At 52.5% G+C, this 56,904-nt stretch carries 56 protein-coding genes (2 of these 56 running past the window's edge); 25 read left to right on the top strand and 31 right to left on the bottom strand.

Going from position 1 to position 56,904, the window contains the following annotated elements; translation table 11 throughout:
• Together METH11B_RS0122945 and METH11B_RS0122940 are read right to left on the bottom strand one after the other, a co-directional pair.
• A protein-coding gene (locus tag METH11B_RS0122945) for a DegT/DnrJ/EryC1/StrS family aminotransferase (RefSeq protein ID WP_026604046.1) crosses the window boundary here: on the bottom strand, window positions 1-123 show its 5' portion. Its footprint begins 975 nt before the window's first position; the window shows 123 of its 1,098 coding nt (coding positions 1-123); it begins with the start codon at window positions 121-123; its stop codon lies beyond the left edge, outside the window.
• Window positions 124-137: 14 nt separating this feature from the next.
• Window positions 138-1,076, bottom strand: coding sequence for a Gfo/Idh/MocA family protein (locus METH11B_RS0122940; RefSeq protein WP_026604045.1), 939 nt, complete (start codon window positions 1,074-1,076; stop codon window positions 138-140).
• A gap of 435 nt (window positions 1,077-1,511) precedes the next feature.
• Here METH11B_RS0122940 and METH11B_RS0122935 point away from each other — a divergent pair, with 435 nt between their 5' ends.
• The 5 genes from METH11B_RS0122935 (at window position 1,512) to METH11B_RS28075 (ending at window position 6,840) form a co-directional block, all read left to right on the top strand.
• Window positions 1,512-2,465: an IS110 family transposase gene (locus METH11B_RS0122935; protein WP_026602226.1), complete on the top strand. Its 954-nt coding sequence runs from the start codon at window positions 1,512-1,514 to the stop codon at window positions 2,463-2,465.
• Between the two features lie 168 nt (window positions 2,466-2,633).
• Window positions 2,634-4,106, top strand: coding sequence for a hypothetical protein (locus METH11B_RS0122930; RefSeq protein WP_026604044.1), 1,473 nt, complete (start codon window positions 2,634-2,636; stop codon window positions 4,104-4,106).
• Window positions 4,107-4,108: 2 nt separating this feature from the next.
• Entirely contained in the window at window positions 4,109-4,615 is a 507-nt protein-coding gene (locus METH11B_RS0122925) for a cytochrome c3 family protein (RefSeq protein ID WP_026604043.1), read from the top strand.
• 11 nt (window positions 4,616-4,626) lie between these two features.
• Window positions 4,627-5,208: a hypothetical protein gene (locus METH11B_RS0122920; RefSeq protein WP_020485450.1), complete on the top strand. Its 582-nt coding sequence runs from the start codon at window positions 4,627-4,629 to the stop codon at window positions 5,206-5,208.
• A gap of 15 nt (window positions 5,209-5,223) precedes the next feature.
• Window positions 5,224-6,840 carry a methyl-accepting chemotaxis protein gene (locus tag METH11B_RS28075; protein WP_026604042.1) on the top strand — a complete coding sequence of 539 codons (1,617 nt, stop codon included), beginning with the start codon at window positions 5,224-5,226 and terminating at the stop codon, window positions 6,838-6,840.
• 48 nt (window positions 6,841-6,888) lie between these two features.
• Here the strand turns inward: METH11B_RS28075 and METH11B_RS0122910 are convergent, their stop codons facing one another.
• From METH11B_RS0122910 to METH11B_RS0122900, 3 genes are all read right to left on the bottom strand, one after another.
• Window positions 6,889-7,446 carry a Uma2 family endonuclease gene (locus tag METH11B_RS0122910; RefSeq protein ID WP_026604041.1) on the bottom strand — a complete coding sequence of 186 codons (558 nt, stop codon included), beginning with the start codon at window positions 7,444-7,446 and terminating at the stop codon, window positions 6,889-6,891.
• Window positions 7,447-7,459: 13 nt separating this feature from the next.
• Window positions 7,460-9,706 carry a heavy metal translocating P-type ATPase gene (locus tag METH11B_RS0122905; RefSeq protein WP_026604040.1) on the bottom strand — a complete coding sequence of 749 codons (2,247 nt, stop codon included), beginning with the start codon at window positions 9,704-9,706 and terminating at the stop codon, window positions 7,460-7,462.
• A 66-nt stretch (window positions 9,707-9,772) separates the two neighbouring features.
• Window positions 9,773-9,982, bottom strand: a complete 210-nt coding sequence (locus tag METH11B_RS0122900) for a heavy-metal-associated domain-containing protein (RefSeq protein ID WP_020485446.1) — start codon at window positions 9,980-9,982, stop codon at window positions 9,773-9,775.
• A 120-nt stretch (window positions 9,983-10,102) separates the two neighbouring features.
• On the opposite strand from METH11B_RS0122900, the gene METH11B_RS0122895 reads away from it, so the two are divergent.
• Genes METH11B_RS0122895 through mutM form a run of 4 tightly spaced genes read left to right on the top strand, consistent with a single transcriptional unit; the run spans window position 10,103 to window position 13,218 of the window.
• Entirely contained in the window at window positions 10,103-11,308 is a 1,206-nt protein-coding gene (locus tag METH11B_RS0122895; protein WP_020485445.1) for an EAL and HDOD domain-containing protein, read from the top strand.
• A gap of 24 nt (window positions 11,309-11,332) precedes the next feature.
• A complete protein-coding gene (locus METH11B_RS0122890) occupies window positions 11,333-11,770 on the top strand; it encodes a rhodanese-like domain-containing protein (RefSeq protein WP_026604039.1) in 438 nt (145 codons plus the stop codon).
• A gap of 1 nt (window position 11,771) precedes the next feature.
• Window positions 11,772-12,395, top strand: coding sequence for a high frequency lysogenization protein HflD (gene hflD / locus METH11B_RS0122885; protein ID WP_026604038.1), 624 nt, complete (start codon window positions 11,772-11,774; stop codon window positions 12,393-12,395).
• 7 nt (window positions 12,396-12,402) lie between these two features.
• Window positions 12,403-13,218, top strand: a complete 816-nt coding sequence (gene mutM, locus METH11B_RS0122880) for a bifunctional DNA-formamidopyrimidine glycosylase/DNA-(apurinic or apyrimidinic site) lyase (protein ID WP_026604037.1) — start codon at window positions 12,403-12,405, stop codon at window positions 13,216-13,218.
• A gap of 5 nt (window positions 13,219-13,223) precedes the next feature.
• Here mutM and METH11B_RS0122875 read toward each other — a convergent pair whose 3' ends face one another.
• Window positions 13,224-14,927, bottom strand: a complete 1,704-nt coding sequence (locus METH11B_RS0122875; protein ID WP_026604036.1) for an ATP-binding SpoIIE family protein phosphatase — start codon at window positions 14,925-14,927, stop codon at window positions 13,224-13,226.
• A gap of 75 nt (window positions 14,928-15,002) precedes the next feature.
• Between METH11B_RS0122875 and METH11B_RS0122870 the strand changes: the two genes are divergently transcribed.
• Window positions 15,003-15,368: a DUF6164 family protein gene (locus tag METH11B_RS0122870; RefSeq protein ID WP_026604035.1), complete on the top strand. Its 366-nt coding sequence runs from the start codon at window positions 15,003-15,005 to the stop codon at window positions 15,366-15,368.
• Window positions 15,369-15,375: 7 nt separating this feature from the next.
• Here METH11B_RS0122870 and METH11B_RS0122865 read toward each other — a convergent pair whose 3' ends face one another.
• From METH11B_RS0122865 to METH11B_RS0122815, 10 genes are all read right to left on the bottom strand, one after another.
• Window positions 15,376-15,612 carry a TIGR02647 family protein gene (locus METH11B_RS0122865; RefSeq protein ID WP_020485439.1) on the bottom strand — a complete coding sequence of 79 codons (237 nt, stop codon included), beginning with the start codon at window positions 15,610-15,612 and terminating at the stop codon, window positions 15,376-15,378.
• 24 nt (window positions 15,613-15,636) lie between these two features.
• Window positions 15,637-16,410, bottom strand: a complete 774-nt coding sequence (locus METH11B_RS0122860) for a DUF3530 family protein (RefSeq protein WP_033194417.1) — start codon at window positions 16,408-16,410, stop codon at window positions 15,637-15,639.
• Between the two features lie 8 nt (window positions 16,411-16,418).
• Window positions 16,419-17,501 carry an AI-2E family transporter gene (locus METH11B_RS0122855; protein WP_081733864.1) on the bottom strand — a complete coding sequence of 361 codons (1,083 nt, stop codon included), beginning with the start codon at window positions 17,499-17,501 and terminating at the stop codon, window positions 16,419-16,421.
• 6 nt (window positions 17,502-17,507) lie between these two features.
• Window positions 17,508-18,143 carry a DedA family protein gene (locus METH11B_RS0122850; protein WP_026604033.1) on the bottom strand — a complete coding sequence of 212 codons (636 nt, stop codon included), beginning with the start codon at window positions 18,141-18,143 and terminating at the stop codon, window positions 17,508-17,510.
• A gap of 68 nt (window positions 18,144-18,211) precedes the next feature.
• Window positions 18,212-18,532, bottom strand: coding sequence for a cold shock domain-containing protein (locus METH11B_RS0122845; protein ID WP_020485435.1), 321 nt, complete (start codon window positions 18,530-18,532; stop codon window positions 18,212-18,214).
• Window positions 18,533-18,913: 381 nt separating this feature from the next.
• Window positions 18,914-19,276, bottom strand: a complete 363-nt coding sequence (locus tag METH11B_RS0122835; protein WP_020485434.1) for a hypothetical protein — start codon at window positions 19,274-19,276, stop codon at window positions 18,914-18,916.
• 105 nt (window positions 19,277-19,381) lie between these two features.
• Window positions 19,382-19,789 carry a ketosteroid isomerase-related protein gene (locus METH11B_RS0122830; RefSeq protein ID WP_026604031.1) on the bottom strand — a complete coding sequence of 136 codons (408 nt, stop codon included), beginning with the start codon at window positions 19,787-19,789 and terminating at the stop codon, window positions 19,382-19,384.
• Between the two features lie 61 nt (window positions 19,790-19,850).
• A complete protein-coding gene (gene cobO / locus METH11B_RS0122825; RefSeq protein ID WP_331280425.1) occupies window positions 19,851-20,441 on the bottom strand; it encodes a cob(I)yrinic acid a,c-diamide adenosyltransferase in 591 nt (196 codons plus the stop codon).
• A 136-nt stretch (window positions 20,442-20,577) separates the two neighbouring features.
• The gene (locus METH11B_RS0122820; protein WP_026604030.1) at window positions 20,578-21,408 is read right to left on the bottom strand and encodes a hypothetical protein; all 831 of its coding nucleotides are present in this window, start codon (window positions 21,406-21,408) and stop codon (window positions 20,578-20,580) included.
• Between the two features lie 42 nt (window positions 21,409-21,450).
• Complete coding sequence (locus tag METH11B_RS0122815) at window positions 21,451-22,311, bottom strand: PEP-CTERM sorting domain-containing protein (RefSeq protein WP_155931183.1); 861 nt, start codon at window positions 22,309-22,311, stop codon at window positions 21,451-21,453.
• A gap of 130 nt (window positions 22,312-22,441) precedes the next feature.
• On the opposite strand from METH11B_RS0122815, the gene METH11B_RS0122810 reads away from it, so the two are divergent.
• A complete protein-coding gene (locus METH11B_RS0122810; protein WP_051427018.1) occupies window positions 22,442-23,386 on the top strand; it encodes a ribokinase in 945 nt (314 codons plus the stop codon).
• Here METH11B_RS0122810 and METH11B_RS0122805 read toward each other — a convergent pair.
• Genes METH11B_RS0122805 through METH11B_RS0122790 form a run of 4 tightly spaced genes read right to left on the bottom strand, consistent with a single transcriptional unit; the run spans window position 23,383 to window position 27,004 of the window.
• Window positions 23,383-24,201 (bottom strand): GntR family transcriptional regulator, encoded by an 819-nt coding sequence (locus METH11B_RS0122805; RefSeq protein WP_026604027.1) that lies wholly within the window; start codon window positions 24,199-24,201, stop codon window positions 23,383-23,385. The two genes, METH11B_RS0122810 and METH11B_RS0122805, sit on opposite strands and share 4 nt — an antisense overlap.
• 19 nt (window positions 24,202-24,220) lie before the next feature.
• The gene (locus tag METH11B_RS0122800) at window positions 24,221-24,487 is read right to left on the bottom strand and encodes a SemiSWEET transporter (RefSeq protein ID WP_020485427.1); all 267 of its coding nucleotides are present in this window, start codon (window positions 24,485-24,487) and stop codon (window positions 24,221-24,223) included.
• A gap of 10 nt (window positions 24,488-24,497) precedes the next feature.
• Window positions 24,498-24,692 (bottom strand): hypothetical protein, encoded by a 195-nt coding sequence (locus METH11B_RS0122795; RefSeq protein ID WP_026604026.1) that lies wholly within the window; start codon window positions 24,690-24,692, stop codon window positions 24,498-24,500.
• 5 nt (window positions 24,693-24,697) lie between these two features.
• A complete protein-coding gene (locus tag METH11B_RS0122790; RefSeq protein WP_026604025.1) occupies window positions 24,698-27,004 on the bottom strand; it encodes a DNA translocase FtsK in 2,307 nt (768 codons plus the stop codon).
• A 171-nt stretch (window positions 27,005-27,175) separates the two neighbouring features.
• On the opposite strand from METH11B_RS0122790, the gene trxB reads away from it, so the two are divergent.
• On the top strand, window positions 27,176-28,132 hold the full coding sequence (trxB, locus tag METH11B_RS0122785; protein ID WP_026604024.1) for a thioredoxin-disulfide reductase: 957 nt from the start codon (window positions 27,176-27,178) through the stop codon (window positions 28,130-28,132).
• A 117-nt stretch (window positions 28,133-28,249) separates the two neighbouring features.
• Here trxB and METH11B_RS0122780 read toward each other — a convergent pair whose 3' ends face one another.
• Window positions 28,250-28,822, bottom strand: a complete 573-nt coding sequence (locus tag METH11B_RS0122780) for a methyltransferase family protein (RefSeq protein ID WP_026604023.1) — start codon at window positions 28,820-28,822, stop codon at window positions 28,250-28,252.
• A gap of 88 nt (window positions 28,823-28,910) precedes the next feature.
• On the opposite strand from METH11B_RS0122780, the gene METH11B_RS0122775 reads away from it, so the two are divergent.
• The 6 genes from METH11B_RS0122775 to METH11B_RS0122750 all read left to right on the top strand — a co-directional run bounded on the left by METH11B_RS0122775 (window position 28,911) and on the right by METH11B_RS0122750 (window position 38,652).
• Window positions 28,911-29,609, top strand: a complete 699-nt coding sequence (locus METH11B_RS0122775) for an ABC transporter ATP-binding protein (protein ID WP_026604022.1) — start codon at window positions 28,911-28,913, stop codon at window positions 29,607-29,609.
• Complete coding sequence (locus METH11B_RS0122770) at window positions 29,606-32,017, top strand: ABC transporter permease (protein WP_026604021.1); 2,412 nt, start codon at window positions 29,606-29,608, stop codon at window positions 32,015-32,017. Before METH11B_RS0122775 ends, METH11B_RS0122770 begins: the two co-directional genes overlap by 4 nt.
• Window positions 32,018-32,176: 159 nt before the next feature.
• Window positions 32,177-34,363, top strand: a complete 2,187-nt coding sequence (locus METH11B_RS0122765) for a PhnD/SsuA/transferrin family substrate-binding protein (RefSeq protein ID WP_026604020.1) — start codon at window positions 32,177-32,179, stop codon at window positions 34,361-34,363.
• Entirely contained in the window at window positions 34,360-36,546 is a 2,187-nt protein-coding gene (locus METH11B_RS0122760; protein WP_026604019.1) for a CHASE domain-containing sensor histidine kinase, read from the top strand. Before METH11B_RS0122765 ends, METH11B_RS0122760 begins: the two co-directional genes overlap by 4 nt.
• Window positions 36,536-36,985, top strand: coding sequence for a response regulator (locus tag METH11B_RS0122755; RefSeq protein ID WP_026604018.1), 450 nt, complete (start codon window positions 36,536-36,538; stop codon window positions 36,983-36,985). Before METH11B_RS0122760 ends, METH11B_RS0122755 begins: the two co-directional genes overlap by 11 nt.
• 2 nt (window positions 36,986-36,987) lie before the next feature.
• On the top strand, window positions 36,988-38,652 hold the full coding sequence (locus tag METH11B_RS0122750) for a diguanylate cyclase (RefSeq protein ID WP_026604017.1): 1,665 nt from the start codon (window positions 36,988-36,990) through the stop codon (window positions 38,650-38,652).
• 29 nt (window positions 38,653-38,681) lie between these two features.
• On the opposite strand, the gene METH11B_RS0122745 is transcribed toward METH11B_RS0122750, so the two are convergent.
• The 4 genes from METH11B_RS0122745 to METH11B_RS0122730 form a co-directional block, all read right to left on the bottom strand.
• Window positions 38,682-39,095, bottom strand: a complete 414-nt coding sequence (locus METH11B_RS0122745) for an RNA recognition motif domain-containing protein (protein WP_026604016.1) — start codon at window positions 39,093-39,095, stop codon at window positions 38,682-38,684.
• A 186-nt stretch (window positions 39,096-39,281) separates the two neighbouring features.
• Window positions 39,282-40,778: a phytoene desaturase family protein gene (locus tag METH11B_RS0122740; RefSeq protein ID WP_026604015.1), complete on the bottom strand. Its 1,497-nt coding sequence runs from the start codon at window positions 40,776-40,778 to the stop codon at window positions 39,282-39,284.
• The gene (locus METH11B_RS0122735; protein WP_026604014.1) at window positions 40,778-42,370 is read right to left on the bottom strand and encodes an aldehyde dehydrogenase family protein; all 1,593 of its coding nucleotides are present in this window, start codon (window positions 42,368-42,370) and stop codon (window positions 40,778-40,780) included. Before METH11B_RS0122735 ends, METH11B_RS0122740 begins: the two co-directional genes overlap by 1 nt.
• Before the next feature lie 4 nt (window positions 42,371-42,374).
• Complete coding sequence (locus METH11B_RS0122730) at window positions 42,375-43,910, bottom strand: phytoene desaturase family protein (protein ID WP_026604013.1); 1,536 nt, start codon at window positions 43,908-43,910, stop codon at window positions 42,375-42,377.
• A 315-nt stretch (window positions 43,911-44,225) separates the two neighbouring features.
• Between METH11B_RS0122730 and METH11B_RS0122725 the strand changes: the two genes are divergently transcribed.
• The gene (locus METH11B_RS0122725) at window positions 44,226-45,071 is read left to right on the top strand and encodes a PA4780 family RIO1-like protein kinase (protein ID WP_026604012.1); all 846 of its coding nucleotides are present in this window, start codon (window positions 44,226-44,228) and stop codon (window positions 45,069-45,071) included.
• Window positions 45,072-45,149: 78 nt separating this feature from the next.
• On the opposite strand, the gene METH11B_RS29300 is transcribed toward METH11B_RS0122725, so the two are convergent.
• The 4 genes from METH11B_RS29300 to ppgK all read right to left on the bottom strand — a co-directional run bounded on the left by METH11B_RS29300 (window position 45,150) and on the right by ppgK (window position 49,549).
• Entirely contained in the window at window positions 45,150-45,320 is a 171-nt protein-coding gene (locus tag METH11B_RS29300; protein WP_155931182.1) for a hypothetical protein, read from the bottom strand.
• A 127-nt stretch (window positions 45,321-45,447) separates the two neighbouring features.
• On the bottom strand, window positions 45,448-47,805 hold the full coding sequence (locus tag METH11B_RS0122715) for a xanthine dehydrogenase family protein molybdopterin-binding subunit (protein WP_026604011.1): 2,358 nt from the start codon (window positions 47,803-47,805) through the stop codon (window positions 45,448-45,450).
• Window positions 47,802-48,269: a (2Fe-2S)-binding protein gene (locus METH11B_RS0122710; RefSeq protein WP_026604010.1), complete on the bottom strand. Its 468-nt coding sequence runs from the start codon at window positions 48,267-48,269 to the stop codon at window positions 47,802-47,804. Before METH11B_RS0122710 ends, METH11B_RS0122715 begins: the two co-directional genes overlap by 4 nt.
• Window positions 48,270-48,805: 536 nt before the next feature.
• A complete protein-coding gene (ppgK, locus tag METH11B_RS0122705) occupies window positions 48,806-49,549 on the bottom strand; it encodes a polyphosphate--glucose phosphotransferase (protein WP_036278163.1) in 744 nt (247 codons plus the stop codon).
• Window positions 49,550-50,764: 1,215 nt separating this feature from the next.
• Here ppgK and METH11B_RS0122690 point away from each other — a divergent pair.
• The 4 genes from METH11B_RS0122690 (at window position 50,765) to METH11B_RS0122675 (ending at window position 53,546) form a co-directional block, all read left to right on the top strand.
• Entirely contained in the window at window positions 50,765-51,181 is a 417-nt protein-coding gene (locus METH11B_RS0122690; protein WP_020485406.1) for a thiol-disulfide oxidoreductase DCC family protein, read from the top strand.
• 24 nt (window positions 51,182-51,205) lie between these two features.
• Window positions 51,206-51,823 carry an SOUL family heme-binding protein gene (locus METH11B_RS0122685; RefSeq protein WP_026604007.1) on the top strand — a complete coding sequence of 206 codons (618 nt, stop codon included), beginning with the start codon at window positions 51,206-51,208 and terminating at the stop codon, window positions 51,821-51,823.
• 9 nt (window positions 51,824-51,832) lie between these two features.
• Entirely contained in the window at window positions 51,833-52,198 is a 366-nt protein-coding gene (locus tag METH11B_RS0122680; protein WP_026604006.1) for a sirohydrochlorin chelatase, read from the top strand.
• Window positions 52,199-52,406: 208 nt separating this feature from the next.
• Window positions 52,407-53,546, top strand: coding sequence for a DEAD/DEAH box helicase (locus METH11B_RS0122675; RefSeq protein ID WP_026604005.1), 1,140 nt, complete (start codon window positions 52,407-52,409; stop codon window positions 53,544-53,546).
• Window positions 53,547-53,985: 439 nt separating this feature from the next.
• Here the strand turns inward: METH11B_RS0122675 and METH11B_RS0122670 are convergent, their stop codons facing one another.
• Together METH11B_RS0122670 and METH11B_RS0122665 are read right to left on the bottom strand one after the other, a co-directional pair.
• Complete coding sequence (locus METH11B_RS0122670) at window positions 53,986-54,762, bottom strand: hypothetical protein (protein WP_026604004.1); 777 nt, start codon at window positions 54,760-54,762, stop codon at window positions 53,986-53,988.
• Window positions 54,763-54,886: 124 nt separating this feature from the next.
• Window positions 54,887-56,092, bottom strand: a complete 1,206-nt coding sequence (locus METH11B_RS0122665; RefSeq protein WP_231499656.1) for a DUF1624 domain-containing protein — start codon at window positions 56,090-56,092, stop codon at window positions 54,887-54,889.
• A 49-nt stretch (window positions 56,093-56,141) separates the two neighbouring features.
• On the opposite strand from METH11B_RS0122665, the gene METH11B_RS0122660 reads away from it, so the two are divergent.
• Together METH11B_RS0122660 and METH11B_RS0122655 are read left to right on the top strand one after the other, a co-directional pair.
• The gene (locus METH11B_RS0122660) at window positions 56,142-56,390 is read left to right on the top strand and encodes a Rho-binding antiterminator (protein WP_036278155.1); all 249 of its coding nucleotides are present in this window, start codon (window positions 56,142-56,144) and stop codon (window positions 56,388-56,390) included.
• Window positions 56,391-56,452: 62 nt separating this feature from the next.
• Window positions 56,453-56,904 carry the 5' portion of a transaldolase family protein gene (locus METH11B_RS0122655; RefSeq protein WP_026604001.1) on the top strand. It continues 223 nt past the right edge of the window, so the window shows 452 of its 675 coding nt (coding positions 1-452); its start codon is at window positions 56,453-56,455; its stop codon lies off the right edge, out of view.

Below are 56,904 nucleotides of genomic sequence, written 5' to 3'. Positions count from 1 at the left end.
CTCAAAAGCCTGTACATTCGGCCCCAGGATAAACGCGCAATTATTAAGGGTTTCGCTGAAACCGCCGACGATTTCATCTTGAATTTCCGCATACTGCGCTTGCAGATTGACCATGGGGATCATAGTGACAGCCCTTTTTATCGATGGATTAAGAATTTAGTGATTTCTATCGCGGTAGCCAGGGCTTTACGGCCCGCTTCGCCGGGAACCAGCGGATTCTCGCCGGTCTTGATGCAATTGACAAAATGTTTAATTTCATCGAGTAAGGCGTCGCCGCTTTCAAATACCGATTCCTCGGTAACGATTTCCGGGATGCCGGGGAACATTTCCTTCTCGCCGGTTCTGTGTTTAATCAAAACCCGGTTCTGAAAATCCACGGAAATATAGGAACTGGGGCGGAACATGCGCATCTTGCGTTCCATTTTCATACTTATCCGGCTGGCGGTCACATTGGCCACACAGCCGTTTTTAAAGGTGATGCGGGCATTGGCGATGTCGGTGCCTTGAGTCAGCACCGCCGTGCCGCTGGCGTCGATTTTTTCCACTTCCGAATCGACCAGGGCCATGATGATGTCGATATCGTGAATCATCAAATCCAGCACCACGCTAACGTCGTTGGCGCGCGGGTTGAACGGCGACAAACGATGCGACTCGATGAACAGAGGCTTATCTTCCATTTTCTCCAAACCGCGCACGGCCGGATTGAATCGCTCCAAATGCCCGACCTGGAGAATGACGTTTTTTACCTTGGCAATCGCGATCAGTTCATCGGCTTCTTCCACGGTAACGGTGATCGGCTTTTCTACCAAGACGTGCGTACCGGCGTTCAGAAAGTCTTTGGATACGCTGTGATGGTAGCTGGTGGGCACCACAACACTAACCGCATCGACTTTGCCGAGTAATTCATGGTAATCCGTCAAAGCTTGAGAGCCGGTTTTTTCGGCGACTTGTTGCGCCGCCTCGGCATTGATGTCAACCACCGCCACCAATTCGCAATCCTTTAACGATGCGTATTTTTCCGCATGAAATTTTCCTAAATATCCGGCACCTATCACGGCACATTTCAGTTTATTCATAAACGACCTAAGCTTGATTCGCGGTTCCCCAGCCTTTGACAGACGCGCGCCGGGCATAAAACCGTTCATTGTAACATTAGATTCTGTGTTGAATAAGCCGCACCGTCATTCGCAAACGGATCGGCGAATTATTAACCCGGCCCTTAAATACCATCCGCCTTTATGCCCTTGCGGGTACTGAGTCTATCGAAAGGCCAACCATAAGAGGCTTCGACGAGCTTGTATGGTAAAGGTTAAGAGAATCGGGGAGACTTTGGTTGTCGGGATGGAGGGACATCGACAAGCATCTGCTAAGACAGACCTCACTGAGAAATCATCCCATCGCGTCTTCCAGAGTCGATGAAGAATCTAGCGGTTAGACCGCCGATTTGTGCACAAGCTTACTCGGCAGACGCACCACCCCGACTCTCTTATTTTTCAACAGGTGGAGGACGTATGACAAGCGAAATGTTGATCGGTATCGATGTAGCAAAAGATGAACTGGTGATAGATTCAGAGCAGGGTTTGTTGACGCTTGCCAATACGGCAGAGGCCATCGATGCCTGGCTGAAGACGTTACCGACCGGGAGTTATATTGGCCTGGAAGCCACCAGCGATTATCATCAACTCATGGCAGAGCAAGCGGTATTGATGGGCATGGTCGTCTATGTGCTGAACCCACGGGATATGCGCCATTATGCCCTGGGTTTGGGCAGACGGGGCAAGACGGATCGAGTGGACGCCCAAATGATCCGGCGATTTATCACCGCTGAACGGGGTCATTTACGTCCCTATCAACCTGCTTCGGCGATGCAGCACCAAGTGGCTTTACTGCAACGGCGCCGTGCGACGGTCGTCAAGCATCGTCAAGCCCTGCAAAAAGCCTTGCGAAGCGTGAAGGAACTTGAAGCGCCACTCATTGATACCGTGGCCGCCTTGGACGGATTGCTCAAGCATATCGATCAGCAACTGGATGACTTATTAACTTTGCAGCCTGCACTGAAAGCCGAGGCCCGACGTCTTGAGAGCATACCGGGTATTGGCCGGCAAACCTCAACACAGCTGGCTGTCTTGTTTGATCGGGTCCCGTTAAGCCGCAGCGATGCCGTAGTAGCCTTTGTCGGGCTGGATCCCCGAGCCTGTGACTCAGGCCAAAAGCGGGGCCGCCGACGCGTATCCAAACGGGGACCGGGTGAACTGAGACGGCTGTTATACAACTGCGCCCAGGCAGCCGCCAAAACGGCTGTGTGGAAACCCTATTACCAAGAGTTAAGAGCCAGAGAGTTCTCGGCAACTCAGGCGCTAGTGATTATCGCCAGAAAATTATTACGCATCGCATTCTCGCTTTGGCAACAAGCCGATGCCCGATTTGACGCTCAGAAAATTGCTTGCCTCAACAATGCAGCTTGACGAAAACCATAGAATCTCAGCCCGAACGGGGCACCAGGGATAAACAGGGCTGGGTGAATAAACCCAGCCCTATGCACCAACTTGTAATGCCGACAAAAGCAACTAACCTTGCCTCATTACGACGATTCTGAAACAAACGTAGTCCTAAGCTTACACTCAGAGACAGATATGCACCCAAAAAACCAGCGAATAGCTATCGCCCTGCTCAGCCTGGCAGCCCAAGCCAACGCGCATGCAACCGCTGCGGAAGACGAACATATTCGACAGATTGTGCAAGGCGTGCTGAAGGAAAAAGACCAGAAAATCGAACAGCTGGAAGCCCGCATCAAACAACTGGAGCAGGAAAGAAACAATTCGGTCGCGGTGTCGACAAACCCAACAGTAGCTCCGGCCGGCGAACCGACGCCGGCACCTGCACCGGTAAAAACCGCTGCCAATGCTAAGCCCGAGCCGACAGTGGATACCAAACTGAAAGCGCTGGACAAAAAAATTGCTGCTTTGAAAGAAGCTGCCGAAGCCAACGGCCTGCAAATGAGCGGCTTTTTCGACATCAACGCCAAAACCGGCAACTCTACCGACCAAACCTTCAGCGTCGGCTCGGTGGAATTGGATCTCGACTATGTGCATGACGACCACTTTGGTGCCAGCTCGGCGTTAGTACTGTGCGGCAATTCATCCAACGCCGACTATGGCGCGCCCGGCGCGGTATTCTGCGGTAATAGCGGCCCCGGCGCGCTGAGTGGCGGCAGCACGATGGCCGGCATCGCCGTCGCGCTGGTCGACTATCATTCGTTCAATGATCGTATTCCGCCGCGTGGCCGGATTTTCAATAACAAGGGTTTTCACATCCAGGCCGGCCGTTTCGACTTACCGTTCGGTAACGACTACCAAAATTTCGCCAACAAGGACCGCATCACTATTACCGCGCCGTTGACCACCTCTCGCATGCAATTGGGCGGTTACAATGCCGACGGTATTCGTTCCTACGGCGCCTGGGATATGTTCAACTATTCGGTGTTCTGGACCGACGCGCTGTATGCCAACGACGGCCATACCGTCGGCGGCCGGGTGGGTCTGGCTTTGGGACAAAACACCTACAAGATCCACAATGCCAATCCTGAAGGCATTGAAATCGGCGTTTCCCACCTCAGCGAGTTCGATGGCGAAAACCGGATCCGCAATACCGTTTACGGCGCGGACCTGAGTATCGGCTACGGCATGTGGCGTTTACAAAACGAATTCATGCTGCTGAATGCGCATCAACAGGTGTTTTTGGAACAAGATGCGGACGGCAATCCATTGCCGATCATCATCCCCGATCCAAACACCAGCCCTTTCGGCAAGGGCCACCAACTGGGCTATCACTCCACGCTGACCTTGGATTTGGAAAGCCTGAGCAAACAGCCGATAGTAGCGTTCGCCCGCTACAGCCGCTGGCAGCCTTCGCAAGACCTTGGCCTGGACTTCGATGGCAGCACCGTGGCAATCAACGACATTTCCATGCTTAGCTTGGGCTTTAACTATAAATTTAGCGATCATTTGCGGGTCAAATTTGAATACAACGATTCGTTGGGCACGGAAACCGCAGAGCGTTATTTCGACAGAAAACTGGGCATAGCCCAAATCGTCATGTCTTTTTAATCATGAACAAGCTCCTATACAAATGCTTATTGGCCGGCGGCACCGGCGCACTTTTGCTGTTATTCGTCAGCGGCGCACATACCGCCGACGACAATCCGCACATTATTTCCAAGCAATCGCCGCAAGCGGGGTGCAGTAATTGCCACACGACGACGCCTGAGCTCAAAGAGGACGGCATTTTACACAGCAAAAACATAACGGCCGACCAAGCCACCTTTAGCAAGGACGGCGTGGCCATGTGTTCCTCGTGCCATAATCCCAACCAAGGCCACAAGGTGGGCTTGAATATCGACTTTCCGGTACCCGCCGACTTGCCGCTTAACGAGGAAAACGACATTACCTGTCTGACCTGTCACTACACGCACGGCAAGCTGGATAGCGACCGGCCGCAAGCCAGCCACAGCTTCATGGATAAACTGATGAACGCCGAAAGGCTGAAAAAAAGCTTTTTACTCCGCCGCAACAACAGCGACGGCGAGCTCTGTTTAACTTGTCATAACGTCAACTAAGGTTCCTGAAAATGAACAATACCGTTACCAAACGTCGCCAAATTTTTATCAAAAAGGACTTCCAAGGCCGTTTCATCCTCGGCGCTTTTGCGCTGATATTGCTCGCCGGATTGTGTTCGGCGCTACTGATTTATTGGATGACCGGCGGCGATTTGCAAGCCCAATCGCAATCGGCGCATGCCAATATCGTCAACGCCGCGGAGCGACTGGGCGTATCGATTTTAATCGGCAACTTGGTGGCCATTTTGGTTGCCGGCGGCATTGCGGTGAGTACCGTTCTGTACGCCTCGCACAAAATCGCCGGCCCTTTATACCGCTTCGAAACCCTGTGCCAAGAGGTCGGCGACGGCAAACTCGATACTGTCACGCACTTGCGGGAACACGATCAGCTACAAGATTTGGCGCTATCGTTCTCGAATATGGTTGCCAAGCTCCGCAGCCGCCGGGACCATCGCACCCGCTTAATTGCCGAACTCAACCGGCAAATCGGCTTGTACGCCTTAAACAATGGCGACGCACTGTCAGAAGCCCAACACCATGCCGTCGCGGCAATGGCGGCGTTGGTGACTGATTTAGAGAAACTAGAAAAATAATTGTCATCAAATCCCATGTTTAAAAATACCTCGATCAAATCTTCACTGATCTTAATTGCATCAGCCTTGGCTTTTGCCAATCTATTGTTCGTCCTTTCGCTATGGCACGCTTTTCAATCCATAGACGAAAACTTGCAGGCAGCGACTCAAAAACAAAACACCTCGGACTATTTGTCTCATGTGCGTTTTCATGTGGTGCAGATTCAGCAATTTCTTACCGACGTCGGCGCCACGCACAGTGATGGCGGCTTTGCGGAAGCCAAGCAGAATTTGGACGCGGCATTCGAGAATATCGATAAGGCGGCTCAGTCTTACCCCAATTTGCAAACGCAACTGGCAAGCTTAAGACAGCAAATCCAGGACATGCATGATGCCGGCGTAAAAATGGGCTGGGACTATATCAATCTGGGCAATGAGGCCGGCACGGCAACCATGAAAGCACCGAACACGGGGCTTGACGATACGGCTGTCCGCCTAACCGGCGAATTAAACAGGACTACCGAGCAACTTGACCGGGAACTGACCCTCGCCAAAGAGCAATTAAGTTCGTCCTTGCACGATTACAGCCTATCGCGAATTGCTTTTTCCATCGTGTTGCTATTGTTCGTGATGGTCTGTTTAAGCATGCTTTATTTCAAAATAGAGCCGCCATTGACCGCCCTACAAAAATCGTTATATCTGCTAAGACAAGGCGGCGGCGATTTGACCCGGCGCATTCCGCACGAAGGCAGCGACGAAGTGGGCATTATCGTCACCCAGTTCAACGAATTTTTAAGCGTGTTACACAGTTTGATGCGGCAAGTGGCGATGGAGTCCGATCAGTTAAACACCGCGTCGAACCGCTTGAGCCAAATGTCCGAGCGGGTGCAAGAGGATATTCTGAAACAGCAAATGGGTACCGACCAGGTCGCAGCAACAGTGACGGAATTGTCCGCCACAGTCACAGAAGTGTCTAACAACACCGCCAACGCCGCACAAACTGCGCAGAGAAGCAGCGTCGCCGCCAACAACGGCAAGGCGGTGGTAACCAATACCGTGCAATCCATTCACGCGCTGTCGAACAATATCGACAGGGCCAGCACGGTGATCGGTAATGTCGAACAAAATTGCGTGAATGTCAGCTCGGTGCTGGATGTGATTCAGAGCATCGCCGACCAGACCAATTTATTGGCGCTAAATGCCGCCATAGAGGCCGCCAGAGCCGGCGAACAAGGTCGCGGCTTTGCGGTAGTGGCGGACGAAGTGCGCACGCTGGCCAGCCGGACCCAGGATTCCACGCATGAAATTCAAGCAATGATAGAGCGCTTGCAGCAAGGCTCGCGGGAAGCGGTAAAAGCCATGTCGGAAAGCCGGAATCAGGCCAAGGAGACCGTTGAAGTCATCGAAAGCACCGGCGAGCTGCTGGATAATATCTCAAGCATGGTGGCGCAAATTTCCACGATGAATACGCATATTTCCGACGCGGTGAAAGAACAAAAAATCGTGGTCGAGCACATTAATCAAAACATTAACTCGATTAATGACGTCACCATCAACAACTCGAGGGACGCGGAACAAACCGCGCAAGAAGCCCATCATTTGCAAAAAATCGCCGGTAATTTGCATACCACGATTTCACAGTTCAAGCTGTAAGCAGTCAACCACGCTATTTGCTTCGGCGTCGAAGCGAATAGCGTGTCGTTACAACTCAAATACCTCCGCCAAGGGCAGAATCAACTCAGGCAAGCTCAAAAGGGGCAAATCTTCGTCGACACCGAATACGTCGGCATTGGCATAGCGGCCGTCCGCGCCCAGAAAAAAACGTTGCACGTAATTTTCCAACGGATCGATCACCACATATTCCCTCACACCGGCACGTTCATAGAGCGCTTTTTTTTCACGCATATCCTTCAGTGCCGTACTGGGGGATAAAACTTCTACCACCAAATCCGGCGCACCGTGTATGGCTTTTTCGCCGATCTTATCCGGGTTGCAGACCACTAATAAATCCGGTTGCACGACGTCATGCTCGGAAAGAATCACGTCCACGGGTGCGATGAACGGTTTGCAAGGCTTACCTTTTAAAAACTGTTCCATCCGGCTAAAAACACGTCCCGCAACAGTTTGATGCTTGATACTTGGGGCCGGACTCATATTGTAAGGAACGCCGTCGATTAACTCCCAGCGCTCGTCGTCAGGCCATCCTAGATAGTCGGCGACACTGAACGATTGCGCGGAGGATTGAGGAACGCTATTCATTTCTCGCGCCTGCTCAAATATCCAGTTTAATCCAGCGCAAACGGTTGGCGTTGCTGACTACCGTTACCGACGACATAGCCATCGCCGCACCGGCAATCATAGGGTTCAGCAATATGCCAAACAGTGGATACAGCAAACCCGCCGCCACCGGAATGCCGATGGTGTTGTAGAAAAACGCGCCTAACAGGTTTTGCTTGATGTTAGCGACCGTCAACTTCGAAAGCGCCATCGCCTCGGAGACCTTTAATAAAGAACCTTGCAGCAACACAATATCGGCACTTTCGATAGCCACGTCGGTACCTGTCCCAATCGCAAAACCGACATCGGCTTGCGCCAGAGCCGGCGCATCGTTGATACCGTCACCCACCATACCGACAATTTCGCCTTGCTGCTGCAAGGCCTTGACCACGGCCGCTTTATCTTGCGGCAACACTTGCGCACGGACTTCGCTGATACCGGCCTGCGCGGCGATAGCTCGCGCCGTGATTTCGTTATCGCCTGTCACCATCAGTACGCGTATACCGCGCTGCCGCAATTGCTGCACCGCTGCGGCAGAATCGGCTTTAATCGGGTCGGCCACCGACACAATGCCAACCACCGCGTTTTCCACTGCCAAGAACATCGGCGTCTGGCCTTTTCCTGCCAGTTCGGCCATTTTGTCGAGATGACTGCTCTCATCGATACCGTATTCCGCCAGCAACGCGGCATTGCCGAACAAACATTGCTGATCGGCAATGCGGCCGACGATACCGTGACCGGCCACTGCCTGAAATTTTCTGACCTTGTCCAGCGTTAACTGTTTTTGCTCAGCAGCCGTCAGTATCGCCGCCGCTAAAGGATGTTCGGAACCGGATTCCAGACTGGCGGCATACTGCAACACCCGGGCTTCGTCGTAATCGCCAAAAGCCATCACCTCTGCCAGACTGGGTTTACCGGCAGTTACGGTACCGGTCTTATCCAAAATCAGACAAGTCAGCTTGCCGGCGCTTTGCAAGGCTTCGCCCTTACGGATCAATATGCCCATTTGCGCGGCGCGACCGACCGCGACCATCACCGAAATCGGCGTCGCCAAACCCAGCGCGCACGGACAAGCAATTACCAACACCGTCATCGATGTCACAAACGCATAACCCATGGCCGGGTCGGGACCAAAGCTTAACCAAATTAAAAAGGTCAGTACTGAGATAATCACGACTGTCGGCACAAACACGGCGGAAATCTTGTCGGCCAGTTTGGCAATCGCCGGCTTGCTGTTCTGGGCTTGCCGTACGCTTTGAATGATTTGCGCCAAAGCGGTATCGCGGCCAATGCGGGTCGCGCTAAATAAAAAACTGCCTTGCTGATTGATGGTGCCGGCGGCGACACCGGCACCCTCCACTTTCTCAACCGGCATCGATTCGCCGGTCAGCATGGATTCGTCGATAGTCGAGTGGCCTTCGAGTACCACACCGTCCACGGCGATTTTTTCACCGGGTCTAACCCGCAAAGTTTCGCCCAGACCGACTTGCTCGATAGGAATGTCAATCTCTTGCCCCTCTCGCACTACCCGAGCGGTGCGGGGTTGCAAACCGATCAGCGCGCGTATCGCTGCCGAGGTTTTACCTCGTGCTCGCGTTTCCAAGGCACTGCCCAGATTGATGAACGCCAAGATCACCGCCGAGGCCTCGAAGTAAGCATGAGCGGAAAGCGAAGGCAATTGACTGGAATAATCGATGACAATACAAGAATACAACCACGCCGAGCCTGTACCCAGCGCGATCAAAGTATCCATATTGGCCTGCTTGACCAGCAGCAATTTAAGCGCGCTATGAAAAAAATGTCCGCCGGAATAAAACATCACCGCCAGCGTCAGCAAGGCCACTTCGGACCAAAACACCGTGCCGGCGGCGCTACCCATCGCCGGAAACAAGTCCAGATGCGCGCCCGCCATTAAGGGCAGGCCCAATACACCGGCCACGCCTGCCTTGCGCAGCAAATCGCGATAACGCTCTTCTTCCTGCTTTTCCTCTTCGCTCGGGTCTTCCAAACCTTCCATCACCGCCGCATCGTAGCCGGCGGATTTCAAGGCCTGCTTCATGGCTTGATGGTCCGGATTGCCGCCGACAGTGGCGGAATGATCGGCAAAATTAACGGCAACGGACTCGACCCCCGGCACCGATTGCAAGGCTGTTTCCACCGCGCTGACGCAACCGGCGCAACGCATGCCGAGTATGGAAAGGCGTATTTCCTGTTGCTGATTAGTCGATTGCTCTAAAGTCATAATGAGGATTCCCGAGAAATACCGTTTTGATCTGCGCCCAAAAGCGGACGACCGCCGATGCGGGCTTTATTCGACCTTGAAACCGGCGTCGGTGATAACGTCTTCGATTTCATCTAAGTCGGTTTGGGCCGGATCAAATTCGACTTCAACCCGCTTGTCTTTGTGCGAAGCCTGCACCGTTACTACGCCGGCAATGGCCGATACTTTACTGACGATGCTGCTCTCGCAACCGCCGCATTTCATACCGCTTACTGTCAATGACGCTGATTCGGACATATAAATCTCCATATGATTGAAATTAAGACTGGCCGGCCATTCTCGACTTAAACTATTTGAACATGGTATAAGGCGCGACCTATTCTCATGATAGTGCAATGATCGGGAGCCCGTAAATAAATGACAGATTTTCTGATTGGCAGACAGCAAATCCTGGACCGCCATCTGGACACTTTCGCCTACGAGATTTTATTCAGAGGCAAGGATTTCGATCTCAGTTTGAAAGATGGTGCCGCCAACGCCACTAATCAAGTCATCACCGATACGCTGTTGGAAATCGGCCTGAACGAACTGGTCGGCCCGCACAAAGCCTTCATTAATTTCACCACGCAAAACATACTCGACAAAACGCCGCTGCATTTGCCCAAAGAGCGCATCGTCATTGAAGTACTGGAAAGCGTGGCTATCGATGACAACATCGTCGCCAACCTGAAAGAATTATCGCAACTGGGCTACACCATAGCGCTGGACGACTTCGTCTTGTCACCGGAGTGGCTACCCTTGCTGGAGTTTGCCGACATTATCAAGCTGGATGTGATGGCCGACGGCCTGGAAGGCACCCGGCAACTGATTGAACAGCTAAAACCCTATAAACTCAAATTGCTGGCGGAAAAAGTCGAAACGCATCAGGAATTTGAAACCTTGCGCGAATGGGGCTGCGAGCTGTTTCAAGGGTTTTTCTTCAGCAAACCCAATATCGTTGAGGGCAAGCGGCTAGGCGTCAGCCAGACCGCCGCCATCCAATTACTATCCACCGTGAACAAGGCGGATGCCAGCTTTGCGGAAATCGGCAAGATTATCTCGCAAGACGTCGGGATGAGTTTTAAATTGCTGCATTATTTAAATTCCGCATTTTTTAGCCTCCCGCAAAAAATAGAATCCATACAGCATGCGATTGCCTGTCTAGGACTGGTCGAGATCAAACGCTGGGTCAATATTCTGGCCTTATCGTCTATGTCCGGCAAACCGTCCTCGGTGCTGCAAAACGTGCTGATCCGCGCCAAAATGTGCGAATTGATAGCGCGAGAACTTAAAGACGATCAGGAGCATTATTTTTTAATTGGTATGCTGTCGGGTTTGGACAGCTTGCTGGACATGCCGGCGACCAAAGTATTGGAACAATTGCCGCTGGCGGAAGATGTCGACGATGCCATTTTGAAATATCGCGGCAACGCCGGCGAAGCGTTACAATTCTGCATCGCCTACGAGCGCTGGGAGCCGGGCCTTAGCACCTTTCGTGATATAAATCCCGAGCGTATTGCCAACATCTATCTGGAGAGCATAGATTGGTGGGCGACGCGCATTTTACCTTTCTTGGCAGCTTGAGCCATCTACCCTACCGACATCATCATGAAATTGAGACTGACTTTATTCTGGCTGGGCTGTCTGTTCGCGGCCCATCTTTACGCCACCGAACTAGGCGTGGTCACGGCGGAACAACTGCTAAGCATGCAGCAAAACCAAAATGCGCTGGTCGTAGATGTACGTACCGCGCCGGAATGGCAAGCCACCGGTGTCATCGCCCAAAGCCAGAAACTGGAATCGTTTGACAGCAACGGCCACTTCGACCAGGAAAAATGGTTAGTCAACCTGGAAAAACTGAAATCGTCGCCGGACCAACCCGTTATTTTGGTCTGTCGATCCGGGAATCGCAGCGGCAAGATCGGCAAAATCCTCACCGAGCAACTAGGCATGAAAAATGTCTATCATTTATCCAATGGTATCCAGTCATGGATCAAAGACGGCCACCCGGTTAAAGCCGATTGTTTGACTACAGCTTGTAAGTAATATGTCCCTGAACACGCTCAGTAACCAAACCATCGCCCTGGCCGGCATCGCCCAGGCCTGCTCCTTGGTGCATCAGCTTGCCGGCACCGGCACTTGCCCAAACGCGGCGCTGGAAGCCAGCATCGCCAGTCTGCTGAAAATTGACGCAGACAGCGTGGTCGATGTCTACGGCGGCTTGATCGGTGTCGAACATGGCTTACAACAGCTCACGACCCAACTCGGCAGCCGGGTGCTGGCCAGCCCGGAGCAAGCCCGTTACGCCGCGCAGATCGTCTATTTGCAAAAACAGCTGATCAAGCAGCCGGATATGCAAAAAACCATACAGGCCGGGGTCAGTAAGGCCCAGGCTCAAGCCGAACATTTCGGCATACTGCATGAAAATGTGCTGGCCAATTTAGCTGATGTCTATCACAGCACGATCAGTACCCTGCAGCCACGCATCATGGTACAAGGCGACCAGCAATATCTGGGTAATCAAAGTACTGTAAACAAAATACGCGCTTTGCTGTTGGCAGGCATTCGCGCCACTTTACTGTGGCGGCAGTGCGGCGGCAGCCGTTGGAAGTTATTGTTCTCCCGCAAAAAAATCCAGGACGAAGCCAAGTTTCTACTCACCCAAATCTGACGCCAACATGCCGGAACTTCCAGAGGTTGAAACCACTCGGCGCGGCATAGAGCCGCATGTTGCCGGAAAAACCTTTAAAGCCGTCATTGTCCGTCACCCCCAGTTGCGTTGGCCGGTGCCTGAGGCGCTGACCACCGATTTGCCGGGCCAACGCCTGGAAAGCGTCGAACGGCGCGGCAAATATTTATTGCTAGCCACTGCGCGTGGTACGCTGATTCTGCATCTGGGCATGTCGGGGAATTTGCGGATCACCACTCCCGAGCAAACTGTGCGCAAGCACGACCATATCGACTTCATTTTTGCCGACGACACAATATTGCGCTTTAACGATCAGCGCCGTTTCGGCGCGGCCTTATGGACTGCCGAGGACGCGATGTTACATCCCTTGCTGGCAACGTTGGGGCCTGAACCCTTATCAACGGCATTCGATGCAAACTATCTGCGGCAGCGGGCGGCAAACCGCGCGGTGCCGATCAAATCCTTGATTATGGATAGCCATGTCGTGGTGGGGGTGGGGAATATTTATGCCAGTGAAGCTTTATTCTTGGCGGGCGTAAAGCCTGTTCGTCCCGCCGGAGAACTGGATACGCCGGCGTGCGAAGCGTTGGTGACGGCGATCAAAACCGTATTGCAACAAGCCATCGATAAAGGCGGCACCACGTTGCGCGACTTTAGCAATGCCGAGGGCAAACCAGGGTATTTTAAGCAATCCCTAAATGTTTACGGTCGCGGCGGACAAGCCTGTCTGCGCTGCGAGGAACTGATTCAGCAACTCAAAATAGGGCAACGCGCCAGCTACTATTGCGGCAATTGCCAACGCTAAGCCCATCAATGTTGCCAATCGAAAACGGCGGTTACTCGATTGCCGCAACCGTGGTAAACCAAGCTGCTACATAAAGTCTCCAACATTACAATTCCGCGTCCGCAGTAGGCCTCGTCTCCCTTTCGTACGCTATTGCGTCGCTGCCAATCAAAGCCGTTGCCGCTATCAAGGACTTTAACGACTAGGCGACCGCCCGACTCGGTCGCTTGATGTATAAACGATAAACGGATTCTGCCGCGCCGGAGCTGTTGCAAGCGCTCGTCCTTCATCGCATAAAAGCGCATGAAACCTTCCGGACTGCTCTTCAAATCGGAATCCAGACCCAGCACGCCATGGTCTAACGCATTCGCGAACAATTCGCTGACTATCATGAAAATATCCTGGCGATAATTCTGTAAACCCTGTATTTCCATCACGGTGTTGACCATTACCGGCACCGGATTGATAAGTCGCAAACTATCGATGTCAAACTCCATGACCTGCTTCCAGGTCGTCGCGGCGATACGCTGCCTGGGTAGCCGCACTTCTCGGCGTCCCCAGGGCACGCTATCGACCGCACAGCTCACAATAACCAAGGTATTGTCATCTTTCTGAACAGCACCGCCGGTATGCGCCTCAAGGCTGGCCTGCAAGTTTCTGATGTCGTCGAATTTACTTTGCCGGATAGCGTTGAGGATACGTTCCCCGCCGAAAAGCTCGCCTTCGGCGTTTTCCGCCTCAAAAATACCGTCTGTGAGCAGATACAAACGCTGGTTCTCGCTGACCCGATGCAGTTGTTCTTCAATATCAATCGCCGGCTGAATACCCAGCGGAATATTCAGGGAATGTATCGCCAAAAAGCTGTTGTCGGCATGATTGACTAAAAAATGCTCGGGCAACCCGCAGGTAATGCTTTTCATCGAAGACGACTCGGGATACAGCGCCACCACCGTCGCCGCCAGAAAACGGTTAGCCGGCAACATCCGATAAAGTTTGGCGTTAATCTCGGCAACGATTTCGTTGATATCGAAACCTTTACGCGTCATGCCATAGAAAATATCGGCCAACGGCGTGGCGGCTATCGATGCCGACAAACCGTGGCCGGTAAAATCGCCCAAAAGCACATGCAAATGATTCTCCGGAGTTTTGGCAACCAAAACCAAATCGCCGTTAAACAAGGCCATGGGCGACATCACGACGGCCACGGCTTCGGTTTCCAGAAAGTCGGCTTTTAACACATCGTTGAACAGTTTCGCCGCGACTTCATGTTCCAGGTCGGATGTCTGCCAATAGTCGAGCAACTGCGTTTTTTGCGCGTGCTCGTGCTGATACAACATCCGCAGTTTTAAGGACGAGCGAATTTTTAACAGTAATAAATGCTGATTGACCGGTCGACAAATTACTGCGTCAATCTCAACCGCCGCGCAATGATCCAGTAGCGTGTCGGTCAAATCATCGGCAATCAATATGATAGGTAAGTAGGAATCGGCCGCATCGCGCATATCCGCTACCTGTCGCCAGGGCCAATCGCGACAGGCAATAATCAGTAAATCCACCGGCGCGCTTGTCAGCAGTTCAATCACCTCTTCCGCAGTCGACGCCACCGCACAGCGAAAATCCTGCGCGCGCAACACGCCCTGCAAACTATCCGCATTTGAATTCGCTCCAGTATCCTCCAGCAAAACAACAGAGGTTTGAGCAGGCAGTGGAAATGGGTTCGGATGATTCATTCTGAAGATAGTGCTCGGCTCTCGATGAATGCTTATTGATTTATAATCTGCGCTTCTCACACCATACGGCTGGCTATGACGATTTTATTTTTCTCGCTAAGAGGCGTACCCACGGACGAAGCAGACGATGTTCGGCAGTTACTGGCCGACAACGACATTGAATTTTATGAAACCTCGGCAGGCAACTGGGGTATTTCCATGCCAGCTATCTGGCTTTATCAACGCGATGACGTCGATAAAGCCAGACAATTATTCGACCAATACCAGCAACAACGCGCCCTAAACCAACGCGCGTTGTACCGGCAGTTAATGGCCCAAGGCGAATACCATGGCTTTTTACGCCACAACCTGAACAAACCCGTCCGCTTTATCGGCTATAGCTTGGTCATAGTCCTGATATTTTACGTGTCCTTGAAATGGTTGTTCGAGTTGGGCCTTTGAATCGTCGTTAGTTAGACTGCAAAATCGTCAACATCCGTTGGGCGTGTTCCGCCACTTCTATACCCAGGTCGGTCAGATAACCGCCGTCATGCTGGGTAACCAAACCTTTGTCGAACAGGCGTTGCGCCGCACCGATCAACACCGGATCGGCATTTCCATGCACCTTGACACCTTCTTGTACGGACTCCAGATTGAACAAGGATAAAAATTTAATTTCCGCGACCAATTCCTCGGATAAAAGCATGTGTTACACCCTTTGTAATAATTATTAATCTTCGCTGACCGTCGTGGTCAGCCAACTATATACGCGCTTTACAAGCAAATCGTAATCTTGTTGATAGCCGTGATCCTCGCCATCCATTCTTATCTGCCGATACACCGGATTATCCTTGCCGGCCATGCGCCGTTGCCGGGCGCTATCGAGCACTGCCGGTAAATCGAACTCGGCATACACATCCAAAAAAGGCAATTGCACTTTTTTAATCAAATCGAGGCTTTGCGCCTGCGTTGCGGTCGTTTGCGGCACCGGCAAACTAATCGATACCAGGGCCGTCACATCATTGGGTTTATCGCCGAGCCGATACGCGGCCATCAACGCCCCCATGCCATAGCCGATAATCGCGATATGTTTCGCACCGTTTTTTAGGAGATGCTCCACAGCCGCATCAATGCGCTCACGTGCCTCGTCGAACAGCGGGTAATAGTCATCAGACTGCGCACCGCTTTCCCTGATAGGCATCTGTACGGCAAGCGTAGCCCAATTATGCATCGGTAATGTGGTTCTCAAGCGATGAATCAAGGGCTTGGCATCGGGATGCTCGCCCATTTCGTGCAGTATGATTGCCACCCGACTATTGTCGGTCTTTTCCGCGTCGGTGTAGAGCGCCAGAAAAGTGTTGCCGGCGGATTTTAACCAAATCGCCTGCCCCATGGACAATTGTTGCTGTATGGCCGTCGCGAAGTCCTGCTCTCTGCTGCTATCAGTCGCAAACACCGGCGTCGAGATTAGCAATAATGCCGCGAATAACGACGCAATGCGCATGGCGAACACTAACCCTTGCTGTAAAAACCGCTGAAGGTATAGCGCTCATGGATATGCCGCAACAGCACCATAATCACCGAGGCCACCGGCAAGGCCAACAATACGCCTAAAAACCCGAACAGCTGACCGCCTGCCAGCACGGCAAACATCACCGCTACCGGATGCAAACCAATTTTGTTTCCGACCAGCCAAGGCGTCAACAACATGCCTTCCATGCTCTGCCCTACCGCAAAAACCATCAAAACCGGCAACAAATGCACAGCATCCTGAAATTGCAGCAGCGCGGCGATGCACGCAAACACGATGCCGGTAATGGCGCCCATATACGGCACGAAACTGACCAAACCCGCCAGCATGCCTATCACCAAGGCCAACTCCAGATCCACCAACCACAAGCCGACACTATAAATAATGCCCAACGCCAGCATCACATAAAACTGGCCGCGCATGAACGCGCCAAGCACATCGTCGGCTTCGCTAGCGAGTTTGGCGACGGTGCCGGCAAAGCGACGTGGAAACAAATCATGAATCCGCGCCACCAAGTCGTCCCAATCGCGCAGCAAATAGAAGGTGATTACCGGAATCAATACCAGATTCATCACCCAGCCGACGATGACGGCACCGGAATGGGAGACCGATTGAATCAGGTTTTCAGCAACGCCGCCGCCATCTTGCCAATGACTCCTGATCAGATTGATTAACTGATCTTCGCGCAACGGTCTAATCGTCCGTCCCAGATATTTTTGTAAACCCGGCACGACCGATTTGTTTATCCAGTTTAGATACGACGGCAGTTTGTCGATGAATTCACCGATCTGATACTCCAGGGCCGGGATAATGACGATCAGCAGCGCCGCTATCGAAAAAATGATACCGGAAAAAACCACCACGACCGCCAGCGTCCGATTTAAACGCCAGCCTCGGAATTGCAAAGTTTCCAGCCTATCCACGACTGGATCGCCCAAGTAGGCGAGAATCGCCGCGAAGGCAAAAGGCATCAGCACTGGCGCCAACACATACAACAGACCGCCGAACGCCAATATAAAGGCCAGTACAAACCACTTTTGCGAATCGTTCATTTCTACCATCATGCGCCCTTATTGCTTGGCTTGTTTACGGGCTTTCCAAACTTCCAGCACGATCGGCAAGATCGAAATCAGCACGATGCCCAACACTACCAACTCGAAGTTTTTCTTCACCAGCGGAATATTGCCGAAGAAATAGCCGGCAAACACGCAGATCAACACCCATGCCACTCCGCCGACAATGTTATACAGAATGAAAGTGCTGTAAGGCATTTTGCCTATCCCGGCCACGAACGGCGCAAAGGTGCGCACAATCGGTACAAAACGCGCCAGCACGATGGTTTTGCCGCCATAGGTATCGTAAAACGCTTGGGCGCGATCAAGGTGTTCGCGGTTTACCCAGCTCAGCGAATAGGCGCTCTGACCAATGCTGCGGCCTATCCAATAGTTGACGGTATCGCCCAGCACCGCCGCAGCTCCCAAGACACCGAGCAATATCGGCAGATTGAAAGCATCCATTGCCACGAACGCACCGGCGGCAAACAACAGGGAATCGCCGGGCAAAAACGGCATCACCACGAAACCGGTCTCGACAAAAATCACCAAAAACAAAATGGCATAGGTCAGCGTGCCGTAGTCGCTGATGATATTGGCCAAATGTTTATCGATGTGCAGCAGAATATCGGTCAAATAGTGTAGCCAGTCCATGTTTTACTCTTTTTGGTTAAAAAATCTCGGTCAATAGTATCTGCTACCAATGACAGCTGTTCGGCACGCTATAAAAAATAAGCCGCTACCGCCGCACTTACCAAACCAAGTACCAACGCCAGCAGCCACAACCAGATTTTAGGTTTCGCGGTTTTTTGTTCGTAAGCCACGCCTTCGATGCGAGCATTGACGGCTTTTAATTTACCGCCGGTATCGCGGGCAACTTCATAGAACATCACATCGCCGCGCACAGGACGGCGGGCCATGCCTTTTAACGAAGAAATATGGACAAAAATATCTTTGTCGCCATTATCCGGCTGAATAAAGCCAAAACCTCTATCGTCTTTCCAGGTTTTTAAAACACCCTTTAGGATGGTCGTATCCGCCATCTTTTCACCTCTAGTTAATTATTATTCTTGTGTTTTTAGTCTGAAACATCCGGGAAACGTCATATCCCTGCTTCCGCCCCGAAACCATAAAACCCGACTTGAGCATCTGATCGATTACGCCTTTCCTGACTTTACGATCACCGGCAAACCGAGCATCCGTCAATAGATGCGTTAACTGTTTTACCTGCAAACAGGATTGGCGAACAGCCTACCGTTTTGCCTGTTCGGTTGCTACGGTTAGTTTGCGAATGACGACGACCACACCCGGCGTCGATGTTCAGAAAAACACTGACAAATCGGCTAACGATATCTTTCACCGCTAACCGATCCGATTGGAGACAAGACGACGTTTCCAGCTATCGCGCAAAACGCCGCCTCTAATTAAAATTTCTTGTCAATCAAAACCTTGTCGTCAATAACCAGCTTCGAGACGCCGCCCAATGCCAAATGCAAGGTGCATGATGCGGTTTTGAAGTTGGAGTCTTTCTCGCCTATCCATTCCATCGTTACGTAGGTGGTTTTGTCCGTATCGGTTTTGGACGGGAAATAAACCTGAGTTCCGGTTTTGTTTTCGATCAATTTAGGACATTTTTGGGTAGCCATCTCCTGCATAGCCACCAGCGTGCGAATTTGCGCGGCTGCCTCTTTTTCCTCGTTGGATTGATCCTTGCTGACGCCCACCATGATAAAACCGGCTACAAACACCCCCACGACAGCGATCATCAATTTCTGTGTTTCACCCATTGTTGCTCTCCTCTGTTTTGTAGTTATTTTTTCGGCGAATCCGAATTGTCACCCTTCGGATTCTATGCCAATTGACCGGTATCGGCAATGCGCCTGACAAAAGCCTTACTGCGGATCAACCTGCGCAATCCAATCGCCCAAATTGTAGTAGTTGGTGATGCGCGCTACTTTGCCGTCGCGGATATCGAAAAACGCGCCGGCCGGCAAGCGATAGGTTTGGCCATTGGCTTCCGGTAGGCCTTCGTCGGTGTTCAGGTATTCGCCCAACACCACAAACTCGGCCGCGCCGCGCGTGCCTTCTTCGTTGGCCATAATCACCATGTCCACCAACTGTTCTTTATAGTGGTGATTCATTTTTTTCATGAACTCTGCGAAAGCGGTCTTGCCTTGCTCGCGGTCGCCTTGGTTAATGTCATGTACCACATCATCGGTCAACAAGCTCAGAAAGGTATCCATGTCGCCGCTGTTGAATGCTTGATAGTACTGTTCGATAAGTTTTTTTGCTTGTTGCATAGTGGTCTTGAGCCTAGATTAAAAACCGTCAATTTTGCCAGAAGCCCGGCTTTTTTTCAGCTTAAAATTCCACGCCCTGCTCGGCCTTGATGCCGGCGGCATAAGCGTGCTTGATTCTGGTCATCTCGGTGACCGTGTCGGCAGCCTCAATGACTTCCGGCGCCGCATTCCTGCCGGTCATCACCAAATGCAGCCAGGCGGGTTTGTCGTTTTTGATGAAATCGGCGATTTCCTGGCCGCTGATCCAGCCGTAGCCGCAGCAATAATTGATTTCGTCCAGGATCACTAGATCGAATTCTTCGGAGAGGATTTTTTGCTTACTAAACTCCCAAATTTCCCGACTGGTCTTGATGTCCTGTTCCGGGTTCTTGGTGTCCCAGGTAAAACCGTCGCCCAAGGCATGCCATTCTATTTCTTCGAAACGCGTCGCGGCCCTTTGCTCACCGGTTTGCCATTGGCCTTTGATGAATTGGATCACGCAGACTTTCATACCCCAGCCGGCGGCGCGGAACACCATGCCAAACGCACTTGAGGACTTACCTTTACCTTCACCCGTGTGCACTAGCACGACACCGTGTCTTCTATCTCTGGTTTTCATTGATGATGCTTCTCTGGCCCATGTATCAGCAGCGTATTTAAATTGAGCGAGCATTGTAACAACTTATCAGCGGCCGAGAGGCAGAAGCGGGATTACGGCACCGCTGCCGATCATAGAGCGTTCCGGAACGGCAAAGGATTCGGTTTCGAATACTTTTGCCGTGCTTGAGTAGCGGCAATCGGGTATTGAACTAGCCTATTACCCGCTTGCGCAAATTAGAAAAACCAAATGCACACAGACCGGCAGCAAAGCTCCAAAACGCGGCGGGTAATGGCACGGGGGCGTAGCTAAAACCGCTGCCGCTCTGCAACTGATAACGGCTGTCGGCAATACCGAGATACACCAAACCGGTGTTCCCAAAATTGGCCGAGGACTCGGTCAGGGTTGGTTTGAAATAGCTGCTGGCACCCGCTCCGACTTCTAGAAAGGCGTCCAACGAAATCAAGGTATTGACCGGCACCGAAAATGTCGCCACCCCGGTACATGACGCCATCCATGAGCAACTGAAACTACGCGGCGTATAGCCGTTTTCCGTGAAAGAGATCCTGTCACCCGTACTAAGTTGAACGGTACCGCTAGCGGCGGCGGTTCCCGATAGCGCTCCTGACACTAAGTAAGTCAAGGTCAGATCGATGTTTCGACCGCTGGGCCCCACCAACTTGAAGTTATCGGCAAACGACACTTTACTGCTACCACTGGCGACATTGGCGGCATAGGCCGTCGCGCTGGCGCTGGCGCTGGCTTTCAATACACCCGGACTCACAAAACCGCTAGCGGACGAACGATAAATCTCCGAGAGACTGCCCGGCCCACCGTTATTGGGTACTTTATAAAACGCATTGACGGAGTCCGCGGACGGGCCATCGATATTATTCACGACATTGGAATCAGCATCATAGGATTGACTACCGTAGGCGGCATTGGCGCTGGCTATCACGGTCAAGGATGTGGTGTAGGCGTTGGCCGCCGGCATATAAGCCATTACGGTAAATAACGGCAGTAAAATTGTAAATCGATTCATGCGAACCTCTGGGAAGATAGGTTGAAAAATTTTAACCTGGCGTTACCGCCATAAAGGCTTTCTCGGCCGGAAAAGCAAACCCAGAATGCCGCTGCCAAATAGCCAAACGGAAGCTGGAAGTGGTACAGGGGAGTAATCAAAACCACTGCTACTGACTATGCGTTGTCTCGTATCTACCGGGCTAATAAATATCCGGGCAGTATTGCCGTAATTGGCAAGAGCATCGCCGTATTTATGGCTTTCATCGGTGTTGGCTGCAGCAAGAACTTCCAAAAAACCGGAAATCGATATATCCCAATTGGCAGGTACTGAAACAGTGGCTTTGCCGGTACACGAGTTAATGTTTGATGAGCAATTAAACTGCAGGGGGGAGGCCAAAGCCTCACTCGCGTTAATGTTAAACGTGTCATCGTACGAAGATATTTTTAAGCCGCCTTTGACTTTTGCTAACCCCTGCAAACTGCCGCTTAAGTGATATTCGATATTAATGTCGACGAATAATTTACTCGAAAAAATAGAGAAAGTATCCGTGAATTCGGCATTGGCAACTCCAACCACACCCAAATTATTTGGATGTGGGCCATCTAAAAAATAACCGGCACTGGCGTAGGCTTTTAATATGCCTGGACTAGCGTCGGCTGAAGCTATTGCTTGTCTTCTATAGGAATAGCCTGATTCGGTGTTGGCATCGAACCCTTGATCGTAAACCGAACCATAAGCGTGTGACACTGCGTTTGTATGAGAATCGGTTTGACCATCTGCAAACGGCAATACCGTGTACGGCGATGGATCGGGATACGAATGCCCCCCTACTTTAGCGCCTGCGCTAGCGAATGTTGTATAAGCATGTAGCGTGGGTGAGCTGCAAAGTAATAGCCCAGCTATGATGTATTGACGTTTCATGATGGCTCTCTTTTTTGGTATTCAATTTGGGTACCATAGAAATACCAGATAGAAATATTTGCGTCAATCGTAAATTCTTGGATTTATTTCGGTACTATTTCACAGATTTTTTCCGAGAATTGGAGTTTGCGTGTCCATCCTAGTTTTAGCCAGCTATGTCCATGCCCACTGCCTGCATGTTGAGCACCTGCCCTGTTCGGGCGAATCCATGCAAGCTACCGGCTTACTTAAGGAGCACGGCGGTAAGGGTTTGAATGTCGGTTTAGCCACGCATCGGCTTGGCGCTGAGGTGGCAATGCTATTGCCGCTGGGAATGGATGCTGTTGCGGACAATGTGATTACATTACTTAAGGATGAAGGAGTGGACGACCGCTGGCTTCTAAGAACGGGACCGCAATCCGGTTTTGGTGTCGGTTTTATTGGCCCAAACGGCGAGAATTTTTTGGCCGTTTATCCAGGTGCCAACGCCCTGCTAAGTGCAGAACATATCGAACAGAACTTGGCCGCGCTTCCCGACCTAGATTTGATTTACGCCCAGTTCGAAATCCCGGAAGCGCCGATCCGCAAAGCCTTTGAGATCGCACGTCAGCGCGGCATCCGCACCATGTTAAATCCGTCACCCTGGCGCCAACCTGATCCTGGCTTGTTAAAGCTAACCGATATTTTGGTGGTAAACGAAACCGAAGCCGCTTCATTATTCGGCCGAGGCGAAAATGAAATTAGTGTGGAACAGTGGCTAAATAGCTTATCCACGTGGTCGGAACACATTGCGTGGTCCGGGGAACTGCTGGTGGTAACGTTAGGTGAAGCGGGATGCGTGGCCTTAACGAAAGATAACGTCGTATATCAACCGGCTTGGCCTGTTGCCGCACTGGACGCCACCGGCGCTGGCGACGCGTTCAGCGCGGGTCTGGCGACTGCTTTACTGAATAATTTGAGCTTAACTGAGGCTTTAAGCAGAGCCTGCGCCTGCGGCGCCTTGGTTGCCAAGCATCATGGCGTATTGGGGTGCTTGCCGAGCCAAGCCGAGATTGATAACTTTATGCAAACCAATCCAAGGCCGAAAGCAGGCTAACTCGGCCGGATTTTCAGATTGACCCGGTAGGTATAGGCGTCGCCGCGAAACGTGCCTTCGACATATTCCACGATCTGGCCGTTGTCGGCATAAGTTTTACGTTTCAACAATAAGCAGGGACCCGGCTGGTCAAAACCGAATACGGCGGCTTCCACTTCATCGCTCAGCACTGCTTCTATGGATTGCTCAGCATGGACCAAGCCCAAGTCGCAGTGGGTCTCCAGGTACTGATAAGCAGATCCTTCGCCGTCCCAATCAGCTAAAGCCGGCGCTACAGTTAAATCATACCAAGCCAGTTCGCGCGACAGCGGCATACCGTCTCCCAAGCGCACCCTTACCAAACGTAGAAATCGAGTAGAGGCGGGACGATTAAAAATGGACGCGATAGTTCTATCGACGACAATCTTGTGCTCGAGAATCTGCGTGGACGGGGTAATTCCCAGCTCGCGCATTTCCTCAGTGAAGCCTTTCAACTTACCCATCTCCGGATTGATCCGCGAAGGTGGCGCTTTGACTGTGACGCCGGCGCGGCCATGAGTAGCAATACAATCCTGAGCCCGCAATTCTTCGTAACAACGCCGCACCGTAGTGCGACTGAGATCCAGCGCTTCCGCTAAAGCCCGCTCGGATGGCAAACTAATACCATCACCGAGCTCGCCGGACTGAATCATATCGGTAATGCGTCTTTGCAATTGCTTGTAGACAGGCTCCGAAATACCGGTATCCGGGCGAATTTTCTCAATGAAAGCGCTGCTATCATTGGCGGCGGAAGTGTCGGCTTTTATTTCGATATTGCTGGAAACACTGGAAGGCATTGTGGTTGACCCGGCATTCTCATTTACGCAGTAGATTGTGAATCTTAAAGCACAGAATAGCCGCTGCCAGCAAAAACGTAATAGCGTTGGCAACGATGATGGCTACGTTCGCCAGAAAAATACCATAAATTAACCACAGCAACACCCCCAAGGTAAACATGCTGTACATGCCTAGCGATAAGGAGTCAGTATCGCGAGTTTTGAAGGTCATAATCGCTTGCGGCAGAAAAGAGGCAGTCGTCAAGGTCGCCGCCAGATAACCGATCAGCTCGGGGATTAGGTCCATGAGAGAAAAATCAATTCGTAAAATGTTGCCAGCCGGCGTAACTCAAGGCAATAAGCAAAAATTGGACGAAAGCCAGCAGCCAAAAGTAACCGATGAACATCATGATTCTGACCGGCGTTTCCAAGGTCTGCTTTGCGCTAAACCACCAACCGCCAATCCCGGAGATGAGAGCGATCACCAGTAAGCCAATAACGACGATATTCATCGCAATTAGCGAGGAGGTGGTGCCAACACCTCGCGAGAACCGTTGGTTTCCGGCATGCTAACGACGCCGGCATTTTCCATATCTTCGATAATTCGGGCAGCGCGGTTGTAACCGATTTTGAAACGGCGTTGCACGCTGGAAATTGAGGCTTTACGGGATTCGGTCACAAACGCCACCGCTTCATCGTACAGCGCATCGGATTCGCTGTCTTCGCTATCCAAGCCGGCGACTTCGCCGCTATCGGTACGTTCCTGGGTGATTTCGTCCAGATAATTGGTCGGACCGGTTTTTTTCAAAAACTCGACCACGCGATGCACTTCATGATCATCCACAAACGCCCCGTGAGCACGCAACGGGATACTGGTGCCGGACGGCAAGAACAGCATGTCGCCGTTACCCAGCAAGGCTTCCGCACCGCCTTGGTCGATAATAGTCCGGGAGTCGATGCGCGACGATACCTGGAAAGAAATTCGAGTAGGTACATTGGCTTTAATCAAACCGGTCAAGACATCCACGGAAGGTCTTTGCGTCGCCAACACTAAATGGATACCTGCTGCACGAGCTTTTTGCGCCAAACGCGCAATCAGTTCTTCAACCTTTTTACCAACCACCATCATCATGTCGGCCAACTCGTCAATGACGATGACAATGCTGGGTAGCGTGTCCAATAGCGGATAATCTTCCAAGGCCACAGGGGTTTCGGGACGGAACAAAGGATCGCGAATCGGCTGACCAGCAGCGTCCGCTTCTCTGACCGCCTGGTTATAACCGGCCAGATTCCGCACCCCGACTTTGGACATCAATTTGTAACGACGCTCCATTTCCGCCACGGCCCAACGCAAAGCATTCTGTGCGTCCTTCATGTCCGTAACAACTGGCGTCAGCAAATGCGGAATGCCTTCGTACACAGACAGTTCCAGCATCTTCGGGTCGATCATGATCATCCGCACGTCTTCCGGCTTGGATTTGTAAAGCAAGCTGAGAATCATGGTATTGATCGCTACCGATTTACCGGAACCCGTGGTACCAGCCACCAGCGCATGCGGCATTTTGCCCAAATCGGCCACCACCGGCGTACCGGAAATATCCTTGCCCATGGCAATGCTGAGCTTGGATTTTGCGCGCTCGAACTCGTCGGACACCAACAAATCGCGTAGCGAAACCATTTCCCGTTCCTGATTGGGAATCTCCAAACCGATGACGGACTTGCCTTCGATGATCTCGACGATACGCACACTGGTCACCGACAGACCTCGCGCCAAGTCCTTGGCCAAACTACTGATACGGCTCACTTTCACGCCGGCCGCTAAACGCAATTCAAAACGCGTGATAACCGGACCAGGCAAAACCGCTTCCACCTCGGCGGCGATACCGTAATCCTGCAGCACGTCTTCCACCTGCCGGGAAATTTCTTCCAACTCTAATTTGGAGTAACGTTTAACCTTGATTTCGCGCTTATCAAGTAAAGACAAGGTTGGCAAGGCGTTGATATAGGCGCCGGGTTCCATATCGTCGACAGGCTTGCTGTCTTTTCTGCGCAAAGGTCTAACCGCGGCGGCAGGGGAAGGTTGTGCGGTTTCCAGTACTTGAATCTGCGGTTTTTTCGCGCGTTCTTCGGTTTTAACTTCAGGTTGCTGACTACGTGGTTTCTTGGCTTCTTTTGCAGACTCAGGTCGCACCGATTTGTCTGCGCGGTAACGCTCTGGCACCTCTACCGCCTGCCTGCCCACCACCGAACAGGCAGTCATGGCGCATTTACCGATAAAGGCCATCATCGTCAGCCAGGACAAGCCGGTAAACAAGGTGACACCGGTCATGAAAATCGCAAGTAACAATAAGGTAGAGCCGGAGTTGCCTAACAAATGCACCAAGGCATCGCCGATCTCCCGCCCCAGAATGCCGCCCGGACTCTCAGGTAAATCTACTTTGGTGCGCAGAAAATGCAGATGCAAAAACAGAATCGCCGAACCGGAAACTGTTGTAGCCAGAAAACCTGCCGAGCGCGATGCCAGCGCCCACTGCCCGCCGGCCTGGCGCGAGCCTTGAAACAAGATGTAGCCATACCAGAAAATCATGATGGGAATCAGGTAAGCCATCAAGCCCAGGAAACTCAGGACAAAATCCGCCAGCCAAGCGCCAAACAAACCGCAGGCATTGCTGATGGATTGATACGATGTGCTATGGCTCCAACCCGGATCGTTGGAGTTAAAAGTGACTAGGGCAATTAAAAAAAACAACGCACAACTCGAAAATCCCAGTAATGCGATTTCGCGATAGCCTCGCGCGGCTTTCTCTTCCACAACAGCAACCATAATTGTCGGCTCACAATAAAAGCGTCACAAAACATGATTATAGATGATGTAAATCGATTTCACATTAGCTTTACCGGCCACGCCTTTAAAAACCAGTTGGTAAATCGGTTTTATCGCGGGGGGAATGCCCTTATAATTTTGCTACCCTAACCCGCATGGAGACTCGACATAATGGCTGCCGCAAAACATTGCAAACTTTTAATCCTAGGTTCCGGCCCGGCCGGTTACACCGCAGCCGTTTACGCCGCGCGCGCCAATCTGAATCCGGTGATGATCACCGGCATGCAACAAGGCGGCCAATTGACCACCACCACTGAAGTGGACAACTGGCCCGGCGACGTGGAAGGCTTGCAAGGCCCGGATTTGATGGAACGGATGCGTCTACACGCAGAACGCTTCAACACCGAAATCATTTTCGACCATATTCATACCGCCGATCTGTCGCAAAAGCCGTTTACCTTGACCGGCGACGCCGGCGTCTACACCTGCGATGCCTTGATCATCGCCACCGGCGCGTCGGCCAAATATTTGGGACTGGACTCCGAAGAAGCTTTCAAAGGTAAAGGCGTTTCCGCCTGCGCCACTTGCGACGGCTTCTTTTACCGCAATAAACCGGTCGCGGTGATCGGCGGCGGTAATACTGCTGTGGAGGAAGCCTTGTACTTGTCCAACATCGCCTCCGAGGTGATCGTGGTGCACAGACGCGACAAATTCCGTTCCGAGAAAATCTTGTCGGATAAACTGATCGAAAAATCAAAATCCGGCAACGTGCGCATTGAATGGAATCATGAGCTCGACGAAGTATTGGGCGACGAGATGGGCGTTACCGGTCTGCGCATCAAAAACAGCCAAGATGGCTCGACCAAAGACCTGGATGTGCATGGCGTGTTCATCGCCATCGGCCACACACCGAATACCGATATTTTTACCGGTCAATTGAAAATGGAGCACGGTTATATTGTGGTGAACAGCGGCATTCACGGCAACGCCACCGCGACCAGTGTACCTGGTGTATTCGCGGCTGGCGACGTGATGGACTCGCATTATAAACAAGCCATCACCTCGGCCGGTGCCGGCTGTATGGCAGCTTTGGATGTGGAAAAATATCTGGATGAATTGGCCGGCTAGCGCTTTGCTTTTGTAACTGTGGGTCACGTTGCCGCGACAGCGGTTACGTGACTTATCGAAGTCCAGCGGCTCCGAATAAGTCAGGGAACGCTATCGCGCACCCTGACCTACCGACATTCAGTATACCCAGGGCAACAGCCGCCAAGTGGATGCGCAAAAATCTGCATAAACGCTGCCGAACTCTACCAACAGCATCCGCTCTTCAATTTCTATGCGCCGGGTAAACGCCCAAATCGTTGGTACAAGCAAGGTCGCCAAAGCGACAAAATCCCCCATCGCCACACCGGCGGCAAACAAGGCTATCAACAAGCCGGTGTAGGCCGGATGCCGCAACCAGCGATACGGACCTTCCTTTATCAGACGATGCTCGTGTTGTATCGCTACATTCGTCGTAAAAAATCGCCCCAATTGCATCACCGCCGTGTAACGCAGATAAAGTCCGGCGGTAAACAACACTATTGCTATTGCTTGTCTAGGCAAATACTCAAGTGTGATCGGCGCCCAGGCCAGATTTTTAAACCATAAGGCCAGCCCCAGACTGACCAAGATACTGATCCACAATACACGTTGCGAACGCCGTTCGGTACTCAAAATCGACCCTGTATGCACCGCCGTGCGGCGAGCCAAACGAATTTCCGCCACCATCCAAATTAAGCACAGCATTAGCCACAAAATGCGTACCGATGTCATTTATCGCTCTCCGGCGAAGTGTCCGTGAAATAACGGGTATGCCAGGATGCCCGCGCCTCGTGTACCATACCGCAATTTGCCGGCTGTTATGAAAAAGATCATAGAACTGAAACAGGTTTACAAGGATTACCCGCAAGCCGGCACGCTGCAAACCGTCTTGCACGACATCAATCTGGACATTTACCCCGGCGAATTTGTAGCGATCGTCGGCCCGTCCGGCAATGGCAAATCTACCTTGTTAAATCTGCTGACCGGCATAGACCATCCCAGCCGAGGCCAAGTCATCGTCAACGACACCGAGTTAGAAAAACTTAGCAACGAAAAATTAAGCATCTGGCGCGGGGCTAATATCGGCATTGTGTTTCAGTTCTTTCAGTTACTGCCAGCCCTGAATCTCCTGCAAAACATCGTGCTACCGATGGACTTTCTCGGCTCATTAAACAAGCAGCAGCGCCGCGACCGGGCTATGTATTTATTGGAACTGGTTGGTCTGGCCGATACAGCGGAGCGCTTGCCCAGCCAGGTTTCCGGCGGGCAGCAACAACGGGCGGCGATAGCCCGCGCCCTAGCCAACGATCCGCCGCTGATCGTCGCCGACGAACCGACGGGCAATCTGGATGCGGCTACCGCCGATTCCGTGTTTGATTTGTTCGCGCACCTGCGCGATCAAGGCAAAACCCTGGTGATGGTCACCCACAACGAAACCCTGGCCGACGCCGCCAGCCGCAAACTCGAAATCCGTTGCGGGCGGCTCCACGCCGACAGCAAGCCGGTAAACCTAGTTTGAATACGCTCTGGTATAAGGTTTGGGCCGACTTGTGGCTAACTAAAAGCCGCACTGCCCTAGCCATTGTCAGCATCGCGGCGGGCGTTTGCTGCGTCGGCACCTTGTTCGGCATGATCGATTTGCTGCTGGACAAGATGGATGCCGCGCATCGGCAATCGCAACCCTCGCATATCAGTCTGATTTTGCGTCAGGATGCCGAAATAAGCCTACTGGAGCAAGTCAAAGCCATACCCGGCGTGGCCGGCGTCGACACCATGACACCGCTGAGCGTGCATTTCCGGCAGCCCGGCGAAACCGACTGGCGTCTGGGCACGCTGGTTATTCGCCCCGATTATGAAGACCAGCATTTCGACAAAACCGCCCTGCAATCCGGTAATTGGCCAAACGCAGAGCAGATAGCGATTGAAAACCTTTCTGCACTGTCCAGTGGCATACAAAGCGGCAACATCGAATTCGAAACCGCCCTAGGGCCGCAAACCTTGCCTATCGGCGGCATCGTCCGTCATCCGTTTGTTAAACCGCCCAAATTCGGCGGCCAGGTGCATTTTTTTGCCAGCGTAGCCCATGCTGCCCAGTTCGGGATTCCGGCACACAGTTTTCGGCAGTTATTGGTGCAAATCGCCGAACCTTACAGCAGCGAATCCGCCCGTAACGTTGCCGGGCAAATTCGTAGCCTGCTGAGCGAGCGGCATATCGGCGTCAACGTTACCTTGTTGCAAGACCCGCAACAACATTGGGGCCGGCCGTTTTTAGCCGGGATCAACGGCGTGCTGCAAATCATGGCCTTAGTCTCGTTAACCCTGGCTAGCGTATTGATTTTAAACACCGTATCCGCTCACATTACCCAGCAAACCGATCAGATCGGCGTCATGAAAGCGCTGGGCGCCAAAACCATAACGATTGCCAAACTGTATCTACTGGAAATCCTATTTTTATCGTTGGTGGCGATCATTTTGGCCATACCGCCTGCCCTAGCCGCCGCTTATTTCAGCGCTTGCCGACTACTGGGTTTATTCAATATCGACTGCGGCGCGTTCGTAATTTCCGTGCCCGCCGTTGCTTACATGCTGCTCGGTGGCCTGCTGGCACCGTTGCTGGCAGGGTTGCCGCCAATTCTGCGCGGTGCGGCAATGACGGTGCGTGCGGCAATCGCCAGTTATGGCGTGGGCGCGGATTTTGGCTACAACCGTTTCGATCTGCTAATAGAGAAGTTCGGCGCGCGCTTTCTACCGACTTTATCCGCCGCAGCTTTAGGGAATTTGTTCCGCCGTAAAGCCAGGCTGGTCTTAACGCAAAGCGTATTGATCTGTGCCGGCGTGATGTTTTTAGTGCTAACCAGTTTGATCGCCTCGTTGAATTTAACGCTGGACCGGGAAATGGCCCGCAGCCGTTATGCCGTGAGGCTGGGCTTTACCCAAGACCAATCCGAGCAAACAATTCGCGATATTGCCGCCGCAGTAGCCGGCACGGGACAAATTGAATTCTGGCAACGCTCAAGCTTGCAAATTGCCAAGGAGGGCCAAGCTTTACAGCAAAAGGGCAGCCTGGGCCTACAACTGCTCGCATTGCCAAAAAACTCAAGCATGTATCAACCGCTGATCGAATCCGGGCGCTGGTTGCAAACCGGTGACGCCGGCCAGCGCGTGCTGGTGCTGAGTGCGGATACGGCAGAGCTGAACGGTATCCGAGCCGGCGATATGCTGGACGTCGCGCTCGGAGCCGATCACGAGAGATGGCAAGTGATAGGCATCTATCGTTGGTTGGCCGGCAACAGCTATACGGTAGAACCGGCCTATGCGCCGCTGGAAACCCTCCGGCAGATTACCCAAAACCGGGAATTGGCATCGTTTGCGTTGCTCAATACGCCGGTTGCAGACCTACATCAGGAGGCCGACTATCTACGCAACTTGCAACAACAGTTTCAGGAGCATGGCATACAACTGGATGTTTACACCACGCTCGCCAAACTGGAACAACGCCAGTTTACCCGCAACCAGTTCAAGCCCGTGTTGAACACCCTGCTGGGCCTTGCCTGCATGATTGCGGCAGTCGGCGGTATTGGTCTGTCAGGCACGTTGGCAATTAGCGTATTGCAGCGCATTCGCGAAATTGGCGTATTGCGCGCCATCGGCGCCCCCTCCCAAAAAGTGTTCCGCATGTTCTTACTGGAAGGTCTGCTGCATGGCGGCATAGCTTGGTTGCTGAGTATTCCGTTGGCTTATTTGGCCGCCGAGCCGCTAGCCAAAACACTCGGACGAACTATGCTTGGCATACAACTGGATTTCCGCTTCGACTTATGGGCAATTCTGTATTGGCTGCTGATTGTACTTACGGTAGCTTGGATCGCTGCTTTCTGGCCGGCGCGTAAGGCAACCCGCCTAAGCATTAGAGAATGTTTGGGACACTGAATGGCTCAGCATTGGGTTTTAGCGATTAACCCGGCCCTATTTGGCTGAGCTCGCCGAAGCCCTGGCTGGTGCGCCCTTCAACTGCCTCAGCACCCTAAAGGGCACTCAGACTAGCAGCATTAGGGGCCGGGTTAATAAATAAGCCATAACCACTTATCAATGACTAAAAACGCTTTGATTAACCGCATTAAATTTCTGCTACTGGGCTGCTGCTTGCTAGCCAGCTTTGCAGCGCTGGCCGACGTACCGGTGCGAATCGGCGTATTAGCCTATCGGCCCAAGCCGCAAACCCTGGAACAATGGCAAGCACTGAGTAAAGTCTTGCACCAAGCCATACCTGAGCGCGAATTCATCATCGAAGCTTTGAACTACGACGAACTGGAAGCCGGTGTAAACAGTAAACAATTGGACTTTGTGCTGACCAATCCCGGCCACTATGTCCACATCAGCTATCAGCATGGTTTTTCAGCACCGCTGGCAACATTGCTCAGACACGAGAACGGCCGCTCCCAAGATGTGTTCGGCGGCGTGATCTTCGCGCTGGCCGAACGCGGGGATATAAACGCGCTAAGCGATCTGCGCGGCAAAAAAATCGCGATTACCAGCCAAGATTCCTTGGGCGGATTCCAGATGCAAGCTTACGAAGCCGCCCAAGCCGGAATAGACCTTACCAAAACCTCAAAATTGCTGCTGACCGGGATGCCGCACGATGCAGTAATGGAAGCGGTATTGTCAGGGCAAGCCGATATAGGGTTCATCCGCAGCGGCGTTCTGGAGGATTTGGCCACCAGAGGCCAGCTCGACTTAGGGCGGATCAAAATCCTCAATTTGCAAATATCCGCGAACTTCGCACTGTTATCGACGCAACTTTATCCGGAGTGGCCGTTTGTAGCCTTGCCGAGCGTAGACCGCGAGCTGGCCAAAAAAGTCGCCGGTACTTTGTTTATGATGGGCCCCGACCTTATTCCAGGGATTGATGGCTTTACCATACCGGCCGATTACAATTCGGTAGAACAATTACTGCGGCACTTGCGTGCCAAGCCCTTCGACGCCGTTCCGCTATTCACGTTGACGGATATTTGGCAACGTTACCCCACACCGGTGCTGGCAATCAGCGCCGGCGTATTCCTGGTGGTGTTGCTCAGTTTGAGTTTATTCTCGATGAACCGTTATCTGGCGGCGGAACGGCGCCGAGTCCGCGAACAAAATATTCGGCTGGCGGACAGCGAATATCGCTGGAAATTTGCCCTGGAAGGTGCCGACGAAGGCGTATGGGATTGGGACATCGTCAGCGGCGAGGTATTTTTCTCGCCGCGCTGGAAGTCGATGATAGGTTATGAACCCGAAGAATTCGCCAATAACTTCGACGCCTGGCGGAACAGCCTACATCCGGAAGACACGGAGCGGGTGCTGCAGATCCTGTCTGACTACTTCGACGGCAAGAATAAATTGTATTGGGTGGAGTTTCGCATGCGCTGCAAGGACGGACGCTATAAGTGGATACTCGCCAAGGGCATGGTGGTAGCGCACACACCGGAAGGCAAACCGCAACGGATGCTGGGTACGCACGTCGATATCGACAAGCATAAACAGATCGAGCAGGAATTAAGGCAAAGCCACGATGCCTTGTTGCGCTCCAACGTTGATCTGGAGCAGTTCGCTTATAGCGTATCCCACGACATGCGGCAACCCTTGCGCATGGTCTCCGGCCATTTGCAGTTTTTGCAACGCAATCTGCCTGAATCGCTGGACGAAGACGCGCGGCAAAATCTGAATTTTGCCTTGGAAGGCGCCAAGCGCATGGACGCGATGATCGTCTCGCTGCTGGAGTATTCGCGCGTCGGCCGTAAAACCCAAGAGAAATCCTGGATTGCCAGCGATGCGGTCCGCGATGAAGTGTTGCAATTCGTCGAACCCCTGGCGGCACAGTGCCAAGCCAATATCCGTTGCCAAGGCGACTGGCCTATTCTGTATGCCAGCCGCGACGAACTGAGCCGCTTGCTGCAAAACCTGCTGGTTAATGCCCTGCACTATCGCCAAGAATACCAAGCTCCCGTTATCGACGTTAACTCCGAAGTCAGTGACGGCTTTTGGCGGCTCAGCGTGCGCGACAACGGTATCGGTATAGACCCTGGACAATTTGATCGGCTGTTTCAGTTCTTCAGCCGCCTACAAGCACGCACGCGTTTCGAAGGCACCGGTATGGGCCTGGCTTTGTGCCGACGCATAATCGAACATCACAACGGCAAAATTTGGGTGGATTCAGCCGGCGAAGGCCAGGGCTCATGTTTTACTTTTGAAATTCCCTTGGGCTATACCCCCGCTACCGCCAGTCAGCCGACATGAATAATCACCCAGAAACCTCGGTTGGCGCCCAACCACGCTCAAGCCTGAGCAAACCTAGGTATTACAGCCACTGGCTAACGGTAGCAGTCCTGCTAATTACACTGTTGACCAGCTACCAGGCTTGGCTGATTGCGATCGAGGACTTGGAACACGAGCGGCGGCTCTATTTCGATTTCCGCGTCCGGCAATTGGTGCAAAGTATCGAGCAACGGCTGGTCGCTTACGAGCAAATGTTATACGGCGCCAGGGGATTATTTGCGGCATCAGGACTGGTGCAACGCCACGAATATCGGGAATATGTCTCCGCACTGAACCTCGATCAACGCTTTCCCGGCATCCAGGGCGTAGGATTTTCGCTGTGGATACCTAAAACCGAGAAAGACCGGCATGTTGCCGAGTTGCGCAAACAGGGCTTCGCCGATTACGACATCCATCCTATCGGCGAGCGGGATTTTTACACATCGATTATTTATCTCGAACCGTTTTCCGGCCGGAATCTTCGCGCCTTCAGTTACGACATGTTCTCCGAACCCACCCGCAACCTGGCATTAAGCTATGCCCGCGATAACAACAGCCTGGGTGTTACCGGAAAAGTTAAGTTAATACAGGAAACCGAACAAGACGTGCAAGCCGGCTTTTTAATGTACCTGCCGGTGTATAAAAAAGACGTACCGCACGACACGCTGGAGCAGCGCCGCGCCAATCTATTGGGTTGGGTTTACGCGCCATTCCGCACCAAGGACTTAATGACCGGGATTGGCGGCGAACTAGAAAGCGATTTGGGATTGGAAATATTCGACGGGGAAGCATTAAACGAAGAAAGCCGCATGTACGGCTCGGCACCGCCGGCAAACATTCAACCACTATTGACCTCCAAACAACAGATTGTTTTGGCTTGCCACCCATGGACCTTATTGATTCATGCCGAACCGAATTTTCAAGCGCGGGTCGATCAAGACAAGCCATTAATTATCGCCGGCAGCAGCGTGAGCCTCAGCCTGCTGCTAAGTTTGCTAACCTGGCAGTTGGTGAACAGCCGCAGCCGGGCAATGGCCCTGGCAGAAAACATGACCGCCGAATTGCGCGAGAGTGAAAGCCGGTTCCGGGCCATGGCGGACTCGGCGCCGGTGATGATTTGGCTATCGGACACAGCCAAGCACTATTACTGGTTTAACAAAGTCTGGTTAGACTTTACCGGGCGCAGTATTGAACAAGAACTAAGTAATGACTGGTCAGAAACGGTACATCCGGATGATCTGGAGTTTTGTCTAAACCACTACACCCAACACTTTGAAAAACACCAACCGTTCAGCATGGAATATCGTATGAGACGCCACGATGGCGAATATCGCTGGTTGTTCGACACCGGTATTCCCCGTTACGACGACCACGGCGAATTCGTCGGTTATATCGGCTCTTGCATCGATATTACCGAGCGTAGACAAATCAGCATGGCTCTGGAATCCAGCAACGCCGATCTGAGCCGTTTCGCGGAAATTTCCGCCCATCACTTGATGGAGCCGACTCGCCGCTTCGGCAGCTTTACTCAACGCTTACGCAACTCATTGAAGGCGTATCCGGAGGCCTTAGGCAACGAAGACATTAATAGTTGCCTGGATTATCTGGAACACGACGCCCAGCGATTAATCGGTCTGGTACGTGACATTCAACTTTACGTGACCGCCGATCAATCCCGCGACAAAATGACTCAGGTGGACGCCAAAGCTGCTGCCGAAGCGGCTATCCAAGCATTAGCGAACAAGATAGAGAGTGCAAGCGCAAGTGTCAGCGTCGGCGAACTACCGCATGCCTACATCGATCACCCCCGCATGGCCGAGCTATTTAGATTGCTTTTGGACAATGCACTCAAGCACGGCCGGCCGGCCAATTCTGAACACCCCTTACGGATCGAAATTGGCGGCGTATCCGATCTGGACGTAAATCGTTATTATGTGCGCGATAACGGCGATGGGATAGATGCGGAATACCGGCAACGCGTCTTCGAAATCTTTGAGCGCCTGCATTATCGCGACAACGAGGCCGGTACCGGCATTGGTCTGTCGATAGCCCGCCGCATCGTCAGCAGTTGTCGCGGCAAAATTTGGATTGAAAGTACAGCGCAGAACGGTACGGCAGTGGTGTTCGAGCTACCCAATATCGAAGGAAATAAGCATGACGGATAAAGCAACGCCGCTGTTCGATCTGTTACTGGTGGAAGACGAACCCGCCGACGCCCATCTGGTGAAAATGAGCTTCAAGGAAAACCGAGTGCGTTGCAATCTGCATCATGTCTGGGACGGTGTCGAGGCGCTGGCGTTTTTGCGGCGGCAAGGCGCCGACTATGCCGACGTGCCGCGCCCGGATTTGATCCTGCTGGATCTGAATATGCCGCGCATGAACGGCCGCGAATTTCTGGCTAAAATCAAGTCGGAACCGGACTTTTCCAGCATCCCGGCTATTGTCCTGACCACTTCCGATATTGAGCGCGACGTGGTCGCAACCTATCAACTAGGCGCCAATAGCTACATTACCAAACCGGTGGATGTCGAACAATTTATCGCGGCGGTTCGGCAAATCGAAGGCTATTGGTTCAATGTAGTGCGCTTACCAAGCAAGCAATAATTATGACCGAAGCGACAAATTGCTGCGTTTTATTAATCGAAGACGAACCGGGCGATGCCAGCCTGGTTCGGCAATATTTGCGCGCCTCGCCTAATCTGCGTTTCGAATTGATCTGGCGCGAGAATTTGGCGGATGGCGAACAAATCATTGCCCAACAAAAAATCGACGTGGTGCTGGTGGATTTAAGCCTACCGGATTCGCGCGGCCTGGATACCGTCAGACGCATCCGCAAAGCGACCCGAGTACTGCCGATTATCGTGCTGACCGGGCACGACGATACCGAGTTTTCTCTGAAGGCTCTGGACTGCGGCGCGCAGGATTATCTGATCAAAAGCAGCATAGACACCGACAGCCTGGTCAGGGCAATACGCTACGCGCTGACGCGGATAAGCTTGGAAAAGCGGCTTCACGAGTCCGAGCAACGGATGGGTATGGCCTTACAGAGCGCAAGCTTGGGCTTATGGGATTGGCATATTCCCAGCGGGAAAGTGATTTTCAACGACCTATGGGCCTCGATGCTGGGGTACACGCTTGACGAAGTGGGATCCGATATCGACATTTGGAAACGCTTGGTGCATCCGGATGATTGGCATTTAATCACAACCTCTCTGGAGCCGCATTTGCGCGGCGAAACCGAGCTTTACTCTGCTGAACATCGCTTACTGCACAAGCAAGGCCATTGGGTTTGGGTGCACGATACCGGCCGCGTGCTGGAGTGGGATTTTCATGGCCAACCGATTCGCGCGGTCGGTATCCATCAGGATATCAGCTTACGTAAGGCGTCGGAGTTGCGCGACCACTTGCTGGTGTCGGCCCTGGAAACAGTGGAACACGGGGTAGTGATTACCGATATTGACGCCCGCATCGAATGGGCCAATAAAGCCTTTGAAACGCTGACCGGCTTTAGTCGCCAAGAAGCCATAGGCATGCGGCCCAACGAGTTGGTTAAATCCGGCAAGCAAGATCCGGCTTTTTATCAGGCTTTATGGGAGACCATACTAGCTGGAAACACCTGGCGCGGCGAAATCGTCAACCGGCGCAAAAATGGCGAACTGTATGACGAAGAGCTGGTGATTTCCCCCGTCAAGGACCAGCAAGGCTGCATACGCCATTTCGTCGGCGTTAAACAGGATGTTAGCGAACGCAAAAGGATGCAAACCGAGCTGTGGGAATTGGCAACAACCGACGGCTTGACCGGTTTTTTAAATCGCCGGCACTTTATGGCCCGTCTGGAAAACGAATTTGCCAGAGTAAAGCGCAGTAATCACCGAGTAGCAGTATTAATGCTGGACCTGGATCATTTCAAGCAGATTAACGACGGTTACGGACACCCCACCGGCGACGCAATGTTGCAACACTTTGCCGGGATTATGCGCGCGGAATTACGCGAGATCGATGTCGTGGGCCGGATTGGCGGCGAGGAGTTCGCGATATTCATGCCTGAGACCGACGCCGAACCAGCCATGATAATTGCCGAACGCTTACGTAAGGTGCTGGCCGATACACCGTTGTTTATAGATAAGCATACGATTCCGATAACCGTCAGTATCGGGATTGCCTTAATGCATGCCGATAGCGGTACGGCGGATTGCGTATTGACCAAAGCTGATAAAGCGCTATACACCGCTAAGGAAAATGGCCGGAACTGCGTACGCGTCTGGCTTTAGCGGTCTAATGCCAAAACTGCAAAGCGCCTTTAAAGCGTGATGGGATAGAACACATTGGAAAAATCGACATAAATTTCCACGCTAGCGCCGCGGCGCCGGTCCTGGATGCGTTTGTCGACAATCTCCTGCGGCACCGGCAAACCATTCCGGCGCCGGTCATTTTTGACGTCACGCTGCTTGTAAACTCGGACCAAAACCTCGCAGCCGTTAAACAACAAGCCGTTCAGATTCTTGATAGCGCGAATGCCGGCTTCATCGGAATTCACCGACACCAGGCCATGATGCTCCAGCTGATTGCTGCGCTTGTCCCGAATCACCATCACATCGACCGTTATTACTTGCTTGGCTTGATCTATTAAATCTTCACTGACCGCCATCGCCACGTAAAAATACAATTCGTTGGGCCGGGTCGGTGCCGGAATATTCCGAAAAAAAAGCAGCATAAAAAATCTAGCTAACAGTAGGCAGACAAAAATAAGCCGGAAGCCCTAAAAATAGCGCGTTTCCGGCGCGGATGCGTTTATACCGGACTTGGAAACGCCGAAAACCTAAGCCATGCAAACGCCGCTTAAGTGTAGGCTTAAATTTAATGGGCTTATGCATATCCGGATTTTTTTGTCTGCCTTGGGCTATGCCTGCCCCAAGTCCGCCAAAATCTTATCCCGCACCAACTGCCCGGACAATGCCACCATCGGCATACCACCGCCGGGATTGACACTACCACCAACGAAATACAAATTGGAAAGCTGATGGCTGCGCTGCGGCGCCTTAAAGCCCAGATTTTTCCAGCGGTCCGCCACCACGCCGTAAATCGAGCCCAGGTTGGAATAGTATTTGGCCTGAATATCCAGCGGCGTCCAGTATTCCTCGGTGACGATATGTTTGCGCAGATCGGTCAAGCCCATCCGCTCCAGTTTAGCCAATACCCGCTCGCGCAGCGCCCAATAATCGTCAGCGGTCAGGGGTTTGTCGGGGTTGATATGCGGGATGTGCGGCAGAATTTTGATGATCTCGCAGCCTTCCGGCGCCTGGCTCGGATCGGTTTTACATGGCGCGACTAGGTAAATAGTCGGATCGTCGGACAATTTGCCGCTACGAAACACTGCATCGAAATGCTCGCGCGGATGATCGGAATAAAAGAAATTGTGGTGCGCCAATTGCGGATACAGGCGATTCACGCCCAAATGCAACACCAAGCCAGAACAGGTGGGCTCGAAGCGCTGCATTTTTTTAAGTTCCGCCGGCGAACTTTGCAGTAGCTTATCCATTGCTGGAATCACTTCCATATTCGACACTACGATATCCGCCGCCAACACCTCACCGCCCTGCAGCTTAATCCCGGTCGCACGACCCGCTTGATATTGAATCTCCTCGACTTCGCTGTTCAAGCGGATCTTCACACCCAACTCCATCGCCAGTTTTTCCATGGCTTGCGCCAAACCGTACATGCCGCCCTTTACGTACCACAAGCCGTATTCGTATTGGATGTAGGGCATCAGATTCATCAAGGCCGGCGAATCGTAGGGCGAAGAGCCGACGTATTTAATGAAGTAATTGAGGATATCGACCAGTTTGGGATCAGAAATAAAGCGTCGCACGCCCTGATCCATCGAGCGGAACACATCGAAATTCAAGGCGCGAATAGGGCCGTAAAACTTCAGTAACTCCCAGAATGTATCCAGGCCCTTGGCAAAATAGCCGGCTTCGGTTTCGGTACCCAGCTTTCTGGAATAGGCCATGAAGCTAGCGAATTCGGCGGCAGTATTCGGGCCCAGTTTGTCCAACTCGCGGCGTTGATTTTCTTCGTCTTCACATAAATCGATGGTGGTACCGTCTTCAAAGAAATTGCGCCAGTGCGGTTCGACTTTTTCGATACCGACATAATCGGCCATTTTTTTACCGACCTTCGTAAACAGGGCCTCGAAGATATGCGGCATGGTCAGAATCGACGGCCCTAAATCAAAGGTAAAGCCGTCTTTAGTCATGATGTTGAGTTTGCCACCGACCTTGTCGTTCTTCTCGACCATTTCCACCGCAAAGCCTTCGCTGGCCAGTGAAATTGCTGCAGACAAACCGCCCAGACCGGCGCCGATGACGACGACGCGTTTAGTATTGTTTTGTTTCATCAGTAGTCCCGTTTCCATGACAACAGTAATTTAAGATTTTGCCAGCGTTGTGTTAAATCGAAGGCTGAATATTCCCGAAAAGCTTGCAGAGCCGGCCAGTTGCGTTTGATGCGTTCTGTAAGCGAACCTTCGCCATAAACAAAGTCCATATAGCCTTTAAAGTCCCGGTAGCGTTGTTCGGAATACGGAAACCAGTTCGGTTCCTTAGGCAAATGGCTGCGGCTGGTCATACCGGCCACCGGATAAGTAAAACTGCGCAAACCTTCCGCACCGTGATAACGGCCGAAACCGCTTTTTTTCACGCCGCCGAACGGCAAGCCGGGATGACCGATATTTTTTATCACATCGTTGATCGCCCAGTTGCCCACTTGCAGTTGGCCGGCGACCCGCTCGGCTTTAGCGATATCCTGGCTCCACACGCTGGCATTCAAGCCAAATTCGCTATCATTCGCCAATCGGATTGCCTCGGCTTCATCGCTAAAGGCCATCACCGGGAGCAGCGGCCCGAAGCTTTCCTCACGCATAACCCGCATGCCGTGATGCACGTTCCACAGCACGACCGGCTTAAGGTAATTGCCCTGCCTTTCCAGTGGACCGGAGGCTTGCGCGCCTTGGGCGATGGCGTCCTGATAGTGCGCGTCGACCGTGGCAAACTGCCGTTCGGTAGTCATCGCACCCAAGTCGCCTTGTGGGTTGTGGCCGACTCGCAGTTGCGATACACCTTGCTGCAACAAGCTTAAAAATTCGTCGTGACAGTCTTTCTGCACATACAAACGTTCTACTGAAACGCAGACTTGACCGCTATTACAAAATGCACCGTACAAGGCCGCGTCAGCAGCGCGCTGCATTTGTGCGTCGTTGAATACCAGCATCGGGTCCTTGCCGCCTAGTTCCAGTAATACCGGAATCGGATGCTGCGCGGCCCGTTGCATCACGGCTTTGCCGCCATTTAGACCGCCGGTGAAAAACACCAAATCCGGGCCGGCATCTATCAGCTGCGCACCGGTTTCACCGTCACCGACCAGCCATTGCACCAAGCCTTCCGGTAAATCCATTTGTTTGAACAGATCAATAATTAGCTGGCCGACCGGCAAACTTAATTCGGAGGGTTTCAGGATCACCGCATTGCCGGCAAACAACGCAGTCAGCATCGGCCCGACCGAGAGTTGAAACGGATAATTCCAGGGTGAGATGACCACCACCACGCCAAATGGCCGACGTTCGATACCGGCGGTGGCGCCGGGAAACGCAAACGGCGAGGTAGGGATACCTCGATACGATAAGATGTTGGCGGCGTGTTTTTGGTAGTAGCGGGTCAAATCCAAAACGGGATATATCTCGCCCAGCAAGGCTTCTGTGTGGACCTTGCCGGTAGTCTGGCTGATTAACTCGCAAATCGAGTCCAGCTGGGCCATCAATAAGGGCACCAGCTTAGCTAAGATTTTGGCCCGCTCGGCGACCGGTCGCTTGGCCCAAATGTGCGCTGCGGCTCGGGCGGCAAGCATCTGCTTTTGAATAACCGCCTGATCGCTAACCGGAAAATCACCCAACACCCGGCCTTCGACCGGCGAAACGGCCTGTATGGTCGACATTGGATTAGGCCTTGGCTTTTTTCAGCCAGGCACTTTGCTGGATTTCCTTGAATTGCACCCGGTGCTTGCGAGAAATCAGATTCGAAGAAATCCGCGCCGACTCATAAATCGTCGGCAATCCGCTACCGGGATGGGTACCGCCGCCAACCAGATAGCAGTTGTCCAACTCTTCGAAGCGGTTATGCGGCCGCCAGTACAGCATCTGGCTGAACTTGTGAGACAGGCTGAAAGTTGCGCCCTTATAGACGTGCTCGTCGCTTTCCCACGTGCCGGGGGTGATGATTTTTTCGCATTCGATATGTTCACGAATGTCGGTTAAACCAAGACGCGCGCCCAGGGTATCCAGCACTTGTTCGCGCACATCGGCGCAATGGGCTTGCCAATCGACGCCGCTGTCGTTATTGGGCATCGGCACCAACACGTATAACGCTGACTTGCCGGCAGGAGCCAGGCTAGCATCGGTAACCGAAGCGTTTTGCACGTAAAACGAGAAATCCTCAGTCAAGGTTTTATTGCTGAAGATATTGTTGATATTGGTACGGTAATCCTTAGCAAACACGATCGTGTGGTGCGGCAAATCGTACTGCTTGTCCAGGCCCAGATACAGCATGAACGTCGAGCAGGAATATTCGCGCTTTTCCAGCTGTTGATGATCGTATTTCCGCAAGGTACCCGGTTCCAGCAAATGCGTCATGGCATGGGCAAAATCGGCATTGACGATCACTTCATCGCCGCGTACTTCCTCGCCGTTTTGCAATCTCACCCCCTTGGTCGCGCCGTCTTCGACGATCAACGAGGCGATTTCGGCGTTGAGATGAATCTCGCCGCCGGACTCGGTCACCACCTGCGCCATCGCCGTGGCAATCTTATTCAAACCACCAGCGACGTGGTAAATACCGTATTCATGCTCCAGGTACGGCAACATGGTAAACAGCGCCGGACACTCCCAAGGGGACATGCCCAGATACTTCGACTGAAAGCAAAACGCCAGGCGCATTTTTTCCTTATCAAAATACTGGCCCAGGTTGTTGAACACGCTTTTCGGAAACGCCAGCCAGGGTATAGCTTTGATCAGATCCAACGAGAAGAACGAAGACCAATTCGAGTAATCGCGAGTAATGCACGGATACAAGCGATTAAAACGGCTGCGTTCGTTATCCATGAAGCGCTCATAGCCGGCGCTGCCTTCGTCGAATACTCGCTCCAGTTCCGCGCGCATGTTTTCCCTGTCCGAATAGACATTAATTTCGCGATCGTCATACAGCAAACGATACATAGGGCTGAGCGGCATGAACTGCATGTAGTCTTCGCTACGCCGGCCGCATAATTCAAACATCTCATCCAGTACGCCCTTCATCAATAAAAAGGTCGGGCCGGTATCGAAGGTAAAACCATCCATCGTAATGGCCCTATTGCGGCCGCCGACGTTGGCATGCTTATCAAATATGGATACTTTAAAGCCGCGATGACTTAATAACATGCCGGCGCACAAGCCGCCGGGGCCGGCGCCAACGATGATGATATGTTTTGAATCTGCCATGATATGAGAGAGCGGTGCTTGCCGAGTCGTTTTATAAAAGCGCTAATGTAACAGCAAAATGTCAAAAAGCGACCTATTCGCCAACACCAAAATAAAATCCAAGCGCACAAGCACACGCTACGCAGGCCCGACAAATCCTGTTTAACCTAAGGTTGGAACCGCCGAGAAATCAATGGCGACTCAGTTGCCCGGCTTTACGAATCGCCGGTTATCGATTTGAGCCGGAGGGGCCGAAAGGATTGTTCTCGCCTCCAGAATGGATCATTTGGCGGAAGTTTTGCGCGATATTCGTGCGAGCGCGGCATAATAGGCAGTATGAAAACACCGAAAAGACTCGAACCATTAATCGATAGCGGCCTGGTCGACGAGGTCCTTGGCTCGTTGAAAAGCGGCAAAGAGGCGGCTGTCTATGTAGTGCGCTGCGGCGGAGAAATTTGCTGCGCCAAAGTTTACAAGGAGGCCGACCAGCGCAGTTTCAAGCAAAGCGTGCTGTATCAAGAAGGCCGCAAAGTGCGAAATAGCCGTCGTGCCCGGGCGATGGAAAAAGGCAGCAGCTACGGCCGCAAAGAGCAGGAGTCGGCTTGGCAAAATGCTGAAGTGACAGCTTTATACCGCCTGGCGGCTGCCGGCGTCCGCGTCCCCAAACCCTATAATTTCATCGACGGCGTCTTGCTGATGGAACTGGTCGCCGATGCCGACGGCCACCCGGCGCCTAGACTCAACGATCTGGAAATGCCGGCGGAGCTGGCGCGCGAATACCATGCGTTTCTGATCGGCCAGATCGTGCGCATGCTCTGCGACGGCCTGGTACATGGCGATTTGTCCGAATACAACGTGCTGGTCGGTCGCGACGGGCCGGTGATTATCGATTTACCGCAAGCCGTCGATGCCGCCGGCAATAATAACGCCCGAGCGATGCTGGAACGGGATGTCACCAATATGGCCGCTTATTTCGGCCAGTTCGCACCGGAGTTGTTGAAGACTAACTTTGGTAAGGAAATGTGGAAACTGTATCAAAGCGGCGACTTGCATCCTGAAACCAATTTGACCGGCCACTTCGAAGATAACGCTAAACCGGCCGACCTGCGCAGCGTCATTCGCGAGATAGACGCGGCCCGCGAAGAAAACGAGGCCAAGCAGCGTTTTTTACAGACTCCGTAATTCAACATCTCGAACAACCCAAAAAGAAAAAGCCGGTGTTACCCGGCTTTTTCTTACTGCTTGGAACCGCTAACGCTATCAGGCATAGGTATCGATCTTGCTGCCTTTTCTAGCGTCATTATCGCCATCAGCATCTTTCACCATAGCTTGCACTGGCGGTGTTGCGGCCTGCTGATTCGCTGCGGGCTGTTTCGGTTGATTGGTGATAGGGAAATACGGCGTTAAACCCACTCCCGAGACGGATGACATGGTATATCTCCTCTTGATTGAATAGTACCGGCCATGTTTCGGCTGGCATCCGGTTATCGACCGGTTTTACCAAAGCTTTAAAAGGCCGCGGCCAGCCAATTGAGCTCGCTGCCTTGCACATAAGCCCTCAGTCTTTCAAAAGCTGATCCCGTATCGGTAATTGCCGAATCCGCTGACCCGTGGCCGCAAAAATAGCGTTGCACAGGGCCGGTGCAATCGGCGGCACTCCCGGTTCGCCAACACCGCCCAAAGGTGTATCAAATTCTGCAGACGGCAATAGATGCACTTTGATTTCGCGCGGCGCGTCGTCGATGCGCGTGAGCTGGTACGCATGAAAATTGTCTTGCTGCACTGCGCCGTTTTTAAAGCTGATTTCGCCCAGCGTCGCCAAACTCACACCCATGATGCAAGCCCCCTCGATCTGCGCACGAATCCGCTCAGGATTGACTTGCGGACCGCAATCCACCGCCACATCGACTCTGGGGACGCTCAACTTGCCGGTCTCATCGACCGCTACTTCCACAACCACAGCGACATAGGTCACGAAACTATAATGCGCGGCCAAACCCAAGCCCTGCCCCTTGGCCAGCTGACGCCCCCAGCCGGCCTCGCGGGTCACCGTTTCGATTACGCGGCGCAGACGGCCGGTATCGACGGGGTAAAGCGCGGGCGATTCGCCGTGGTTCCAGGTGTCATTTAAACTGGTCGGATCGATCCGCCGGGCCGGGCCGATGATCTCCAACAGAAAATCGCGATGATCGCGTCCGGCTGCCGCCGCCAATTCAGCCACAAAAGACTGCACGGCAAACGCATGCGGAATATTGGACACCGAGCGAAACCAGCCGATACGAGTATGCGCCGCTGCCGGTGGGTTTTCGATGCGCAGGTTGTCGATTGCAAACGGCACATTGATCACACCCATGCCCAATTCCACCGGCATTTGTTGCTTGCTATCCGGCCCAAAGGTGGAGGAAATGCTCGGCGCAGCGGTTCTATGCAGCCAGGCTACCGGCTTGCCCTGCGCATCCAAGCCTGCTTCCAAGCGCTCTAGTGACACCGTGTGGAAATAGGAGTGATGCAGATCGTCTTCGCGGGTCCAGGTCACTTTCACCGGCTTGCCTCGCATAGCCTGCGATAACAATGCCGCTTCAATGACGTAGTCGGGTTTGGATTTACGCCCGAAACCGCCACCCAACAGCGTGACGTTGACGGTTACTTTGTCTTCCGGCAATTTCAGCCATTTAGCGACTTTATCCCGGGTCAACTGCGGCGCCTGGGTACACGTCCAGATTTCGCAATGTCCCTTGATGATGCGGGCCGTCGCCGCCGGCGGTTCCATCGGTGCTTGGGCCAGATGCGGCAAATAATATTCCGCTTCCAGGCGCTTGGCTGCCCCTTGCAATGCGGCATAGACATCGCCTTGTTGGCGCACCAACTTACCCGGCTGGCGGACGGCGGCTTCCAGTTCGGCTTTGTAGGCTAGCGAATCGTAGCTGGCATGTTCCCCACTGTCCCACTCGATTTTTAAAGCATTGCGGCCCTGGATCGCCGCCCAGGTGTTGCTTGCAATCACCGCGATACCACCTAACGGATTGAATTCGGCAGGAAGCGGACTGCTAGGCAATTCGACAATTTTTATGACTCCCGGCACTTTAAGCGCGGCACTAGCGTCATATTTTGAAAGCTTGCCGCCCAACACCGGCGGCCGCGCCACGACGGCGTATAGCAGACCTTTCAGTTGGGTATCGATGCCATACATAGCGCGTCCGGACACAATATCCGGGCCGTCGTAAACGCCTTGCCGGCCTTTGCCGATGTAACGAAATTCCGTCGAATTCTTCAAACGCAAGCTGTCGCGGTCTGGCACCGGCAACTTTGCCGCCGCTTTGGCTAACTCGCCGTAGCCCAAGGTTTTGCCGCTGGCGATGTGCAGTATATGGTGTTGCTCGGCGCGGACTTCCGTTATCGGCACGCGCCAGCGCGCTGCGGCGGCAGCTTCCAGCATTTGTCTGGCAGCCGCCCCGACTCGGCGCATCGGCATGAAAAAGTGGCGCATGCTGCGCGAACCGTCGGTGTCTTGATTGCCGAAACGCTTTTCGTCACCAGGCGCTTGCACAACATTTACCCTGGACCAATCGGCTTCCAGCTCATCGGCCACCACCATCGGCAAACTGGTACGTACCCCCTGCCCCATCTCGGAACGGTGGCAGATGATGCTTACCGCGCCATCGGCGGCGATGGCCACAAAAACCAAAGGATTATCGACCCAACCGTGCGGCATCGCATCGGCACCGAACTTGCCGGCAGCAGCTGGCGCGGCGGCTTCGTCCGCTCTGTGCAAAGTAGGCAGGCCAATGGCCAACACAAAGCCGCTCAAGGCGAACTGCTTGATAAAGGTCCGGCGGCTGATGTTGTCGATCAAATACCCGTCGTCGGTATCGCTTTGCTCGATATCGGCTTGCAGAAATTCTGCTGAGTTTTTCATGATTGCACCTCCGGCAAACCGGCGGCCTGCTTGATCGCGGCGCGAATCCGCGGATAGGTACCGCAACGGCATAGATTGCCGCTCATGGCTTTATCGATATCGGCATCGCTGGGTTGCGGATGCTGTTTAAGCAGTGCGGTAGCACTCATGACTTGCCCGGCCTGGCAATAGCCGCACTGCGGTACACCTAAACTCAGCCAGGCATCCTGGACCTTTTTACCGGTCTGATCCTGCTCTATAGCTTCGATAGTGACAATTTTTTTGCCCGCCGCAGCCGAAATAGGCGTGACACAGGCGCGGGTCGGTTCGCCATCCACATGTACCGTGCAGGCGCCGCACAACGCCATCCCGCAGCCGTACTTCGTGCCGGTCAATCCTAATTGGTCGCGCAGCGCCCAAAGCAGTGGCGTGTCAGCGGGCAGATTTATCTTGCGGCTTTTACCGTTGATATTGAGCGTTGTCATGAGATTTCTCGCGTCAGTCGGCGGTTAATAACGGCGCCGGCACATCCATCAACAACTTCGGCGCGATAGTTCGCAGCATGGTACACGGGCAGGGTTGGGCAGTAAAGGCGCTTCGCCTCTAAACAATCTAAAGCCCTGGTGACTAGTCGCTTTAGTTGTTATGGGGTACTGAAAATACCAGGAATGATACTGATGACGGGCCTCTAGCTATCTCCCGACCTAGAGGCTTGCGTCACCAGCACCACCCATGATTTGCGCTAATCTCCGGCAAGCTTGCAAGGCAACAAGTCAGAAAATTAGTTTTACTACATATGGAAAATATGAGGCTGCCGACTATCTTGTCTGATTGCTCTCACGGAAAAAATTGAATTTTTCACCACCGGCAACCTCATGATAAGCAGGTTACCGCAGGTAATTCGATAGTCAAGGTGACTTGGGAACAGAATTTATCAACGATGGAAATATTAACGGCTACTTGAAAAAGCCCGGGTTTTGCCGTTTCTGCGCATAAGGTTTATCGACTCAAGCGCCATTGCTCAGACAACTTTGGATTTGGCATACAGCGCCGCGCCGACAATACCGGCCTGGTTCAAAAAAGCCGCCGGCTTCACCGGGGTTTTTATGGCTATCTGCTCTTTAAATTTATCGAATTTTTTACTCGCACCACCGCCCAAAATGATCAGATCGGGCCAGAACAGTTTTTCCATCGTACTCAAATAAACGTTGAAGCGATTGCCCCAAGCTTTCCAACCCAAATCTTGCAATTTACGGGCGGCATCGGATGCAAAGCGCTCGGCCTCCAGACCGTTTTCCAGATACACATGACCCAGTTCCGTATTGGGTAGCAGATTGCCATCGGTAAACAGCGCGGTCCCCAGGCCGGTGCCGATGGTAATCAACAAGACTACACCCACTTGGCCCGCACCCTCGCCAAAATGCATTTCCGCGATACCGGCGGCGTCTGCATCGTTTAAGTTGTGACACTCGCAGTTGGTGGCTTCTGAAAACAATTTATCGATATTGGTGCCAATAAAGGCCTTGGAAATATTCGCCGCCGTGCGCACCACGCCCTGTTGAATCGCTGCCGGAAAACCGCAGCCGATGGGCCCGGTCCAACCAAAATGCAATACCAATTGCGCCAGCACCGCTGCTACCGCCTCCGGTGTTGCGGGTTGCGGCGTATCGATCCGATGCCGTTCGGAAACCAGTTCGCCCGTCAAGGTATCAACAATCGCACCTTTGATACCCGAACCGCCAATATCCACACCGAGAATTTGCATAAAATGTCCTGAAAGTTTGCCATGCAGATTGGACATTCTAGGCGAAGAGCGGCTAAGGGCTTAGAAAAATTTCCGTCACCGTGGCCGACAAACGGCTATTGCGGCTATGGATTTCCGGTGCTGAGAACGTGATCAATCAAGTAACCGTGGTCAATTATTAGCCAATTTGCGAGCGCCTGCTTGAATACAGCGACTTGCGCTTACTTTTATCAGCATACCAACAAACTTATCCACAGTTTTTGTGGAAAACCACGATCATCGGCGACAACACTAACATGCGAAAACTGTCGCCAAAGCAATTACCGGATTATGTGCCCGGATTTCTGTTATAAATGGCGCACAACAATAAAGATAACCAGGAGTACCAAATGATCACAGTGACAATTTACCTTTTAACCATGTTTTTTGCCGGCTACGCGATTTACCACGTCCGGAGCAAATAGCCCGTCATGTAGATAAAAAAAGCCTCTACCGAATACAACGATAGAGGCTATAGAGTGTGCAGTGCCGGAGTCACTGCTTACGAGGGAGGTCACACATAAAACATAAAGCACTAGCGGGTCCAACAAAAAGCAAAATACTGGAAATAGTCGCAGCAGCGAACGACAACGTAGATGTAACAAACTCACCCATCGAAAAGTTCCAAATACCGGTAGCAAACTGAATACCGGCAATACTGTCTTTCCTAAGAGTACCTGGAACGTACATCTGATCCGCCTCAACCGTTTGCAGTCAATTTAAAGTACGACTTCACTATAATCCCCTGTCGAAAATTTACAATTAGCCATTTAAGTTATTCATAATTCCCTTTTAATAAACAATATAACGGGAACTATTGCTGGAATCGCCTATCCACATCGTTTTCACCACTGCCGCCCAGAAAGGGAAAATGTGACGTGATCACCCTACTTTTTTAGCATTCGCCTCCTTGCTTCCACCACATCTGCTGGTAGATTGCGGAGTGTTAAGTTTTTTGATTCCTGACACACGTTCCGTCCTCAGAGGGGTGCTCCATAGCCCGCAATCCCCTTCGACGCGAGTATCTCGCCGACTGCGCGAGCCCCGCATCGCGAGGGGACTTTTTTTTGCGGAATCCGAAGCTAGGGAATACGCAAACATTGTGAAATTACAAAGCAAACCAATACAGACTTGCAGGGCTATTAAGCCGCCAGTCCCAGCGACAAGCCCGCTAGCACCACTTCCCAGAACCGCCCAATGAATAACGAATACGAATTCACTCTGCTTTACGATGGCCGCTGCCCGATTTGCCGGAAGGAAGTGACCTGGTTACAGTCGCGAAACAAGCAAAACAAACTGGCTTTGCAAGATATTCATGCCGAGGATTTCAATCCAGCTCACTATGACAAATCGCTGGACGAATTGATGGCGGAAATCCATGGTGTGTGCGCCGATGGCCGCCTGATCAAGGGGATGCCGGTGTTTTACGCTGCTTACAGCGCTGTCGGCTTGGGATGGCTGATGGCTCCCACCCGCTGGCCCCTGCTAAAACCGCTGTTTGACCGTCTGTATGCATGGTTTGCCCGGCACCGTTTACGTTTCGGTACCTTGTTAGGCGCCAAACGCTGCCAAGATGCAAGTTGCAGCATTCGCTCCGGACATGAAAAAACATGACCCTCTTTGACGAGACTCGTTTATATGAAAAACCCCTTAGCCCTAATCGGCAGCCTGATTTTGACCGGATGCACGGTAATGGGCATTAGAAGCAGCGCCGAACCGCAATACCAATTGCTCTCCGAACAGGGGGACGTGCAAATCAGGCAGTATCCGCCCTTATTAATCGCCGAAACCGTCATTGACGCCGATTACGCGCAAGCCGGCAATATCGGTTTCAATCGCTTGGCCGGCTATATTTTTGGCGGCAATCAGCAAAAACAGCAGATGGCCATGACCGCCCCGGTGTTTCGCGAAAATGCCGGCGAACAAATCGCGATGACCGCGCCTGTGTTGCAGCAGGCAGTCGGTAACAAATGGACGATGGCTTTCGTGATGCCGGCGGGCTATAGTCTCGAAACATTACCGACTCCAATCGATCCCCAAGTGACTATCAAAGTCTTACCCGCGAAAAAAGTCGCGGTGTTGCGCTATTCCGGCAGTCTTAACCTGGAAAAAATTCACGAAAAAAGCCAACTATTGCTGGCCTGGATCGAACAACAGCAGCTCACGCCCCTAACCGCCCCGCGTTCGGCGGCATACGATCCACCTTGGACTCTACCCGCCTTACGCCGCAACGAAATCCATATAGACATCGAATAAGGCATTCCGGTGACACATTTGTTAGTGGTGGCGCACGGCAGCCGTCGGGAGGATTCCAACCTTGAGATTCGCGAGCTGATAGAAAAACTGCGGCTGATGACTACCCGCTTCGCGGCAATAGACTGTGCTTTTCTGGAGATCGCCGAACCGACTATAGAGCAAGGCTTACGCCAACAAATAGCCCAGGGCGCGCGGCAGATTGTCGTGATGCCTTATTTCCTGTCAGCGGGACGCCACGTCAGCATCGATGTTCCCGAACACGTGCAAAGGATTCGCGACACACATCCGCAAATCGACATACGTATTGCCAACCATTTGGGCGCCGCGGAAAAAATCGGCGGTATAGTACTCGATCTGGCCAATTTGGCTATTTGAACACGGCTTTTGCGCATCAATTTCACTGCCGCGAGCAGCCGTTAAATCAGGCTAACGCGGGTTTCCTAACCTTAAACCGGTAACCGTGATAGACTGCCGGCTGAAAGTTCATCTTCAATATGTAATTCCCTTAGTCCCCGGGCGGACATCGCGACAGCAGTACTGCCGAACACAGATTTCTCCCCTTATTTTCCCCATTGAGACCTTAATGCCATTTTCCAATCTCGGTTTATCCGAGGCTTTAATAAAAGCTATTGCCGATTCCGGCTACACCACCCCTACCCCCATTCAAAGTAAAGCCATACCCGCCGTGTTAACCGGGCGCGATTTACTTGCCGCCGCGCAAACCGGCACCGGCAAAACCGCCGGCTTTACCTTGCCGATCTTGCACCGTTTGGCGCAAACCGACTATGGCCGCAATCGGCCCGTGCGCGCACTGATCTTGACGCCCACACGAGAGTTGGCCGCGCAAGTTGCCGAATCCGTTGCCAAATACGGCGCGCATCAACAACCGCGCTTAAAATCCGAAGTCGTATTCGGCGGCGTGAAGATCAATCCACAAATGATGCGCTTGCGCGGCGGCGTGGACATTCTGACCGCAACGCCGGGTCGTCTGCTGGATTTGGTCAGTCAAAACGCCGTAAAACTGGATAAAGTGGAAATGTTGGTGCTGGACGAAGCTGACCGCATGTTGGACATGGGCTTTATCAAAGACATTCGCAAAATCCTGGCCATGCTGCCGAAAAAACGCCAAAACCTGTTGTTTTCCGCGACTTTTTCCGCCGATATTCGCAAGTTAACCGGCGATTTGCTGGTTAATCCGGTCAAAATTGAAGTGGCCGTCGAAAACGCTGCCGCCGACCTGATCGATCAACGGGTTTATACCGTCAGTAAAACCGCGAAAACCGCCTTGTTGACCCATCTGGTGAAAACTAAAGACTGGCAGCAAGTATTGGTGTTTACCAGTACCAAGCACGGCGCCAACAAACTCACCGAAAAACTGAACATCGCCAATATCAAGGCTGCCGCGATTCACGGCAATAAAAGCCAGGGCGCCAGAACCAGCGCTTTGGCAGGCTTCAAAGCCGGCGACATTCGCGTGTTGGTTGCCACTGACGTGGCGGCACGCGGCATCGATATTGCCCAATTGCCGCACGTAGTGAATTTTGAATTACCGCGCTCGTCCGCCGATTATGTGCATCGCATCGGCAGAACCGGCCGCGCCGGACAAAACGGCCAGGCGGTTTCGCTGGTATCGCAAGACGAATATCAGGCCTTGCGCTTAGTTGAAAAATTAATAGGCCTGCAAATACCCCGCGAGCAGGTAGACGGCTTCGCAGCCGCTTAAATGACCGTCAATTCATGCCCACCGCACCATCACAGATTGGTGTTGGTGAGCGTGCAAACCTAGGACACTTCGCCGTGACGTCAGTAGATTTACGGACAAAACGGCGAGACACAGTTGGACTCTATTTCATCGCAGTAAAATTTTACCCGCTCTTGCTTGTCGGCTTTTCGCTGGTAGATTCTCCCTCGCAGTGTATTAGTTTCAATATTTCCTAGTTTGTGCTCCCGTAGATTCGATTAAAGCAATAGAGCGCATCGTTGCTGAATCTGCGGGAGCATCTTTTATCCCTAATAAATGCATCACAGAGGTTTATTATGCCCTTCGCTCACCAACCACCACCGCCTCGTCCCGGCTGGAATTATCAAAGCTTTTTTTAACTCAGTTAAATAAACAAAAGCAGACCAAGGAAGCTAAGCCTGCTTAATGGCTGTTTAAAATTTTAGCGCGCACGGGTCACCGTCATTTGCGCGCTGGCAAACTTGCCGCGAAAACTCAAAGGAAAATTGGCAATGCTATTGCCGCCGAGCAAGTCGCCGATAATGCTAGCTCTAGCTGTAAAGAAAGACACAGTAGAACTAAAGTCGAAATAAATTTGCTCGATATTGGTTGCCATCTTCACTTCGCCTTTCTTGGAATAAGACCACCAATTTGCCAGAAACGGACTGGCTATCTCCGGCTCGGCAACATTGCCATGTAAAAACCAAGTGACAGCATCAGGAGCATCGGGAGAAACCGCTGCGTAAAACTCGTTTGTTGCGCTTGTCGGCGTCACTTCATAGGTCAAATTGCCGTCCCATTGTGCAGGCACGCCTTGTTTACGCAAACCGTTAACCAAGGCCGGCACGTTGCTCGCATAAGTCAGGGTGTAATTATTGATGGCGGTATTGGGATCGGTTCCGGTACCGTCCGGCGAATACAGCATGATGCCAAGGTGGGCCACCGTACCGGCTTGGGCTGGGCGATTATTCACTGCCACACCTTGACAATGGGCAATGCGCACCACCAATTTTGCTCCGGCGTCATCCACGACAAGTTGGTATTGGCTAGGTACCAGAGCCCGTGCTTTACTTTCTGCAACAGGCGCAACGCCCACGAACTCGGTGCAATCCGTAAAAGCGACGTTAAGTCCCCTACTAGCCTCCGATTCGTCAGCCTGCACCTGCCAAGCCGCTGTTGCCAGAAAAGTAGGAATAATCCAGCCGATAGTGCGTTTCATACTGACCTCCAAAAGGGATTAATTGCGACAGTAAAGTCGCTTGCAAACTATTGCATTCACATTTAAAAGTAAAGCTGCCGCCGCTGGTTGCGCGCCGGCTACCAAGGAAAACACTCCATACGATTTACAGGTATTTGAGCCAGCGCCAATGCGGCTTGCGAGCCTTTAAGGTTTCAAAGCCCTGGCAGATGGGAAACAGCGTTAGCACCACAAATAGCCAAATGCCATAAACCACCGGCAAACCATAGCCGTAGTCTTGCGGTAAGTCCGGCGACCAAATACCTCCGCCGATTATTGCCGCCACCGGTCCGTCCGTGATTGCCGCCACCCATACTGCCAGACCATGAATCAGGTACAAGTGCAGCAGATAAAAGAACAGCGGGGTCCTGCCGAATACTTGTAAAAAACCGAAGCGTTCGGCTGCCTTGCCCTCGGCCAGCGCCAAGATCAGCAACGCCGGCCCCAAGGTCATTAGCAGATACAACAAGGACGGCGGGTATTTATGGCAGTTGATAAACGACAATACGGTAAACACCGGGTCCGGATAGTTTTGCCAAGGCTTGGGGTCGCCGTACAGATTGCTGAAACGCAGTACCAAGAATGCGCCTATCAATGTTAGGCCCAAGTTAAAAAGCCTACGCCGCGTGTGCCAGACGTCGTTAGTCAATAACTTTCCAAATCCGAAGCCCACGGCCATCACGCCTATCCATGGAATCAACGGATAATAGGGATTAAGTAGCCAGCCGTCACCGAACGGCACATCGTCCCCAGTGTGTAGCACTGCCCACCAGGGCCCGAAACTTCCCAAGTCGACAGGCTTGAGTGCATCGAAAGCGTTATGCCCCACTATCATGGTCGCACCCAACGCCACACACCAACCCAACGGCAACTTTGCCAGCCCGGCCAGCGCGATCATCGACCAAGCAATCGCCCACAACACGCCGCCATCGATGTGCCGCAGATCGGCGCGAAAATTCCACGACCAGGCTTCCACGGTGCAGGTCAAAACCAGCAGTAACAGACCACGCTCCAGCAAAAATCGGCTCAACGGCGCATCCGCTCCCCGGCGACTCTGCCACAGATATGCGCTGGTGCCGGCCAAAAACACGAACACCGGCGCGCAGAAATGCGTGATCCAGCGGGTCAGAAACAAGGCCACTGAAGTCTTATCCAGATCGGTAGGGCTGAAATGACTGGCACTGAAAAAATCGCGGGTATGATCCAGTGTCATCAATACCATGACCAGGCCGCGCAAGACGTCGATAGACGCTAAGCGTCTGGAAGATGAAACGGTATCCAAGGTAATTTGCCCCACATGATTGGCAATCAAAGACACCGAGGGTAAGATCGATCAGCAAAAAACTCAAGGGGAGACTGCCATGAGCGAATGCCGGATCGCTTGCGATTTGCACGACTATATCGAAATTGCCTGTCTGTACGGCTATCGGGTTAGATTGACATTAAAAGACAAAAGAATCGTCGAGGGTCGGGCATTAAATGTAGTGGCCGAAGAAAGACACGAATTTCTATTGTTGGAGCATAGCCCCACTGGGAAAATCGCGCTGGATCAACTGGCAAAACTGCAAGTACTGACGCCGAACGCACGCTTTACCGAGGTGATTTTCTAAAGCTATCTAACAGCACTGGTTATACTGGCCGCCTTTATCCGCAAAATCACAATCCTTGTTCGATGTTAGAAATATATTTAGATAGCGCCGATGTAGCCGGCATCAAAAACCTTTGCCCAGCTTTACCCTTGGCGGGCGTTACCACCAATCCATCGATTATGGCGACCGGCGGAATCGGTCTACATGAACTGTTACCGATACTGACAGACATCATCGGCCCAGAAGCGCGGTTTCATGTACAAGTGCTTAATAACTCGGTTGACGGTATCATCGCGGAAGCGCACAAACTCCACGAGTTACCGTTCGACATCATTGTCAAAATACCTGCGCATAATGCTGGTTTAAGTGCTATCAAACAACTGAAAAAAGATAATATCCCGCTATTGGCTACTGCGATTTATAACGTCCAGCAAGGGATGCTTGCGGCGCTGCATGGCGCCGATTACCTGGCGCCCTATCTCAACCGCATCGACAATCAAGGCTTTGACGGGATTGCTGTAGTCAGCGATTTGCA

Source organism: Methylomonas sp. 11b (assembly GCF_000515215.1).
Classification (GTDB): Bacteria; Pseudomonadota; Gammaproteobacteria; order Methylococcales; family Methylomonadaceae; genus Methylomonas.
The sequence above is the reverse complement of the archived record's forward strand: the minus strand, read 5'-3'. Positions and strand labels throughout refer to the sequence as shown.

Excerpts from the sequence above, each read along its gene's own strand:
- METH11B_RS29300 (WP_155931182.1), bottom strand. The coding sequence starts at position 45,320 with ATGTCATCCGTCTCGGGAGTGGGTTTAACGCCGTATTTCCCTATCACC.
- METH11B_RS0122865 (WP_020485439.1), bottom strand. The coding sequence starts at position 15,612 with ATGCTTTTATCCGAGGAATTGGTCGCGGAAATTAAATTTTTATCCTTG.
- METH11B_RS0122855 (WP_081733864.1), bottom strand. The coding sequence starts at position 17,501 with ATGATGGTAGAAATGAACGATTCGCAAAAGTGGTTTGTACTGGCCTTT.
- METH11B_RS0122795 (WP_026604026.1), bottom strand. The coding sequence starts at position 24,692 with ATGAATATCGTCGTTATTGGCTTACTGGTGATCGCTCTCATCTCCGGG.
- METH11B_RS0122715 (WP_026604011.1), bottom strand. The coding sequence starts at position 47,805 with ATGAAAAACTCAGCAGAATTTCTGCAAGCCGATATCGAGCAAAGCGAT.
- METH11B_RS0122690 (WP_020485406.1), top strand. The coding sequence starts at position 50,765 with ATGAATAACGAATACGAATTCACTCTGCTTTACGATGGCCGCTGCCCG.
- METH11B_RS0122850 (WP_026604033.1), bottom strand. The coding sequence starts at position 18,143 with ATGGACTGGCTACACTATTTGACCGATATTCTGCTGCACATCGATAAA.
- METH11B_RS0122920 (WP_020485450.1), top strand. The coding sequence starts at position 4,627 with ATGAACAATACCGTTACCAAACGTCGCCAAATTTTTATCAAAAAGGAC.
- METH11B_RS0122660 (WP_036278155.1), top strand. The coding sequence starts at position 56,142 with ATGAGCGAATGCCGGATCGCTTGCGATTTGCACGACTATATCGAAATT.
- METH11B_RS0122935 (WP_026602226.1), top strand. The coding sequence starts at position 1,512 with ATGACAAGCGAAATGTTGATCGGTATCGATGTAGCAAAAGATGAACTG.
- METH11B_RS0122735 (WP_026604014.1), bottom strand. The coding sequence starts at position 42,370 with ATGTCGACCATACAGGCCGTTTCGCCGGTCGAAGGCCGGGTGTTGGGT.
- METH11B_RS0122805 (WP_026604027.1), bottom strand. The coding sequence starts at position 24,201 with ATGCCTTCCAGTGTTTCCAGCAATATCGAAATAAAAGCCGACACTTCC.
- METH11B_RS0122730 (WP_026604013.1), bottom strand. The coding sequence starts at position 43,910 with ATGGCAGATTCAAAACATATCATCATCGTTGGCGCCGGCCCCGGCGGC.
- METH11B_RS0122750 (WP_026604017.1), top strand. The coding sequence starts at position 36,988 with ATGACCGAAGCGACAAATTGCTGCGTTTTATTAATCGAAGACGAACCG.
- METH11B_RS0122745 (WP_026604016.1), bottom strand. The coding sequence starts at position 39,095 with ATGCTGCTTTTTTTTCGGAATATTCCGGCACCGACCCGGCCCAACGAA.
- hflD (WP_026604038.1), top strand. The coding sequence starts at position 11,772 with ATGTCCCTGAACACGCTCAGTAACCAAACCATCGCCCTGGCCGGCATC.
- METH11B_RS28075 (WP_026604042.1), top strand. The coding sequence starts at position 5,224 with ATGTTTAAAAATACCTCGATCAAATCTTCACTGATCTTAATTGCATCA.
- METH11B_RS0122710 (WP_026604010.1), bottom strand. The coding sequence starts at position 48,269 with ATGACAACGCTCAATATCAACGGTAAAAGCCGCAAGATAAATCTGCCC.
- METH11B_RS0122755 (WP_026604018.1), top strand. The coding sequence starts at position 36,536 with ATGACGGATAAAGCAACGCCGCTGTTCGATCTGTTACTGGTGGAAGAC.
- METH11B_RS0122760 (WP_026604019.1), top strand. The coding sequence starts at position 34,360 with ATGAATAATCACCCAGAAACCTCGGTTGGCGCCCAACCACGCTCAAGC.
- METH11B_RS0122800 (WP_020485427.1), bottom strand. The coding sequence starts at position 24,487 with ATGGACCTAATCCCCGAGCTGATCGGTTATCTGGCGGCGACCTTGACG.
- METH11B_RS0122890 (WP_026604039.1), top strand. The coding sequence starts at position 11,333 with ATGAAATTGAGACTGACTTTATTCTGGCTGGGCTGTCTGTTCGCGGCC.
- METH11B_RS0122845 (WP_020485435.1), bottom strand. The coding sequence starts at position 18,532 with ATGGCGGATACGACCATCCTAAAGGGTGTTTTAAAAACCTGGAAAGAC.
- METH11B_RS0122675 (WP_026604005.1), top strand. The coding sequence starts at position 52,407 with ATGCCATTTTCCAATCTCGGTTTATCCGAGGCTTTAATAAAAGCTATT.
- METH11B_RS0122740 (WP_026604015.1), bottom strand. The coding sequence starts at position 40,778 with ATGAAACAAAACAATACTAAACGCGTCGTCGTCATCGGCGCCGGTCTG.
- METH11B_RS0122725 (WP_026604012.1), top strand. The coding sequence starts at position 44,226 with ATGAAAACACCGAAAAGACTCGAACCATTAATCGATAGCGGCCTGGTC.
- METH11B_RS0122900 (WP_020485446.1), bottom strand. The coding sequence starts at position 9,982 with ATGTCCGAATCAGCGTCATTGACAGTAAGCGGTATGAAATGCGGCGGT.
- METH11B_RS0122790 (WP_026604025.1), bottom strand. The coding sequence starts at position 27,004 with ATGGTTGCTGTTGTGGAAGAGAAAGCCGCGCGAGGCTATCGCGAAATC.
- METH11B_RS0122670 (WP_026604004.1), bottom strand. The coding sequence starts at position 54,762 with ATGAAACGCACTATCGGCTGGATTATTCCTACTTTTCTGGCAACAGCG.
- METH11B_RS0122820 (WP_026604030.1), bottom strand. The coding sequence starts at position 21,408 with ATGAATCGATTTACAATTTTACTGCCGTTATTTACCGTAATGGCTTAT.
- METH11B_RS0122780 (WP_026604023.1), bottom strand. The coding sequence starts at position 28,822 with ATGACATCGGTACGCATTTTGTGGCTAATGCTGTGCTTAATTTGGATG.
- METH11B_RS0122895 (WP_020485445.1), top strand. The coding sequence starts at position 10,103 with ATGACAGATTTTCTGATTGGCAGACAGCAAATCCTGGACCGCCATCTG.
- METH11B_RS0122870 (WP_026604035.1), top strand. The coding sequence starts at position 15,003 with ATGACGATTTTATTTTTCTCGCTAAGAGGCGTACCCACGGACGAAGCA.
- ppgK (WP_036278163.1), bottom strand. The coding sequence starts at position 49,549 with ATGCAAATTCTCGGTGTGGATATTGGCGGTTCGGGTATCAAAGGTGCG.
- METH11B_RS0122905 (WP_026604040.1), bottom strand. The coding sequence starts at position 9,706 with ATGACTTTAGAGCAATCGACTAATCAGCAACAGGAAATACGCCTTTCC.
- trxB (WP_026604024.1), top strand. The coding sequence starts at position 27,176 with ATGGCTGCCGCAAAACATTGCAAACTTTTAATCCTAGGTTCCGGCCCG.
- METH11B_RS0122940 (WP_026604045.1), bottom strand. The coding sequence starts at position 1,076 with ATGAATAAACTGAAATGTGCCGTGATAGGTGCCGGATATTTAGGAAAA.
- METH11B_RS0122930 (WP_026604044.1), top strand. The coding sequence starts at position 2,634 with ATGCACCCAAAAAACCAGCGAATAGCTATCGCCCTGCTCAGCCTGGCA.
- mutM (WP_026604037.1), top strand. The coding sequence starts at position 12,403 with ATGCCGGAACTTCCAGAGGTTGAAACCACTCGGCGCGGCATAGAGCCG.
- METH11B_RS0122830 (WP_026604031.1), bottom strand. The coding sequence starts at position 19,789 with ATGCAACAAGCAAAAAAACTTATCGAACAGTACTATCAAGCATTCAAC.
- METH11B_RS0122815 (WP_155931183.1), bottom strand. The coding sequence starts at position 22,311 with ATGAAACGTCAATACATCATAGCTGGGCTATTACTTTGCAGCTCACCC.
- METH11B_RS0122835 (WP_020485434.1), bottom strand. The coding sequence starts at position 19,276 with ATGGGTGAAACACAGAAATTGATGATCGCTGTCGTGGGGGTGTTTGTA.
- cobO (WP_331280425.1), bottom strand. The coding sequence starts at position 20,441 with ATGCTCGCTCAATTTAAATACGCTGCTGATACATGGGCCAGAGAAGCA.
- METH11B_RS0122860 (WP_033194417.1), bottom strand. The coding sequence starts at position 16,410 with ATGCGCATTGCGTCGTTATTCGCGGCATTATTGCTAATCTCGACGCCG.
- METH11B_RS0122910 (WP_026604041.1), bottom strand. The coding sequence starts at position 7,446 with ATGAATAGCGTTCCTCAATCCTCCGCGCAATCGTTCAGTGTCGCCGAC.
- METH11B_RS0122685 (WP_026604007.1), top strand. The coding sequence starts at position 51,206 with ATGAAAAACCCCTTAGCCCTAATCGGCAGCCTGATTTTGACCGGATGC.
- METH11B_RS0122925 (WP_026604043.1), top strand. The coding sequence starts at position 4,109 with ATGAACAAGCTCCTATACAAATGCTTATTGGCCGGCGGCACCGGCGCA.
- METH11B_RS0122765 (WP_026604020.1), top strand. The coding sequence starts at position 32,177 with ATGACTAAAAACGCTTTGATTAACCGCATTAAATTTCTGCTACTGGGC.
- METH11B_RS0122775 (WP_026604022.1), top strand. The coding sequence starts at position 28,911 with ATGAAAAAGATCATAGAACTGAAACAGGTTTACAAGGATTACCCGCAA.
- METH11B_RS0122875 (WP_026604036.1), bottom strand. The coding sequence starts at position 14,927 with ATGAATCATCCGAACCCATTTCCACTGCCTGCTCAAACCTCTGTTGTT.